Consider the following 57,671-nt stretch of genomic DNA (forward strand, 5'->3'; position numbering starts at 1 on the left):
CTGGATTTGAACCAGCGACCTACGGGTTATGAGCCCGTCGAGCTACCGTGCTGCTCTATTCCGCGATAATTAAAATACTTAAGTGGATGGGGTAGAAGGATTCGAACCTTCGAATGCTAGCACCAAAAGCTAGTGCCTTACCACTTGGCGATACCCCAATGTTTTTAAGTGACGAAATTATAGTAAAAAAGTATATACTTGTCAAGTAGTTTTAGATTAAATTTTAATATTTTTGATATAATATTGAAAAACAAATATTATATAAAAAGAAGAAAAATGAATGCAATACAAAGAGTGAAAGAAGCTATTTTAGAAATTCAAAAAGGTAATATGGTTATTATGCTTGATGATGAAGATAGAGAAAATGAAGGTGACCTTGTTTATGCAGCAGCGTTAAGCACTCCACAAAAAGTAAATTTTATGGCAACAAATGCAAAAGGTTTAATTTGTGTATCAGTTACAAAAGAGACTGCAAATAAATTAGAACTTAATCCAATGGTTAAAGCGAATACATCGTCATATGAAACAGCATTTACTGTTTCTGTTGATGCTGTTGATGCATTAACTGGAATTAGTGCAGGGGAAAGAGATGATACTATTAAAATTTTAGCAAATCCCATTTCAAATGCTGCACAACTTGTACGACCAGGACATATATTCCCTTTAATTGCAAAGGATGGTGGAGTACTAGTAAGAACAGGGCATACAGAAGGAAGTGTAGATTTATGTAAGTTAGCTGGACTTAATGGTGAAGCAGTTATTTGTGAGATCATGAAAGAAGATGGAACAATGGCTAGACGTGATGATTTAGATATTTTTGCAAATAAACATAATATGAAACAAATTTATATTTCTGATTTAGTTGAATATAGATTATCACATGAAAAATTAGTAGAAGAAGTTTCAAATGAGAATACATTATTTTTTGGAACTACTACACTAAAGAAAGAATTTAAAGATCATTTAGGAAATATTCATACAGCTATATTATTTGGTGAGACAAATGAAATAACACATGTTAAATTTCATACTGTAATCCCTGATTTAGATCTCTTCTTAAATGATGAGAAATTAAATTCAATGCTTAAAACAATAAATTTTTTACAATCAAAAGGTGGAATTTTAATTTTTCTAAGTAATGATGCAACATCAAAAGAATCTCAAAAAGATTTTGGAATAGGGGCACAAATATTAAATACACTTAATATTAAACAAATTAAATTAATGACAAGCGGTGGAAAACATTCATTTGTTGGTTTAAATGGATTTGGACTAGAAATAATTGAAGAAATTCAAATAGAGTGTTAATAAATTAACTTATTGTTACAATTTTTATTAGATTTAATAGAAGTTATTTATATAAAAAAAGGAGTGAATTAATTCACTCCTTTTTTTTATAAGATATATTAAAAATATATCTTATAAAATTGGTCCTGCAGCAGTGAAATCATATTCACTTTCCAAAGTTAAATATTTTTTAAAGTTTTCAATATACATTGAAGCTAATCTACTTTTTGTTTCATCATATTCTGCTTTATTAGCCCAAGTATTTCTAGGATTTAAAACCTTAGTTTCAACACCATTTAGCGTTTTTGGAATTTTTAAATTAAAAGTTGATAAAGTTTCAAACTCTGAATCATTAATAGATCCATCTAAAATTGCATTAATACAAGCTCTAGTATTTTTAATAGTCATTCTTGTTCCAACACCATAAGCACCACCTGTCCATCCTGTATTAACAAGAAAAACATTTACATTATGTCTATCAATTTTTTGACCTAATAATTCTGCGTAAACAGTAGGATTTAATGGTAAAAAAGCTTCTCCAAAACAAGATGAGAATGTTGCAACTGGTTCAGTAATACCTCTTTCTGTTCCGGCAACTTTAGCAGTATATCCACTTAAAAAGTAATACATAGCTTGTTGTTTATCAAGTTTTGCAACTGGAGGTAAAACTCCAAATGCATCAGCACATAAGAATATAATATTAGTAGGGTGTCCACCCATCATATCTGGTGTATGATTTACTATATGATTTAAAGGATAAGAAACTCTTGTATTTTCAGTTTTTGAAGCATTTGAATAATCAACAACACCATTTTCATCAGCAACAACATTTTCTAAAATTGCACCTTTTTTTATAGCATTAAAAATTTCAGGTTCAGAACTTTCATCAAGATTAATTACTTTTGCGTAACATCCCCCTTCAAAGTTAAACACACCATGATCATCCCAACCATGCTCATCATCACCAATTAAAGCTCTTTTAGGATCAGTAGAAAGTGTAGTTTTACCAGTTCCTGATAAACCAAAGAATAAAGCAGTATCACCATCTTCTCCAATATTAGCAGAACAATGCATTGCCAACTTACCTTCTAAAGGAAGCCAATAATTCATCATTGAGAAAACACCTTTTTTCATCTCACCAGCATACCAAGTTCCACCAATAATTGCTACATTATCTTCTACATTAAATACAACAAATACTTCTGAATGTAAATTATGACTAGCATATGCCATATCAACAGTTTTACAAGAATTATAAATTGTAAAGTCTGGAACAAAATTATCTATTTCCTCTTGTGTTTCAGGCATAATAAACATATTCTGAATAAAATGAGCCTGCCATGCAACTTCAGTAATAAATCTAACAGATTTTCTTGAATCTAATGATGCACCACAATACACATCTGTAACATATAAATCTTTGTTACTTAATTGTTTTTTTGAAGTAACTAATAATTCTTCATAAACTTCTTTAGATACTTTATGATTTATATCACCCCATGCAATATATTTATTTGATGGATCTTGATTAACAAAAAACTTATCTTTAGGACTTCTACCTGTAAATATACCAGTATCAATCATTAATGCACCAGATGAAGATACTTTTGCACCTTCATTTTCAACTGCATGTTCTATTAATGTATCCACATCAAGATTTCTTCTAACCATTCCCACATTTTCTAAACCTAAAGAGTCTTTAATTTCAGACATAATTTAATTCTTCCTACTAATTAATTTTTATTTAAATATTGATAAAAGTACACCCGCTGCAACGGCTGACCCAATTACCCCAGCAACATTAGGACCCATCGCATGCATTAATAAAATGTTCGATGAATCATATTGTTGACCTTCTTTACTTACAACCCTTGCTGCCATTGGTACAGCTGATACTCCAGCTGCTCCAATTAAAGGATTGATCTGATTGTCTTTTGAACTTAATAAGTTCATAACTTTTGCCATTAAAACACCCATAGCAGTACCTGCTGCAAATGCTAATAATCCTATTGCCATAATACCCATAGTCTCTACAACTAAGAATTGTTCTGAAGCAAGTTTTGATCCTACTCCTAATCCTAAGAATATTGTTACAATATTTATTAAAGCATTTTGCATTGTATCAGAAAGTCTATCAACAACACCTGATTCTTTAGCAAAATTTCCAAAACAAAGTGCACCAATAAGTGGAGAGGCATCTGGCAAGATTAATAATGTTAAAGTTAAAACAACAAGAGGAAAGACCATTTTTTCTAATTTTGAAACTTTTCTTGTTGATTTCATTCTTATTTTTCGTTCAGCATCATTTGTAAACAATCTCATAATAGGAGGTTGAATAACTGGAACTAAAGCCATATAAGAATAAGCGGCAACTGCAATTGCACCAAGTAATTCAGGTGCCAAAGCAGATGCAATAAATATTGAAGTTGGACCATCAGCCCCTCCAATAATTGAAATTGCAGCTGCTTGTTGTAATGTAAAATCAATTCCTGGTGCATATTGAGAAAGAACAACCGCTCCAACTAATGAACCAAAAATACCAAATTGTGCTGCACCACCTAGTAATGCTGTTTTTGGATTTGCTAATAATGGACCAAAATCTGTCATAGCCCCAACACCCATAAATATAAGTAATGGGAAGAACTCATTTGCAATACCCATATTATAAATAATTCCAAGCATTCCATGGTCACCTGCTATATTTGCGATTGGAATATTTGCTAAAATTCCACCAAATCCAATTGGAATTAGTAGTAATGGTTCAAAACCTTTTTTAATTGCAAGATAAAATAGTAAAAAACAAATAAGAATCATGATAACTCTACCGCTACTTTGTGCGAAGATACTCATATCATTACCGTGCGAATCTTTTACACCTTCTTTAGGACTAAGAATTGCACTTAATCCTGTAGTTTGATAAAAAGACCCAATAAGTTGTGTCATACTTTTTGATTGATATTCTTCACTTTGAGTATCAGCATCAACTACTGTAGTCGTTGATGCTGATGCACTAAAAGAGAAGAAACTCATTAAAAGGAAAATAGAAATAAATAAACTTTTTTTCATTATTACTCCAATAAAACTATTAACCAATAATGGCTAAAGTTTGTCCTTCTTCAACAGCATCATTTGCTGCAACTAAAATTTTAGTAATAGTACCAGCCTCAGGTGCATTAATATCAATTTCCATTTTCATAGCTTCTAAAATCATAATTTGTTGATCTTTTTCAACTTTATCACCTTCTTTTACAAGAATTTTCCATACGGCACCATTTACAACTGCAGGTACTTCTACTCCTTCACCATTTGAACTAACTGGAGCTGAAGCTGTATTAGAATTTGAAGTAACTGGAGTTACTTGTATATCAGCATTACCTTCTGCAATTGACACATTAAACTTTTGACCATCTACAACTACTGTATAATTTCCATTTGCATTACTCATATTCTTATTTTCTCCTAAATTACAATCTTTATCATTTTCACAAGCTGAATCATTTTTTCTAATATTTAATGGTGATTCACCTTTTAAGAAGGCAATACCTTTTTCATCACAAGCTGCTGCAATAAATATGTTTTCTTCACTTGCTTCAATACCTTCTATTTCTAATCTTTGTTTCCAAACAGATATTTTTTTCTTTTCATCTCTATCTGCAATATCTAAAGGATTTTCTTTAGTTGGTTCCATTTTTAATTTTTCTGCTGCTAATGCAACAATTTTTTCATCTGGAGCAACTGGAGTTTTACCAAAATATCCAAGTACCATTTTCCCATAACCTGGTGCTATTTGTTTCCATGGTCCAAACATTACATTTGCATATGCTTGTTGCCAATAGAATTGTGAAACAGGAGTTACAGATGTACCATAACCACCTTTTTCAACAACTTCTCTCATAGCTTTAATTACTTCTGGAAATTTATGTAAAGTTCCATTATCTCTCATCATTTGAGTATTAGCAGTTAAAGCTCCACCTGGCATTGGTGAAAATGGAATTAAAGGAGAAACTTGCGTTGCTTCTGGTGGGATAAAGTAGTCTTTTAATTGGTGACCTAAAACTTCTTGATATTTAAGAATTTTTTCAATTTCTAAACCACCAAGATCATAGTTTTTACCTTTTACAGCATGTAACATAGTTAAAATATCTGGTTGAGAAGTTCCACCTGAAACTGGACTTGCTGCTAAATCAATACCATCTGCACCTGCATCTAAAGCAGCTAAATAACAAGCAACTGATACACCAGCTGTTTCATGTGTATGTAATCTAATATGAGTATCATTTCCAACTAGTTTTCTAGCCATCTGAATAGTTTCATATACTTTTTGAGGAGATGAAGTTCCTGATGCATCTTTAAAACAAAGAGAATCATAAGGAAGTCCACTATCTAAAATTTGTCTTAGTGTTTTTTCATAGAAAGCAACATCATGTGCACCCGTACATCCTGGAGGTAAATCCATAAGAGTAACAACAACTTCATGATTTACCCCATACTTCTTAATACATTCAGCTGAGTACTCTAAATTTTGAACATCATTTAGAGCATCAAAATTTCTTATTGTTGAAGTACCATGTTTTGCGAACATTTTTGCATGTAAGTCTATTAGTTCTCTAGAACCTGTATCTAACATTACTGTATTGATACCACGAGCTAGTGTTTGTAAGTTTGCATCTGGACCAACAATTTCTCTGAATTTATCCATCATTTCAAATGCATTTTCTTGTAAGTAGAAAAATAAAGATTGGAACCTAGCTCCACCACCAAACTCAAAATGAGTTATACCCGCATCTTTCGCAGCTTCTACAGCTGGGAAAAAGTCATTCATTAAAACTCTACCTCCAAAGACAGATTGAAATCCATCTCTAAATGTAGTATCCATAACATCTATATACTTTTTCGACATTAAAATTAACCTTTTAGATTTTTATGATGTTGAACAGCTGCAACTATAGCAGCCACCTTCGCAGCTTCATTAGATGAAGCAGTTGCGGGAGGCCTTTTAATTGCTTCTATTTTCTTTTCGGGAAAATATTTTGTTAATAATGCCGCCTGAGCTTTAAGCACAAAAATCATAATAACTAAAAATGAGAATACAACACCCATCCCTAATAACATAAATTTAAATGCTTCCGTAACTAAGTTTATTTCCATAACAGTCTCCGTGGTTACCACAATGTGATTATTAGTGTAATAGTATATTAAAGTAGCTTTATTAACATTTATACTTATCCTTGTTTTTTATTAAATTTATAAATTTGTTTTATTTATAATACTTTCTTAAAAAAGCTAAAAAATAAAGTTCAATTATTATGAAAAAATTTATTGCGTTATTTTAAAGTTTCATTATTTTTATAATCATTTTGTTCTTTTTTTTATTAAATATTACATTTTATTAAATATTTTAGATAAATACTTGATTTATATTTCATAATGTAATATAATTGTGTAAAGACTATGTAAAGGATTAAAAATGCTTATTGTAAGCGAAATAATTGATAAGTTAAAAGATATATTAAGTGCTGATGGAGTAAATGGGAAAATCTTTGATAAAGATGTTGCAAATTCATTAGAATTATCTCAGGCAAATTTTGCAACTATGAAAAATAGAGGGAAGATTCCTTATTCAAATATCTTAAATTTTTGTGCAAAAAAGAAAATTTCTATCAATTGGTTACTTTATAATCAAAATCCAGGTTCTCTTGTAGATAGTACAGATAAATACTGGATTAAGTATTTTCCAGAAATAAGTGTTAGTGCAGGAGGAGGGGCATATGAGAATAATGATGACTTTGAATCACTAGAAGTTCCAACATATTTTGTCAATAGTTTAGGTGGTAAAGAAAACCTTAAAAATATTGATGCAATTAATGTAGTAGGGGATTCAATGGAACCTACATTAAACGATAATAATATTATATTTTTAGATAAATCAAAAAATGATTGTTCAAGAGATGGTATATACGCTTTTACAACAGTACATGGATTATTTGTAAAAAGAATACAGAAAAGAGTTGATGGAAAATTAGACATTATTTCGGATAATAAGGACTATCCTTCACAGGTGTTAAGTAATAAAGATATTAAAATTATGGGCAAAGTTATAAGCTCTTTTGGATCAGTGTATTAATATTAAGATTTAAAATTAGAAAAGAGATAATTCTTTTTCTTTTTTTAATAGAATTTGTTGTATATCTTCAAACTTAAAACCGCTTATATATAAGGCATTAAAAGATTGGTTTTCTATAACATTTTTTATTTTATTTATATCTTTTACAATAATTTGCTCAACAGAAATATTTTTTATATAAGTTGAAGTGATATAAACTGTTTTTGCATAAGAGAACTTATCTTTTAAATAATTAATCTCTTTATTAATTAAAGAAGGCTCATTTTGAACTATAATAAACTTATTACTTTTCCCAAATTCAATAATAGTTAAATTTTTATCTAAAAAGATTGGTTTAAAGAAATTAAAATTCTTTAATTTGGAATCATCGAATTCATTAAGACTAAGAAAATTATAAACTCTTATAAAATCTTCTATATAAATACTTGGTATTTTTATTCTTTGAAAATAAGTATCTTTATAAGTAAAAGAAACTTCAAAAATAGAATGTTCAATTAAATTAGTTATACTAAAATTTTCTTTTTCAAAATTAGTATTATTAGGATAAAGTTTATTTAATAAATCAATATCTTTTGAAATGATTATTGAATTTCCATCTATTTCATCAATTGTTGATATAAATTTACCTAAATCTTTTGAAATTAGTTTTACTTTTTTCTCATTAGAAGAAAAAACTGTAAGCAATTCATAACTTATATCATTACAGAAATAAGCTTTTAGATTAAAGTTGGCTAATTTATATCTAATAAGTTTTATAATAATAGTATTAATATCATCTACTTTTATCCAAGCAATTTCATTATCTATTATAGGATAAATACTTTTTGTAATAATAGCAAAAGCACCTTTTTGTACAGCTATTTGAATATCATCCAAATTATTAGCTATAAAAAGATCACCTTCTTTTACTTTATTTACATCAGTTTTAAAAGAGTATATAAAAGATATTGATGGGGAATTTAAAAGTTTCCCATCAATAATATCTATAATAGAATTTATTTTCACTAACTTATTTTTGTACCTATTTTTTTAGGTGCTTCTGGTCTAATTAAAGATAAACCATTTTCATCCTTTGCAGCCATTAACATACCTTCACTAATCATACCCATTAGTTTTGCAGGTTTTAAGTTAGCAACTACACAAGCTTGTGTTCCTATTAAATCTTGAGCAGAATAAAACTCTTTGATTCCTGCTAAAATTTGTCTATTTCTACCTTCACCTAAGTCTACTTGTAATTTTAAAAGTTTTTTAGATTTTGGAACTTCTTCTGCATCTACAATTGTTCCAATTTTTAAAGTTGTTTCAAAAAATTTATCTATTGTAATTAGATTATCATCTTCTTCAATAGCTTCATCTTTTTTTGAAGATTCTTTTTCCGCAACTGCTTTTTCTACAATAGCTGGTTTAGCTTGTTCTAAAAGAATATCTTCAATTCTTGGGAATAATTGCTCAACTTTTGTAATAGTTGTACCAGGAATTAGTTCTTTATTTTTAATTAATCTAACATAAGTAGCATTGTCAATTGTTATTCCAAGAGATGTTGCAATTTTGTCAATTTTTTCTGGCATAACAGAGTCTAAAAGAAGAGAAACTCTTGCCATAATATTAGTAATTAAAGCAACTAAAGCCATTGCTTCATCAGTTCTACCTTCTTTCATTTTAGCCCAAGGTTCATAATCACCAATTGCTTTATTTGCAATTGTTAATACTTTCCAAATATCTTCTAAATATCTATTTAATTGCATTTTATATAAATATTCTTCAATATTTTCTAAAATGCTTTCTACTTCATCTAATTCTTTTTGGTGATATTTCTTTACATCTTTAGAAGTGATTTTAAAATCAAAATATTTCCCACTCATTCCCGAAATTCTATTTAATAAGTTTCCTAAGTCATTTCCTAAATCTGAATTAATTCTATCCATTAATGCTTTTTGAGAAAAATCACCATCTTGACCAAAAGGAACTTCTCTGAGCATAAAGTATCTAAATGCATCCAATCCATAAGCATCAGCAACTTTTTTAGGGTCTACTACATTTCCTTTTGATTTTGACATTTTTTCACCATCTCTTGTCCACCAACCATGTGCTGCAATATGTTTTGGTAAAGGTAAGTCTAAAGACATTAAAAAAGCAGGCCAATAAATAGCATGGAATCTTAAAATATCTTTTCCTACTAAATGAATTGAAGCTGGCCAATGAGACATCTCTTTTTCATCTGTTCCATAACCAAGAGCTGTAATATAGTTCATTAAAGCATCTAACCAAACATACATAACATGTTTTGGTTCATTCATAGATTCAGGAAGCTTAATTCCCCAATCAAAAGATGTTCTAGAGATTGATAAATCTCTTAATCCACCTTTTACAAAATTAATAATCTCATTTTTCTTAGATCTAGGTAGAATACAATCTTCATTTTCTTCATACCATTTTAATAATCTATCTTCATAAGCAGATAATTTGAAAAAGAAACTTTCTTCTTTTACAATATTAGTAGGTCTTCCACAATCAGGACAAAATTGTTCATCAACTAATTGTTTTTCTGTAAAAAATGTCTCACATGATACACAATAATAACCTTCATATTCACCTTTGTAAATATCACCTTTATCATACATCTTTAAAAAGGCATGTTGAACACCAATTTTATGTTGTTCATCTGTTGTTCTAATAAATTTATCATAAGAAATGTCAAAATCATCCCATAAAGTTCTAAATTTACCTGATACTTCATCTGCATACTCTTTTGGAGTTTTACCTCTTGACTCTGCACTTTGTGCAATTTTTTGACCATGTTCATCTGTTCCTGTAAGGAAAAATGTATTTGCACCAGTTAATCTAGAATATCTAGCTAACATATCAGCTATTATTGTCGTATAGGCATGGCCTATGTGTGCTATATCATTCACATAATATATAGGTGTAGTTATATAAACATTTTTACAAGATTCTTCCATTATTTACCTTTTTTATAAATTATAATATTAAAATTCAAACCCACCGTTAGAGCCTTTATTCATAGAGGCATAAACAGCAAGTACATATTTATTTCTTAAATCACAGTCAAAAAACTTATCACAAGGATTACATGATTCTAAGGATTCATTTTTTTGACATTCTTTTAACTCAAGTAATTTCTGATCAAGCTTTATTTGCCATTCATCAATTACTATATCTGTATTATTATCCATTCTTTTTATAAACTTCAAGAACTCTATTTATTTCAGTATTTGAGCCAAAGAAACAAGGAGTTGTATCATGAATATGAGTAGTCTCCACTTCTAAAGCTCTTTTATATCCATCAACTGCTTGACCATTTGCTTTTTCATAAACATATGCAAATGGAAATACTTCAAATAATTGTCTTAATTTACCTTTAGGTCTATCTGTAGTACCTGGATAAGAGAATAATCCACCACCTTTTAATAAAATTTGATGTAAATCAGGAACCATTCCTCCTGAGTATCTTAATCTATAACCATCATTAAAAATATCATCAATTAATTTTTTATGAAATGGAGCCCAACAATTTTGTGTAGAACCAGGGGCATTTAATTTACCTTTCTCATCTAAAACAATTTTTTGAATAAATTCAAATTTACCTTTTAAAAGTCTATACATTTTAACATCATCAATAGCAACTACCATTTCTACACGAGGTCCAAATACCACATATACAGATGCAATAATATTTTTTGCATTAAATTCGTTTTTATAAATTCCATAAATAGAACCAACTGATAAATTTACATCCACCAATGAAGAACCATCTAAAGGATCATAAGCTATTAAATATTCACCATTTTCATGTAAAGGAACAATATTTTCTTGCTCTTCACTTACAATTGCTTTAATACTTGGAATTGTTTTAAAGATATCTTCAATAATAATATCACTTGCAATATCAAGTTTTAATTGAGTATCACCCGTTGAATTTTCTTGTTCACTTTTACTTGTATCACCTGTCTCAATTAACTCTTTAATCTTAATACTAGCTTTTTCTATAGCTTTAATTATATCTTGCATTTTTATACTCTTTTTGCGTTTTTATCAATCCAGATAATTATATCTTCTGGAGAGTTTAAATTTAATTTATCAATTGATGATGGAATATCATCATTATTTATTGTTTCATCACATGCAATTGCATGTGTGAATTTTAAATACGTTTTGTCTATGCTATTTCTAAAAATAGAAATTCTTGGTAAATCTAATGTTTTTAAGCCTTCAACTAACAAGTAATCAAAGTCATTAAATAAATAAATTAACTCTTCTATTGAAGAAGTTTCTTTTTTCATTAATGTAGTTTTATTTGGAGATACAACAGCAACATCTGCACCTGTCTCTCCAAATTTATATGAATCTTTTCCCACTCTGTCAAACATAGCTTTATCTTTTGGATCGTGTTTTATGATACAAACTTTAAAGCCACTATCTTGTAAAATATTTGATATTTTAACAATTGCTGTAGTTTTGCCACTATTTGATGGTCCAGAAAAGGCAACTGCCAATCTTTTTGTTTTCATAAAATGGATTTTATCTAAATGATGGTTAAAGTATTGTAAAATATTGGCTTTAAAGCTCGGAGAAGATATGTACAAAACTTTATTTTTATCAATATTATCAACAATATTTATTGGATGTTCATCAACAACTGCATTGAAACATTTTAAGAAAAACGAAATTGAAGCAAAAGCTATGCAATATACAAAAAAAGCGGATGTAATAATAAATGAGGAACAAAAAGTCCTTTTATGGGCTACTTATCTAAATAATATAGATATAAAAGAGTTTCAATCTGATTATGAAACATTTATTACTTCTTTATATTTTATTAATTCAGATACACAAGATATAAAAGAGAATGGATATTCTTTTTATTTGAATACAAAAAAACCTATATCTATTGAAGAAATTTCTTATGAAAACAAAATGTATAAAGATATTTTATCTAAGAATACTTGGGGAAAATATTATTTAGTGAAATTTAAAAAGAATAAAAAGAGTGATAAACTAATTTTAACTTTATCTAATACGAATGCTAATTTTGCAAAATTAACGTTTGAAAAATAGAAGATAAAGTTAATTTATTCTTTTTATTTAAATGATTATTATATATATAATAATTAGTTAAAACTTTTTTACCATACTTTCTAGTTTCTGCATAAGAAATTTGTTCCATACTCATAAATGGTTCAAATCTATTTTTTTCTTTAAATAGACCACGTTTAAATTGTGTTCTTGTATAACCAGCACCACCATTATATGCGTAAGCAATAAATAAAGGATTATTATTAAATTGTTTACTTAATGAATCAAGATGTTTATTTGCATATCTTAAATTTACTTCAGGTAAAAACTGCTCATATATATTATATGGTTCTTTTAATTGTTTTGCTAATGATTTAGATAAAAATGGCATTATTTGCATAACACCTTGAGCCGTAGCAAAAGAGACTGCTGATGGGATAAAACGACTTTCTTGTCTACCAATTGAATACATTAATACTTGTCTATTAATATCATACTTTTTCATTATATTTTTATAAGGTTCAATAAAATATTGTTTTTTATATCTTGAGTATCTTTCTAAGACAAATGCATAATGAGGTAAAGTAGAGTTATCAGTAAATAAATTAGAATATTTCTCCAATTTATTTTCATCAAGATTTTTTCTTGTATCTTCTACAACTTTAATCCATTCAAATTGATCTAAAGTATTAAATGCACTTTTTGTATTTGGAATATCAATATTATAATAAATATTATTGATTGAAACTTCTAATAATTCTTTTGCATATAAAGAATATATATTATTATCCCAACTCTTTGATACTTCATATAAAAAAGATTTATTTTGAGTTAATAAATAAATCCAGAAAAGTGTTCTATCTTTTGATGATTGGAAATAAGCCTTTTTATAAGCTTTTTCCAAATAATTTAATGCGACATCATCTTTTTTATATTTAATTGCATTTAATGCTAATGAAAAAAGTGTTTGATGTGTAATATTTTTATTATCTTTTACATTAAATAATGATTTTTGGATATTATTTAGTTTATCTATATGAATTGCATATAAAACAAATCTATTAAAATCCTTATCCATTGAGATTTCATCAATAAAACTATCAGGAAGAGCATAGTCTATAAAGTTTTCACGAAAATCTCTTCTTGTATTAAAAAATAATCTATAGAACCTATTTGTATTTGCATTAAGTAAAGATTCAAAAGGATTTTCTGAAGCAATAACTTTAAGGTCATTTCTTAAAGTAGGGTAGGGTTTAATCTTTTCAATTGCAATATTTAAATCTTCTTTTGAGATTTTAGTTGCATCAAAAATACTTAAACCTAAGGCAATACATCTAGAGCTTTCTTTTAAAAGTTCTTTGCTCCTTGCTCTATAACATTTTAAATCTTCATCAGGAATCTTAGAAGAAAACTTTTTAAAAGCTTTCTTAACTCTACCATTTTTAGATTTGGACATTTCGTATGCTATTTGAGCATCTTTAGGATTTGTATTATTTTGTTTTAAATATTGAATAATAAAAAAATCTTTTGCATAAGATTTTGGTTTATCTTCAAGCCAATCTAAACTTACTTTAAAATCTTTATCTGTAATATTTATTATTTCATTATTAGCGTGAGTATTTATCACAAGTACACATAATAATGAGGCTATTGTTTTCTTCAAAAGCCTACTCTAAAAGAATAAATTTTTTAAAAATATTTCTATGAACATTAAAGCAAAAATCAATATAACTGGAGCTAGATCCATCCCACCAAATACTGTAGGAATAAATTTTCTAAGAAGTGCATAAGCAGGTTCTGTTAATCTATATAACATTTGTACAATAGGATTATTAGGATCTGGATTTACCCAAGTTAATAAAGCAGATATAATAATAACCCATTTATATAAAGATATAATAGTTAAAACTACTGTTAATACTGATGTTGTAAAAGCATCTATCATTTTATGATTTCTCCTAAATAGTTTTTAATTAAAGGGTAAATTTTAGATAAATCAGGAGCATTTAAAGAACCTGTTAAAATATATTTTAATGGCTTAACTAAAGCATCACCTTTTAATTGTGTTTCTTTTATAATGTACTTTTTTAATTCATCAAAATTATCATAAAAAGGTGCATTTTGTAAGCACTCTTTTATTTTTAAAATTTCTTCTTCTAAACCTTTAGATGTAGTTTTGGCTGTAAAAATAGTATTAATTTTATTTTTTAATTCTTTTATAGTAGAAACTTCTTCTAAATAAATTTTTCCTAATTTCCCAATATCTAAATCTGCAAATCCTAATATTTTTGATAATCTCATATCATCAATAAGTTCTAAATGCTTTTTATTAATAGATTTTAATTTTTCAATATCAAATTTTACTTCTGTTTTAGAAATATTTTCAATCTTAAACCATTTAATAGCTTCTTCTAATGTAAATATTTCTTTTGGTGTAACATTACCTAATGATACTAAATAATTAGCAATTGCACTAGGAAGAAAACCTTCATCTATTAGTAATTTAAGTGAATTATCTGAAGCATTTGAAATACTTGGTAAATGAGCATATTTTATCTCTTTTGTATAACCCAATGCATTTCTAATATGTATTTGCTTAGCAGTATCAGATAAATGTTTTATATCTCTAATAACAAGTGAAATATCCATTAACATATCATCAATTGCACAAGCATAATTATATGTTGGTGTTTTATCATGTTTTAAAATAATAAAAGAATCAACATCTAAAACACTTGCAGTAAAGTCATCATTAATCATATCTGTAAATATAATATTTTGATTTGGCTTTTTAATTCTTACTGTAAAAGGTGCATTTACTTCTAAAACTGTTTCATCAGATAATGTTTCACAAAAACCATCATAATTTTTTAATTCTTTAAGTTTTTCATCACCACAAAAACATGAAAATGCTTTTTTTTGTGTTAATAACTGCATAGCTATTTTTTGATGATATTTTAAAGAATCACTTTGATGAACAGCTCTAGAATAATCAATAGAAAATAAAGCTAAAAATTCAAGAATTTCTTTATCTTTTCCATCAATATTTTTATCTTTATCATAATCTTCAATTCTAATTGTTAAATCTTCATTTAATTGCTTAGATATAATATAATTAAAAATGGCAATTCGTAAATCACCTATATCCATATTTCTTGTAGGACTTGGCGCAAATCTCAACAAATTATTTCCTTACTATTGCAAATGTTAAATTATTAATCTCTTTATGAGATTGAATAAATTTATTTAAATCTTCTAATTTTAGATTTTCGATTAACTTTAACTCTTGATTGGGATAATCTTGATCTAATCCTCTATAAAATAATGTAAAAGCTTTATTTAATCTTTGAGATAAAACTTCATTTCTTAAAGGTTCACTCCCTGTTAAGAAATTCCTTGCTGCTTTTAATTCATTTTGAGTAACACCTTTTTTAACAAAATCTTCAATAATTTGTGTTACTAAAGTTTGTGCTTCTTTTGCACTCTCATTTTTTGTTTGTAAATATCCACTAAAAAAAGTATGAGATTTATTGATTGATACAGAACCATAAGCGCTATAAGCTAAACCTCTTTTTACTCTGATTTCTTCCATAAGTCTTGAACCAAAACCAGAACCACCTAAAATAAATGATGCTACTTTTGCCATATATCTATTTTCATCTGATGCTGTAATATTATAAGAACTTCCAAAATAAATATAAGCTTGTTCTGTTTCTTTTATTAAAGTCTCTTCTTGTTTTTTTGATACAAACTTAACTTCTTCTAATTTTCTTTTTGTTCCAGTTTTTAAAGCTTCTAAAACAGGAGTAATTAATGTTTTAAATTCTTCATAATCAAAATCTCCACCTGCTACAATAATTAGATTATTTAAGTTTACTGTATCATTGATAAAGGTCTTTATGTCTTTTAAATTAATTTTTTCAATTGATTCAATTGTCCCAGAACTCGGGTTTTGTAAAGAAGTTCCTTTAAATAACTCTGCTTTTAATAAATTTTTAGCTGTATAGTCAAAATCATTCTCTTTTCTTTTTAAAGCACCGATTTTTAGTGTTTTGATTTTATCTAAAGTATCTTCTGTATAATTTGGTGATTTAATTAATTTTGTTAATAAATCTATAGATTTAGAAGATACATCTTTTAAGTTAGATAATTCTATTACAAATGTTTCAAAACCATTTGATGCCTGTAGTGAAATTGCATTTTCTTCTAATTTTTGTGCAAATGCAGTTGAACCTAACTTTTTAGTTCCTTCATTTAATAACTGTGAAGAAAGACTTGCTAGTCCACTTTTATTTTTATCTTGAATATATCCAGAATTTTGAAAAACTAATTGTAAGTTAAGAATTGGTAAACTTTTTTGTTCTTCAAAAATCACTGGAATTTTAATTCCATTTGTTTCAATATGCTTTATAGTAGCACTCATTAAACTTCCTTGTAAAATTACTAATGCAAATAAATATTTTTTAAATTTTTTCATAAAGGATTAATACCTTTCTAATATCTCATAAGCTGTATTTCTTTTTGCAGGATTTTCACCTATGTCTTTAATCAGCCTAATCATTTCTTCTTGATTCATTCTATTAGAAGCTCCTGCTGCTTTAACAACATTTTCTTCCATCATAGTACTTCCTAAGTCATTAGCTCCAAAATTTAAAGCTAATTGACCAATATATGAGCCTTGTGTAACCCATGAACTTTGCATATTTTTAAAATTATCTAAATAAAGCCGTGAAACTGCTAATAATCTTAAATATCTATTAGAAGATTGAGGTTTAATGTCTGGTATTTCTTCTAAAAGTTTAGTATTTGCACCTTGGAATGACCACATAATAAAGGCTCTAAATCCACCTGTTTTATCTTGTAAATCTCTTAATAGTTCCCAATGCTCAATAATTTCTTCATCAGTTTCAACTGTTCCAAACATCATTGTAGCAGTAGTTTTCATACCAATTGAGTGTGCAAGAGCATGAACATTAATCCAATCTTTACTATCCATTTTAGAAGGAGCAATAATATCTCTTACTCTATCACTTAAAATCTCAGCCCCAGCTCCAGGAATTGAACTTAAACCTTTAACTTGTAATCTCTTTAAAACTTCTAAAATAGTTATTTTTGATACTTTTGCAATATATTTTATTTCAATTGCAGAAAAACCATGAATAGTAATATCAGGATATTTAGTATGAATATGTTCAACTAATTCTTCATAATAATCTATTTTTAATTTTGGATGAACTCCACCTTGAAATAAGATTTGTGTTCCACCAATTTCAATTAGTTCATCAATTTTTTGATCAATTTCATCAAATTTTAATACATATGCTTCATCATCCCGACCATGACGATAAAATGCACAAAATTTACAATCAACCCAACATACATTAGTATAATTAATATTTCTATCAACAATAAAAGATGTAGTTTTATCAGGATGAAGTTCAAGTTTTCTTTTACTTGCTAATTCACCTAACTCTAATAGTGGTGCATTTTGTATTAAATCTAATGCCTCTTCATTTGTTATTCTTCTATTTAATATATCCATTTTTTTAACCATTAAAAACTACTCCCTAGTGAGAATTCAAATGTAGATGTATCATCAGTTGTTTCAGCATCTAAAGGTTTAGCAAAAATTAATTGCAATGGTCCCATAGGAGAAATCCATTCTAATACAGCACCAGTACTTGATCTTTGAATTTCACTAAAACTATCTTCTCCAATCATACCATAGTCATAAAATAAAGCCCATCTCATTTTTGCATTTGGAATTAAAGGGAAACTCATTTCAAGAGAGTTTGCCCATAAGTTTTTATATGGTTTTGTAACTTCACCATCTTCATTTGCAGGGAAAGAATAAGATTTAAATCCTCTTAAAGTTTTTGGACCACCAAGATATAATGAATCCCCTTGATTAATTTCTCCATTATCGATTAGAATACTAACTTTAGTTTTAAATCTAAAAATCCAATCTAATTCAGCATAATCATTTAAATTATTGAAATATTTAAAATAAGTAGTTGATTTTAAATACTTAGAATCACCACCAATACCTGCATATTGTAAAGAAGTACCAGCTTTTACACCTTCTCTTGGTAATTGATAATTATCTGTATTATCATAATTTATATAAGGTGTAATAGAACTAGAAATATAATCCTTATCCACATAAGGGTTTGTGATAGTAGAAATATCATCATATGTATAATCTTCATCTATAAAATCAAGTTTATATCTTAATCCACCACGTAAATCTCTTATTATTTCTCTACCAACTCCAACAGAGAAACCCTTTGTATTTTTATCTAAATCATATACTGTTCTATTTATTTCACTCTCAGTATTATGAATTTCTACATCTCCACTAAACTTACTATCATCAATAGCAGGATTATTTAAACTTAAAGAAAATGCACTCCTTGTAGCAGATAAATCAGCACTAATTCCGACACTTAATCCAGAACCAAAAATATTAGAATCACTTACTGAACCATTAATCATTAATTTATCATAAGAACCATATCCACCACCGATAGTTAAGGAACCAGTTGATCCTTCAACAACATCAATTAAAATATCAATCTTATCTTCTGATACTCTTTTTTGTTCAACCTTAACATTATCAAAATATTTAGATCTACCTAATTTTGATTTAGTATCATTTAAATCAGTTTCATTATATAAATCTCCAGGAGCTAAATAAACATCACGTCTAATAACTCTATCTAATGTTCTAGAATTACCAGAAATTCTTACATCATTTACATAAACCTTTTTACCTGGGATTACATTATATACAACATTAACTTTTGAATTTTTTTCATCTTTTTGTATATCAAATTTAACTTGTGCAAAAGCATAACCTTTATTTGCAACTTGTGTTTTAATATAAGCTTGATCTCTTCTTAATTTTTTTATGTTAAATGTATTTCCAATTATCAAATCTAACTCAGGGTAAATATCTTTTGGATCAACAATAGATGAGTCTAAAAATATTTTTATATCATTTGTAGTGTATTTTTTTCCTTCTTTTATAAAAAAGTCTAAGTTTGCTTGATTTGAAGCAAAATCTATATTTAAGAATGGTTCTTTAACTTGTGCATCTAAGAAACCTTTTTCAAAATATAATTCATTAATTCTTCTTGCATCATATTTTAGTTGATCAATATTAACTTCACCATCATTTTGACCAAACCACCATGATGCAAACTCTTTTTCTTTATTTGAAGTTACATTATCAAAATCACTTTGATCTAAATTATCAGATCCATAATAATTCGCTTTTTTGATAATAATTTCATCACCTTTGTTTACATAAAAAGTAAGTTTTAATGAATGCTCATTTAATTTTTCTACTTCTGTTTCAACAACAGAATTAATATATCCATCATTTTCAAGTAAATCTAATAAAATCTTTTTTGCATCTTTTACTCTTTTTTCAGTATACATAGAACCTTTTTTAAGTTTAATCATCGTTTTTAATGATTCTATATCTTCAGCTCTAGTTTTATAACCTTGAATGTCTACGTTAGCTATTGATGGCTTTTCTTTAAAGTTCAATTGCAATTTACCATTATTATTAACAGCAACTATATCATCAAAATAACCAAATTTATAAAACTCTTTTATTGCATTATTAATTTTGTCATTATTAAATTCATCACCAACTTTTATACCTAGTGTTTCATTTATTATTTTTTTAGATATCTTATTTAAATTATTATATTCTATAGATTGTATTGTATCTGCGCATAGTACTGTTGCACATGCTAAAGAAAATAGGATTACTTTATTTTTCACGACTTTCCTTGATTTCATAATTAGGCATAAATATATCTAAATTCACTTTATATAAATATTAAGATATAATCACAAAATTAAATTATGAAAAAAGGTGTAACGTTGAATATAGGAATAGTTGGTTTAGGACTTATGGGAGGTTCTCTTGCAAAAGCAGTTAAAAAATATGGTATTGCTAAAAAAATATATGGATATGCAAGAAGTGAAAAATCTAAAAAAGAGATTTTAGAACTAAATTTAGTGGATGAATTAGTAGATATAAAAAGATTAAAAGAAGAGTGTGATTTAATTGTTCTAGCAATTCCTGTTGATACTATTATTTCGATATTACCAGAATTTTTAGATATTAAAGATTCAACTACAATTATGGATTTAGGCTCAACAAAAGAGTTCATAGTAAAAAATATCCCAAAAGAGATAAGAAAAAATTTTATCGCTGCACATCCTATGACAGGTACAGAAAAATCAGGTCCAAAAGCATCTATGGATAATTTGTATGAAGGCAAAACTGTTGTTTTATGTGATTTAGAAGAAAATACAGAACTTCATAAAAATAGGGCTATCAAAATATTTCAAGATATTGGAATGAGAATTGTTTTTATGAATTCACATATTCATGATGTACACGCTTGCTATATGTCACATTTACCACATGCTATTTCTTATTCTTTAGCAAATACAGTAATGAATCATGAAGATCCAAAATCAATAATCGCATTAGCTGCTGGTGGATTTAAAGATATGAGTAGAATTGCCAAGTCAAGTCCTGATATGTGGACAGATATTTTTAAACAAAATAGAGAGAATTTACTAAAAGGTATAGACTTATTTGAAGTTCATATGAAAAATGTTCGAGAAATGGTTGAAAATGAAGAATATGAGAAATTAGCAAAATGGATGAAAAAAGCTAATACTTTACATGAAATACTTTAGTATTTCATGTTTTAGATATTGTTAATTGCTTCTTGAACTTTAATTGCTTGATTATGTTCATAAACATCATGACATCTAATAATTGAAGCACCATTTCTAATTGATTCTAAATGAATTGCCAAAGTTCCTGCTAATCTATTCTCAATTGTAGAAGGACTAATCATATCTATCATAGATTTTCTACTAGCACCTATTAACAATTCATATCCAAAATGTTTAAAATAATCTAAATTCTTTAAAAGCATTAAATTATGTTCTAAATTTTTCCCAAAACCAATACCTACATCTAATACAATATCATTAATTCCAAATTTTTTTGCTTTTTTTATTTGTTTATCAAAAAAATTATCAATATCTAACACAATATCTTTATACAAAGGCTTTTCTTGCATATTTGAGGGATTGTTTTGCATATGCATTATTACTACTTGTGCATCATATTTAGAACAAACTTTACATACTTCATCATCTTGAAGACCTGTAATATCATTTACTATTTTAAAACCTTTATTTAAAACGTAATTGATAACTAAAGGAGAATAAGAATCAATAGAAAAATCAACTTTTTCAAAATATTTTTCATCATAAATTATGTCAACAATATTTTTTAATCGTTCTAATTCTATTTTTTCATCAACTGCAATACTTCCTGGTCTACTTGAAACTGCACCAATATCAATAATATTAGCACCATTTTCTATCATACTTTCTATTTTAGAAGAGGCTTCTTTACTATCAAATCTACTGCTTTTAAAAAAAGAGTCTTCATTTGCATTTAAAACACCCATTATTTTTATTTTATAATTTTTCATATATTAATTCTTATTTTTTAGTTTTGTTTGTTCGCTAAAGATAAAAGTAGAGTAGTTAGAATATTTATAGGTCTAGAATTTAAATCTAAAAGTTTTAAACTCTGTGAAAATAAATCTAATTGTTTTTTTGATAATTTTAATTTCTCTTTACTAACTTTTAATAAAATAGATTCAACTACATCTTTTGCATCATTTTTAGAAATTTTTTGATTTTCTTTTAGAAATAAATAAATATCTTTTAAATCAAGTTTCGATAGATTTAATGAAATTTCATTTTTAGGTGATGATGTTTTTAAATACTTAAAAGGAATTCTAGAGTAAATAGTAGGAAGTATTGAAGACTTAGAATTTGTAAGAATTATGAATACAACATTTCTTGGTGGCTCTTCTAAAACTTTCAACAAAGAGTTTTGAGCTTCATTTCTAAAAGTACTTCCACATAAAAAAATATATTTATTTTCATTTGAAGCGATATATGCTTCTTTTATTGCTTGAGTAGCTTGAATAAGTAAGAAATCATCTTTCTCTTCATTCTTAATTACTCTAATACTATGTGATGAATAAAAAGGTAATAAATCATTTAATGTTTGATTTATATCATTTACAATTAGAATTGTTGATTTATCAATCTTTTTATTAAGCATCTTTTTCATAATTTAATTCTCTACATTTATTTCAGCAAAAAGTGCAGAACTTACTGTTCTATTATATAGTCTAAACATTTGTAATAATTTCATATCCAAAGCCTCATCACTTGATCTTAAATTAAACGCATCTTGTTGTTCTTCATCAAAAAGCCATAGAAAAGAGTTTTTTGATACTTTTGGAATAACTGCACGTACATCCTGACTTCGTCCAATATACCAAAAACAATAACCATTTGGAAATGAAATATTTAACATATCTTTAATATTTGCAATATCATCATCAGATTTAATATTATCCATATATTTGTAAAAAGATTTAAAATCATAAAAAGGTAAGAAAGGTCTATTTAATTTAGGTGAATTTATATTTGTTAAAATATACTCTAAAAACCATTCCCTATCTCTATCTGTTAATACAATAACTGAAACACCTTTTTCTAATAAATTAACAATATTTTTAGAAACTAAAGGCGTCCATTCATATTTCTTTTCTTCTAGCCAAGGAGATATTAATCTATCTTCTCTAATTATATCAACTGTCCAGTTTAAAAATTCCTGCACAGTTATTTATCCAAGTGATAAGCTTCATGTAAAGATCTTACTGCCAATTCAGCATATTTTTCTTCAACAACCATCGATACTTTTATTTCAGAAGTAGAGATAATTCTAATATTAATATTTTCATTTGCAAGTGCAGTAAATGCTTTTGAAGCAACACCTGTATTAGATTTCATACCAACACCAACAATTGATACTTTACAAATATTCTCATTATAATCAATATTTTTAGATTGTTCTTTAAATTTTTCCATTACTTTTTGACACTCAATAAAATCTGTAGTCGGAATAGTAAAATCCAAATCAGTCGTTCCATCAAGTCCTCTTGTTTGAACTATCATATCAACATTAATATCTGCATCAGCTAATGATGAAAAAATCAATGCAGCAATGCCAGGCTTATCAGTAACGCCATACATTCCAACTCTAATTTGATTTCTATCTATTGCAATTCCACTTACAATTGGTTCTTCCATAATATTTTCTTCCTTTGTTATTAATGTACCTTCAACTTCTGGAGTAAAGCTACTTCTTGATACTAAATTTACGTTTAATTTTTTTGCCATTTCTACAGATCTATTTTGTAAAACCTTTGCTCCTAATGAAGCTAGTTCTAACATTTCATCATAAGAAATTTTTTCTAATTTTCTTGCTTTTGGTTCAATTCTAGGGTCTGTTGTATAAATACCATCAACATCAGTATATATTTCACAAATATCAGCTCCAATTGCTCCTGCAATTGCAACAGCAGATAAATCACTTCCACCACGTCCTAAAGTTGATACTCTATGAGTATTACTTGTTACACCTTGAAAACCAGCAACAATAATCATCTTACCATCAGCAATAGCATTTTTCATATTTGTTGTATCTATTTCTTCTATTCTAGCTTTTGTATGAGAATTATCTGTAATAATTCCAGCTTCTCTACCACTCATAGAAGTTGTTTTATAACCTTGTTCATTTAATGTAATTGATAATAAGGCAGATGTTACTCTTTCACCTGAACTTAATAATAGATCCATTTCAGCAGCATTTGGCTCAGCTGAAAAATTCTGTGCATATTCAATTAATTTATTTGTTTCGCCACTCATTGCAGAAACAACTGCAATTACGTCATGACCTTCATCTCTATTTTTTTTTATAATATTTGCCACATTTTGGATTCGCTCAAGTGTTCCTACACTTGTACCACCAAATTTAAGTACTTTTAACATATTAGTTTTTATCCTTTTTAAATATAACCTTCATTTTTAAAATATTTAAGAACTTGTTTATAAACTGTTCTTTTAAAGAAAGTTATATAATCATAAATATTTTTTGTTGGTACAAATTTATATTCACTAAATTCTGGAATTTCAGTGTTAATATTTATTTTTGCACCTTTTTTTAATTTTACTAAATAGTATTTCTGTATTTGCCCATCATAAGGTTGCATTTTCTTTGCAATTGCAGGAGGAAAGTCATAAGATACCCATTTAGGATATTCTGCAATAATTTCTACATTCCCTGTTCCTATTTCTTCTTCTAGTTCTCTATAAAGAGCTTCTTTAGCTGTTTCACCTTTATCAATTCCACCTTGTGGGAATTGCCAAGCATTATCAACATCTGTTCTTGAAGCAATAAATATTTCACACGTATGTGGGTATTTCGCTGATAGCACAATCGCTGCTACATTTGGTCTGTAATTTTTGGTATTATCTTTTGTGATTTCATTTTTATCAGTCATAAATATGTTTTCCCTTATAATTAGCCGGACATTTTACAAAAAATAGGATTAAAAATTGCTTTTATATATACACATACCTTTTTGCGACAGTAAATGTTTTTACTGCGCTTTCAATTCATATACAGATAAAACACATTTAAAACAAGAGTATATGAAGGCTTTAAAAATACAATTAAAAGATGAATTAAGTAATTATGTAAAAAAACATAATAAAGAAATAGAAACAGTTTTCATAGGTGGAGGAACTCCTTCTTGTGTTAAACATCATGAGTATAAAGAAGTGTTTGAAATCATCAAACCTTATTTAATAAAAGATGCAGAAATCACAACAGAAGCCAATCCTAATTCAGCCTCGTATGAATGGTTAGAAAATATGCATAAATATGGAGTAAATAGAGTAAGTTTTGGAGTTCAAAGTTTTGATAATACAAAGCTAAAATTCTTAGGACGTTCGCATAATAATAAAAGTGCTATAAAAGCTATACAAAATGCAAATAGTATAGGTTTTAATGGTATTAATTGTGATATTATATACGGAGTCCAAGGTGATACTTTGGAAAGCATGAAAGAAGATTTTGATCAAGCTTTTGCTCTTCCTATTACACATTTAAGTGCTTATTCATTAACAATTGAGGAAGGTACAAAATTCTTTGATAGATCATCAGTTAAAATTGATGATGAAGAACTATCTTATAAAATATTTGACCATATAAAACAGAATAATTTTACTCAATATGAGATATCAAATTTTGCAAGAGAAAAAAAATATGAATCAAAACATAATTATGGATATTGGGAACATAAAGAGTATTTAGGAATTGGTGCAGGAGCTGTTGGTTATACAAATAAACAACGGTATTATCCTATTAAAAGTATTGAAGAATATATTAAAAATCCATTTAATATGGAGTTTGAAGATATAAGCGATGAAGATGTAAAAACAGAAAAAATATTACTTGGATTTAGATGTTCAAATGGTGTTGATTTATCACTATTTAATGAAAATGATTTAAAAAAGATTGATGACTTACTTGAATATGACAAAGTTAGTGTAAAGAATAATAGAATTTACAATAAAAATTTCTTATTATCTGATGAATTAGCTTTGTACATATTAGGATAAATATTTTTTCATAATAGTTTAACTATAATATTAGGTTTCAAAAGGTAAAAAATGACAATAAAAGATACAGTTAGAAAATATTCAAATGATTTAAAGTTTGTAACTCATATTCCAGCAAAAGAAGTTGAAATATTAATGATGCACTTATTAGACAAAAATACTATATGGTTACATTTGAATTATAACAAAGAGTTTGAACAAGAAAAAGAGCTTATAAAACTTGTTAAAAAAAGAGCTCAAAATTATCCAATAGAGTATTTAACAAATAAAGTTTCATTTTATGGAGAAACATTTATTATAAAAGAGGGTGTATTAATTCCTAGACCAGAAACTGAGCTATTAATTGATAATGCACTTGAAATATTAAAGAATAAAAAACAAAAAGTTAATGTTTTAGAAATAGGAACAGGCTCAGGAATAATATCAGTAATGCTAGCATTACTAGTAAAAGATATAAAAATTATTGCAGTTGATATAAATGAGAAAGCTCTTGAATTAGCAAAACAAAATGCAATAAAACATAATGTAGAAGAAAATATAGAGTTTAGACTAAGTAATTTATATGAAAATGTTACTGAAACAAATATTGATTTAGTGATTTCAAATCCACCTTATATAGCAGATGATTATGAATTACCAAAAAATGTAAGTTATGAACCATCAAATGCTTTATTTGGAGGGAATATTGGTGATGAGTTACTCAAAAATATAATAAAAGATACAAATGAACGAAATATTGAATATTTATTATGTGAAATGGGATTTGATCAAAAAATACCATTAACAAAATATTTAGAAAATTTCAACACAAAGAGTTTTACATTCTATCAAGACTATGAAAAGTTTGATAGAGGGTTTACAATACAATTTAATAAATAAAAAGGATTAAAAAATGTTTAAAGAATTTAATTTAGAAAAATTAACAGATTCAAAAGTGTTACTAGAAAAGTTATTAGAACAATCTAAGAATGAAATATTAAAATTAATGGAAATAGAAAATAAAACTTATGAAAATTTTGTTATGCCATATGAAGAAATAGGGGAGGGTATAAATGATTTTGTAACTCCAATTTTTCATATAGATTCAGTTAAGAATTCTGAAATTACTGGAAAAGTTTATCAAGAATGTCTTCCTGTTATTTCAAAATATGAGACTTGGATATCACAAAATGATAATATTTATAAGGCTTTAAAAGATATACAGTCTAACTATAAAACTACTTTAAATGGTATACAAAATAAAGTATTAGAAAATGAAATTAGAGATTTTAAACTTTCTGGTTCACACTTAGATAAGGATAAAAAGAAAAGATTAGAAGAAATAAATTTAACATTGAGTGAAATATCTCATAAGTTCTCACAAAATCTTCTTGATGCTACCAATGATTATGAAATGATTATTGAAAATAAAGAAGATGTTAAAGAAATACCTGTTTCTGATTTAGAACTTGCAGCATTTGAAGAAGATGGAATTACTAAATATAAATTTACTTTACAAATACCTTCTTATATGGCTTATATTACATATGGTACATCTAGAGAGAAAAGAGAAGAGTTATACAAAGCGTATTGTACCAGAGCACCTGAAAATGGAAAAGTAATTGAGAAAATTCTAAGTTTAAAAAATGAAAAAGTTAAAATCTTAGGTTTTAAATCTTACTCAGAATATTCGTTACAAACTAAAATGGCTTCAAAAGAAGAAGAAGTTATAACTTTCTTAGAAGAATTAGGTCATAAAGGTAAAGCAAAAGCAATTGAAGAAATAGAAGAATTAAAACAACTTGCAGCTAAAGATGGTATTAATGACTTTAGATCTTCAGATATGGCTTATTATTCAGAGAAACTAAAAAAAGCTAAATATGATTTAGATGAAGAATATTATAGACCTTATTTTGAACAAAAATCTGTTCTTACTGGTTTCTTTGAGTTCTTACACCAAATGTTTGATGTTAAATTTGTTGAAGTTAACGCTCAAGCATGGGATGAAAAAGTAAAAGTTTATAACCTTTTAACTAATGATAAAGAAATTGGAAGAATATATATTGATTTAGAAGCTAGAAAAGACAAAAGAGGGGGTGCGTGGATGAATAACTGGCATTCTCACTATATTAATGCTAAGGGTGATAAAAAACTTCCTACAGCTTTTATTGTTTGTAATTTCCCACAATCAACAAAAACAACTCCATCTTTATTAAGACATTCTGATGTAGTTACGTTATTTCATGAGATGGGTCATGCTTTACATCATTTATTAAGTGATATAAGTGAGCCTTATGTTAGTGGGATTTCTGGTGTTGCTTGGGATACAGTTGAATTTCCATCACAATTCTTAGAATATTTTTCATATGATAAAGATGTTTTAAAACTTTTTGCTAAACATTATAAAACAAAAGAAGTATTAGATGATGAAGCAATCAACAGAATTATAAAAGCTAAAAACTTTCAATCATCATTAGCATTAGTTAGACAAGTTGAATTTGCATTGTTTGATTTTAAACTATATCAAGACTTATACAAAAGTGAAAAAGAAGTTCAAGATTTATTAGATAGTATTAGAGCTGAATTTGCAGCTATGATTCCTCCATCATATAATAAATTTCAAAATGGTTTTTCTCATATATTTGCAGGTGGATATTCAGCTGGGTATTATTCATATAAATGGGCTGAAGTACTAAGTGCTGATGCTTTCTATATGTTTATTGATTCTAAAAATATATTTAATAAAGAACTTGCTATGAAATATAAAGAGACTATATTATCAAAGGGTGGTTCTGCAAATATGGATGAATTATTCTACAATTTTGCACAAAGAAAGCCAAGTGTTGATTCTTTATTGAAAATTGATGGAATTATTAGCTAAATTTTGCAATAATAACGATCTAATAATAATATCAATAAGGATTTAATACAAATGACAAATGCAGAAACAATTTCAAAACTAAATAATGCTTTAAATACTTTAATAAAAGCCTATGAAGAACTTGAAGAAAAAAATAGTAACTTAGAAACTAAAATAAGTGAACTAGAAGATGAAATACTTGATCTTGAAGTAGCTAAAGAAGATTTAGAATCTAATGTACATGAATTTAAGACACATACAGAAGAAGATAATTCAAATATATCTTCAATGTTAGGAAAAATTCAAGGTTTATTAAATAAAAAAGTTGAAATAGGTGGTTCTAAAGATGAATTATCAGTTAATAGTGACGAGACGGAAACTGTAGAAGAAGATGAAGAGAAGAAGAGTGAAGAAGACGAATCTATAATAGATATTAATGATTTAGATAAAGATGATTTAAATGAAAAAAAATCTGATGATAATAAAATAGATTTAAATAGAATGGCATCATTATTAAATGGTTTTAATAATTAGTAAAAGTAATAATGATTACACTAGTAAATAAAATATCTTTGTATAACACTTTTGGTGTTGATAATTTTAACTCTATTGAGGAGGCCATAAATACTATGGCCCCTTCTATGGTAGAGTACTATTTATCAGACTTAAGTGAATATTCTGAGGACATTTATTTAAATAAAAAAGATATAGAAAATACTCTTTCATTAGGGGATTATAACTTATACATAGATTATAATGATAATATCTATTTAGAATTAGACAATAATCAAACTTCAGTTTATGAAACAGCTTCTTTCTGGTAGTTATAATACCCCTTTAATCCATTATATTTGTAGTGGCTTTTAATCTATTTTTATCAAAGTGTGTATATATTCTAGATGTATTAATATCTGCATGACCTAATGCTTCTTGAACCAAAATCAAGTCATGATGTTTTTGGTATAAAAGAGTTGCAAAAGAGTGTCGTAGCATATGAGCACCATTTTTTTCTTTTCTAATACCTGCACTAATTAAAATATTTTCAACTACACGACTAACATAGCTTTGACTTAATCTATTGCCTTTTTGATTACAAACTAATAAATCATTATCATTGCATACTCTTATTTTAAGCCAGTTATTTAAATCATTTTCTATGATATTTGCTTTAATCATAACAACTCTTGGTTTATTACCTTTTCCTTTTATTTGTAATAAATAAACATCTTCTTCTTTATAAATATCTTTTAAATCTAAATTTAACATTTCAGATACACGAATACCTGTATAAATTATCATTTTTATAATTAGTCTATTTCTATATGATGTCTTTTCTGTAAACTTATATTCATCTATTGCAATTAAGAACTTATTGATTTCATCTTTATTCATAAAAGAGGGTAGTTTTGTACCAGATTTCCCAGATAGACCACCCCAGTTTTTCAACTCAATCTTATACATATATGAATTACCATTTTCTGTTTCATTTTGTTTATCAATATAAGTAAAAAGTCCAAGTAGGGCGATTCTATAATTTTTCTTTGTAGCATCTGATAATCTACTAGTGCTTGAAGCTAAAAAATCACTTAGTAATTCTTCATCAATTTCTTTCATAGAAGCTAAGCCTAAATCTATTAAAAAGTTAAAGAATTTTACTAAAGGATTAAAATATGTATTAATTCCAGCTAAACCAATATTTCTAGCATCTTTTACTAATATTGATAATTCTTCAATTGAAGAAGTTCCAATTATTAACTTTTTTATAATAAGTGCAAGTTTATCTTTATCATTAACTTGTCTATTTGATAATGATGTTAATTTATATCTTACAAAACGCTCAATCCAGAATAATAAGGTTTTATCAAAATTATTAGTAAAATCTAGATCATATCTCATTTTAAGCCTTTAATATAATATTTTAAGTATTATACTTTTCTAAGTTTAACTTAGTCTTGAAAACAAGCGTTATATTTAGTATAATAGAACAACAAAATAGTAAATATATTATAATTTGGAAATTATAGTTTCCAAAAGTAAATAGTATATATTTGATTAAAAGGTTAAAATTGAAATACCCATTAGACTGTGAAGCTTCATTTAAAAATACATACTTGTTTTGGTTATCAAGGTTTATTAGAAATAAAATTACAGGTTTATCAAATAGACAAGTTAACAATAAAGAACGTTTAGCTCAAATACTTCAAGAACTAATATTAGGTTTTGATTCAATTAAGGAATTGAAACTTGTAGTTAAGGAAGTTAGAAATATAGGAATTAATAGTATTCATGTATATTATATACCACTTGAAAAATTATATACTTTTTTAATTAATTATGGTGCTGCATCTATGAAAGAAATTGATGAAGAATTACTAAGTGATTTTTTAGCTACTGAAACAAGTACATTATCAGATGCTACAAAGAAAAACTATAGAATTGCTTTAATTACCTTTTTTAATTACTTAGATAAACAAAATGAAGCAGAAAATGGAAATGTCTATAGATATGGAATTGAATTAAAAAATTGGGGTGGTCTATCTGGGAAATCTGGTACAAAACTACCCTCTTTTATGCAAAAAGATGAAGTTAGTACTTTTATACAAGCAATTGAATCTTATCCCTTTAGTTCAAAAATAGCTGCAAGAAATAGACTTATGATAAAAATAATTCTATACACAGGAATAAGAGTTAGCGAAGCAATAAATATTGATTTAAAAGATTTTAATAAAGATGGCAATGCTTATATTATACAAGTTAGAGGAAAAGGAAATAAGCCTAGAGTTGTTATGATTAAAGAAGAAATTATTAGAAAAGATTTAAAAGAATGGAATGAAGTTAAATCTTCTTCTAATAATTTACTTTTATGTAATCAAAAAGGTAATCCTCTAAGCCAAGCTTATATTAGTAGTATAGTAGAAAAAATACTTTTAAGTGTTGGAATAAGAAAAGAAAAAAATGGTGCTCATATGTTAAGACATACTTTTGCTACAATGCTTTATCAAAAAAGTAAAGATTTAATATTAGTTCAAGAATCATTAGGACATGCAGATATTAATACATCTAGAATATATACACATTTTGATAAAGATAGATTAAAACAAACTACAGATATTTTTTAAGTAAAAATGAAAAGTTTTTTTACTTAAAAATAAGTCATTTTAGTCTTGAAAACTATAATTTTCAAACAAAGATATAAATAGTAAAATATCTAAACTTTTTTACCTTCTGAATAATGTATAATATTTTGTGCAATTTTATCTAATGGAATAATATCTTTTACTGCTCCTATTTTTATAGCTTTTGCTGGCATACCAAATACTACACAAGATTTTTCATCTTGTGCAATTGTATAAACATTATTATCAAACATATTTTTCATTGCTATCATTCCATCATCACCCATACCTGTCATAATTATAGCCATTGCACTTGATCCTATAACATTATTTACAGATCTATATAAAACATCTACACTTGGTTTATGCTGACTAACTTTTTTTGTATCTAATAATTTAATTCTGTATCCTAATCTTGCTTTTTCAATTGTTAAATGCATATTACCAGGAGCTAAATATGCATGTCCTTTTTCTAAGATCATACCATCTTTTGCTTCATTAACAATTACTTCTGAATTATCATTTAATCTATGAGCAAGTGAATTTGAAAAACCATAAGGAATATGTTGAACAATTAATATTGGAGGTAATTGGGAAGGGAGTTCTAAAAAAATTTTTAATAAAGCTTCAACACCACCTGTTGAAGAACCCATTGCAATTATCTTATCTCCTTTCCCTTTTATTGGACGAGAAGGAATAACATCATCAGGATGAATTTTATATTCAATTTCCTGAATGGTACTTTTTTTTTGAATTAAAGCTTTAGGTTTCTTCAAGGTATATCTTTTAAGTAAGAAAGTTAAACTTAAGAGAGTTTCTTTTATTCTTTTGTGAAAAGATATCATTGATTCTTTTGCTTCTGGTTTTGGAATAAAACCAACTGCTCCATCATCAAAAATATCATTGCCACGTACGCCCTCTCCTGAAATAATAACAGCAGGCATTGGATGAAGTCTCATTAAGTTTCTTAAAAAAACAACACCATTCATTTTAGGCATATTTATATCAATAGTTACCATATCAGGTTCATATTGCTTTATTTTTTCTCTAGCATCAAAAGCATCTACAGCACTTGATATAACTTCAAACTCATCTATATCATTAATCATATCTTTTAAGATTCGTCTCATTGAAGCTGAATCATCAATAACTAAAACTGTATACACAAAGAACCACCCTATTTCATAAAATCTAAAAAAGTTCAATTTCCATTTGAGCTTCTTCCTTTTCAATTCCGAATAAATCAACTGCACCAACGTATTCTTTGATAACTGGTGCTTTTGTAATCTCTTTTTGTAAAGATTTTTCTTCAGATACAATTTTACTATCTGTTTCACTTTTTTGTGTAACTTTAATAAATGTTTTAAAATCATTAGCAAGTAAGATCAATCTACCATGTTCTCCTCGTGTATGTTCACTTATTAAGGTAAAACCTTCTGATCTACAAAAGTCTTTTGCAAATTCCACATTTCTTTGTCCAATAGATTCAGATGAAACATTAATCTGCATAATATCAGCACCACCAGATATTTTTGCAACCATATTTTTTTTGCTACATCCTAATTTATACATTTCATTAAGCATTGCTTCAACAGAATACAATCCATATTTCATATCATCATTGTTATTATCTGTTGTAGGAAGTAAAAAGTGATTCATCCCTTTAATTTTATTAACTTTATCAAAAAACATAATGGCAACACAAGATCCTAACAAAGTTTTAAAAGCAATTTCTTCAATATCATTTCCAACTGCAAATTCTCCACCAATTACTGTGTGAGTAAAGAAACCTTTTGTTTTTTGTGTATATCTTATAGCAGAAGTTTTTTCAATACTTCCATCTTTATGTCCGATTATAATCAAAAAATTTCCTTCTCTTTAATAAAAATATTTTGCCCTACTCTTTTTACATAATTAACCAAATCTTGAGGATTCTCAGAGTGTCCTAAATACAATGTTCCTCCAATTTTTAAATAAGAAAAGAGTCTTTTTAATATTTTATTTTGATCTGAAGAAGAAAAATAAATAAGAACATTTCTACAAAAAATAATATCAAATTGATTTTTTGCAAAAGGATAAGAATCATCATTTAAATTCATTACCTCGAAAGATAACATCTTTCTTAATTCATCTTTTACTTTAATAAGTATTTCTTCACCTGATAAATTTCTTTGAATTCTCCGCTTAAAATATTTAGAAGGTTTAATCCAAGATGGAAATTCCTTTGAAGATTTAGAATATCTATATACTCCATTTGCAGCATATTGTAAAACATTTGTATCAATATCTGTAGCAATTATAGATGCATTTAGTCTTTTTCCTATTTTATCTTGTACTTCTAAAACTGTCATTGCCATAGAATATGGTTCTTCACCTGTAGAAGAAGCAGAGCAATACATATTAATTTTATTTCCTGATTTAGCAAGATTTGGGAGTGCTCTATTTTTTAAATCCAAAAAATGAAAATCTTCTCTAAAAAAATGAGTTTTATTAGTGGTAAAAGAGTTGATAAATTCAGTAACATATGAACCATTTTCGATTAGTTTAAGAAGATCTTCAATATTACCTTGATATTTACTATCTCTTTTTAACTTATCAATTCTGTTAGATATCATTATATCTTTATTATCTGCAAGAGTAATACCAGTTAATGCATACAGAAGTTTTTTTACTTTTTTATGAATATCATCTGTAGAGTAACTCATTTATGAAGCTTTTTTTGCCTTATTTATATTTCTTTCAATGTTAATTTGAGCATTAATAATACCAACTACATCTAAAATTAATCCGATACTACCATCACCTCTTACTGTTGCAGCACCAATACCTTGAACAGATCTAAAGTTTTTATCTAATGGTTTTACCACAACTTGATGTTGATTTAAAAATTCATCAATTGATAATGCAACTTTTGTATTACCTGATTTCACGACAATAAGCATTCCATCTTCTAAATTTTCAAAACTTTTCTTTAATCCAAATAGTTGATGTATGCGTACTACAGGAATGAATTCTTCTCTTAACATTAATAAATCTTGTGTCCCATCACCAATTTTTTTAATCATATCTGAAGTTGGTTGCAATGATTCAACAATCGAAGATAAAGGCAAAATATATTTTTGATCACTAACGGCGATATCTAAACCATCAAGTATTGCTAATGTTAAAGGTAACATTATTGTAAGAGTAGTCCCCTTACCTAAGGTTGTATCTAACTTAAGATCACCACCTAGTTTTTGAATATTAGTTTTAACAACATCCATACCAACACCCCTTCCTGAAATTTCTGAAATCTCATCTGCAGTTGATACTCCAGCACCAAATACAAGCATTGCTTTTTCATTATCACTCATATTATTATATTGATTTTCATCAATTTGTCCTTGATCTAAAGCCTTTAATGCAACTTTTTCTACATTAATTCCTCGTCCATCATCTTCTATTGTAATAATCATTTGACCATTTGCCTGTTCTGCTGAAATGATAATAGAGCCAATATTAGTTTTATCTGTTAATGCCCTTTCTTCTTGTGTTTCTAAACCATGATCAAGTGAATTTCTAATAATATGCATTAATGGATCTGTTAAACCTTCAATCATTGCTTTATCAATTTCAACATTATCTCCAAAATGTTTAAATTCTACTTTCTTACCAAGTTTTTTTGAAATATCTCTTACAACTTTTGGAAATTTTGAATAGATTGATTCCATAGGAACCATACGTATACTCATAATAGAATCTTGCATATCTCGAATATGTCTTTCCAATAATTCTAATCTTTCAAGTACAGAATTTCTTGTTTTTGTATCTTCTATAGTTGATGAAAATTGTGTAAGCATTGCATTAGTAATAACTAAATCTCCTACATTATTCATAAGTAAATCAATTTTATCAAGATTTACTCTAATATTATTATTTGTTGATGCTTTTTTTGTAATTTTTTCTTTTATTTCTCTAGAAACTTTACTTGTTGGTTTTTGAACACTTTCTTCATCTAAAGGAGTAGTCATATTATTTGTAGTACTAGGAATTAAAGTATCTTTCTTTTCTTCAATTTCATTAGTTTCCATAACTGCATCAGGTGTTAAAGATGGAACATCATCAAAGAAACCAAAATTCTCTTTATCTTTATTATCCAAAGAAGTTTCAACATAATTATTAGCTACTTCTTCTAATTCTTCATCAAAGAAACCAAAATTTTCTTGATTTTCATCTATATCATCTGCAAATAATCCATATGAGTTATTATTTTTTTGATTATTTAATTCTTCATCAAAGAAACCAAAATTATCATTATCATCAACAACTAATGTTTTAACTACAATAGGTTCTTCTTTTTTAACAACAGTAGTAACATTTGTATATGAACGAACTTCTTTTAATGAAGCACTAGTCATTTCAGTAAAAGTTTCTCTATCTAGGTTTTCTGCAACTTCTAAATCTAAAATCTCTTTCATTACATCTAATGCATCAATTAAAGTTCCTGCCATTTCTGGGATAAATACAATTTTATGATTTCTTAATTTATCCATCATATTTTCAACATCATGAGTAAATTCTGCAAAAAGTTTTAATTCTACAGATGCACCACTACCTTTTAATGTATGTACATCTCTAAATAATTGTCCCATTTCATCATCAGTTAATGAGCCATTATTTTCTGCTTCTAAAAGTACATTATCAGCTGATTCAAAAAGTTCTTCAGCTTCTTCTAAAAACATTTCTCTATATTTGGAAATATCAAATGACATATTTAAATCCTTTAATTATCTGCTTAATACAATGTTTACGGCTTTTAATAATTGATCAGGAACAAAAGGTTTAACAATCCAACCAGTAGCCCCTGCTGCTTTACCTTTGGTTTTCATTTCATCACTTCTCTCAGTTGTTAGTACTAGAATAGGTTTTTTTGAATATTTTGGAATTTTTCTTAGTTCGCCAATAAGTGTTAGACCATCCATATTTGGCATATTTACGTCAGTTATTATTAAATCAAAATCAGTGCTGTTAGCTTTTGCTAAACCATCTACACCATCAATAGCTTCAGTTACTTCAGTGTAACCTCCTTCAGTTAATGCGTAGTTTAACATATCTCTTAACATTGTAGAATCATCTACGATTAAAAGCTTGGCCATATTAGTACCCCTTACGTTGTATATTAGAAAATTATTTATCTATACTAACGTAAGAAATATTAAATCAGGGTTAATTATTAAATTGAATTAGAAGCTAATTCTATTCTATCTTTTGTTACTTTTAAAACTCTTATTTTTATCTCATCTCCAACACTTAAAACATCAGAAACATTTTTAACTCTTTCTTTAGATATTTTTGAAATATGAAGTAATCCTTCTCCACCTTGAGGTAAAGAAATAAATGCACCAAAGTCAACAATTCTTTCAACTTTTCCACTTAAAACATCATCTACTTGATATATTTTTTCAAAATTTAAATCTTTTGATGGAGATTTTCTAGATACTGCATTATTAGAAATAGTTTTAATATGTTCACAAGCATCTAATACATTTTGTTTATTATTTCCACTTACTTTTACATTTCCACTATCTCTATCTAAGTCAATTCCTACAGAGAATTTTTCAATAATTTCTTTAATTGTTGAACCAGCTTTTCCAATTACAACCATTATTTTACTAGGATCTATTGCAAATTGCTCAATTAAAGGTAATGCATCACTTGGAATTATTTCTTCTGCTGCTGTTTCCATAAGACCTAAAATATGTTCTCGCCCTTCTTTAGCTTGTAATAATGCTTCTTCTAAAACATTTAATTCAATTCCACCAAGTTTAATATCCATTTGTAAAGCAGTAATACCTTTATTTGTACCAGCAACTTTAAAATCCATATCACCATCGTGATCTTCAAGACCCATAATATCAGTTAATACAGAATATTTTCCATCTTCAACTACCATTCCCATTGCAACACCTGCAACTAAATCTGAAATTGGAACACCTGCTGCTTTAAGTGCTAAAGAACCACCACAAACAGTCGCCATTGAAGAAGAACCATTAGATTCTAGAATTTCTGATACTAATCTTACTGTTTCAGTATAATCATCATCAATTGTTGGTTCAAGTGCTTTTTTACCTAAGTTACCATGACCTAATTCACGACGACCTACTCCAAACATTGGTTTTGCTTCACCTACAGAGAAACCTGGGAAGTTATAGTGAAGAATGAAATTTTCAATTGAAGTTGATTTTTCAGTAAGTTTTTCATACATTTGACCATCTTTTGCACCAGCTAATGTTCCAACAACTAAAGCTTGTGTTTCACCACGTGTGAATAAACAAGAAGAATGTGCAGATGGTAAAATATTAGTCTCTATTGAAATTGGTCTAACATCTTTTAGCCCTCTTCCATCAGCTCTTACTTTTTCATTTACAATCATTCCTCTTACAATTTCTCTTTTTACAACAGATACTGCTTCGTATACTACAGAAAATTCAATTTCATTTTCTGTACAATGATCATCAATTGCAATCATTTTTGCAAGATCTTTAAGTTCAGTTGCTCTTTCACTTTTTGCTAACTTTTTAATAGCTTCTGTAATATTTGACGAATAAGTATTTCTAACATAAACAATTACTTCTTCAGGAATTTTAAATTCAACTAATTCAATATCTTTCATTTCTTTACAAGCTTCTTCAAATCCAGCTTCATAAGCAGTATTTGCTTCATGTAATGATTTTTGAGCAAAAGCAATAGCTTCAACTAAATCAGCTTCATTCATTTCATTTGAATTATGAACTTTTGTAAATGCTTCAATATCAACTTCAACCATATCAGATGAAGAAATAGATTTCATTTCAATCATTAATAATTCATCTTTAGAACCAGCTATGTATAAATCAAGTGTAGAATTTTCAAGCTCACTCATTTTTGGATTAGCAATATATTCACCTTCAATTTTAGCAACTCTTACACCACAAACTGATTTTTTAATTGGTAGATTTGAAGTATATAAAGCAGCATTTGCAGCATTTAAAGCTAAAGCTTGTAAATCAACATCTTTATCTGCACTTAAAACCATAACTGTAATTGTTGTTGGGTACACATAACCTTTTGGAAATAATGGTCTTAAACTTCTATCGATTACTCTTGAAGTTAATGTTTCAAATTCACTTGGCTTTGCTTCTCTTTTTATAAAACCACCTGGTAACTTAGCTGCTGCATAAGTCTTTTCAATATATTGAACTGTTAAAGGAGTAAAATCTTCACTTACAGGATTATCAAACTCACTAACCACTGTAGCTAAAACCACTGCATTTCCTAATTTTGCTAATACTGACCCATTAGCTTGTTTGGCAACTTTACCAAACTCAAAAATTTCTTGTTTCTTATTTAATTCAAACTCACAAACTGTTGACATTTTATTTTAATCCTTTTTTATTGTTTCTATATCTTCAAATTTTAATTCATTTAATGTATCATAATAAAAATTAATAGATATAAAGTGATCTAATTTTTCTACATAATACAAGTCATCTGCAATTGATTCAATCGTTTGAATACTTGCACTTGGTATTACAGGTGTTGCAACTGATATTGATTTTGCACCAAGTTTAATTGCACTTTTAATACATGCCATCATTGTTAAACCAGTATTTAATCCTTCATCTATAAGTAATATGTTTTTTTCATTTAAATTTGTTAATTTCCTATCATCTCTAAACTTATTTACTTCATATGATAATTCATTATCATATAAAAATTTTGATTGTCCATAAATTAAATCTAAACTTATATCAAATACTTTTACAAGTTCTTCATGAATCAAAACTTCTTCAACTTCAGTAACAATAGCAATTTCACATTCGTGATTATTAGGAGCATAAATCTTTTTAGAAAACATCATATCTAATTGGGCATTTAACTCTTTAGCAATAATCTTAGCAATTGGATATCCTCCATAAGATGTAGATAAAACTGTCCAATCCTCTAATTTCATTTTATCAATTGGTAAAATATCAAGTAGTCTATATGCTGCAACTTCTCTATTTTTAAAAAATATAGGGTCAGTTGTCATCTAATCTTCCTTATACTTTTGATTAATTCCACCAAGTGGCTTAAGTTCTAAATTAAAATATACAATTTTTTGATCTATTCCATCACTTGTGCTACTACTAGTAGTAGAAGGAACTCTTTCTCTTTCATATTTAATATCTAAATTCCAACATCTATCATTTATATTTAAACTAATTCCTTGTTTACTTCTAACTTTTTCTAGAAGGTTGTAATTTTCATAATAAGATACTTTATAATCTTTAGAAAGTTGATAATCTGCTTGTGCACGATATGATTCTAAATCTTCATTATCAGTATATGGATTTTCTGTATCTTTTGATTTATAATAACCAACACTTAAAGACAAATCATCAAGTTTGTAAGTAGCATCAAATGAAGTTTCAATAAACTGTTTATCTTGAACATTATAAACAAGTCGATTTGATATCGAACCATTCTGATAATTTAATTTAATATAATTCTCAGTATTTTGTAATTTTGGTTCATCTACACTATTATATAAAATTGATTGTGTTAACTTATGATTTATAATTTGATTTAAATTATTATTATCATATAAAGATTGATTTAAAGATATGTTTATATTTCTATTTCCTTCTGTATTAGGAAAAGATGATAATTCACTTGTACTATCAGTTGTAGTGATTCCATATAAATCTCCATCTTCTTCTAAACTTTCAGGATGAGAATAACTTACATTAAAATTTATAGTATGGAGATAATTATCATAAGGTTTAATTAAATCTGTACCAACAGAAACTTTAAACTCATTTTGTACAAGTGTCCCATCTTCATAATTCGAAGTATTATTTGAATAATTATATTTACTAACTAGAAGTTTATTTTCAACATTAAGATATAAAAAATCATTTAAAAAATATTTATTATAATTTATAGGTAAAGAAATTTCATATTGATTTGCTGTTAAACCTTCTTCTCTTGTATAGTTTCTATATTTAGTATCAATTGAATATATAAGTTTATCTATCCCAAATAATTCTTTGTTATATGAGTGAAATTGAATTTGAGGAAGTTCTTGTAAAGTTGAATCATTAGAATCTTTGGAAGTATCAATATAGTATCTACCATATACTCCACCATAATATTCTGGAGTATTATAAAAATAGTTTATTTTAGATTCAACTTTTTGATCAGTAGAAACAGTATTTTCTTCATCTTCTAATGTTTCATATTCAACATCATTTAACCAATTGATTGATGCATATAAACCATCTTGATGATTCTTACTCGAGAAAAGTTTTGTTCTTTGATAATCAACACTCCAACCATAATGTTTTTGATTATCCAAATCATTCTCTATTTGATAAGATCCTTTTTCTTTAAAAAATCCTGCATTTAATTTAAGTAAAGAGTATGGAGAATCTGCATATCTAAAATAAGAATAAGCACCATAACCTCTTTGTGTTCTAATTTGCGGAATTATTTCTAAATCATAATTTGCCTTTGGAGCAATAAATAAAGATTGAGAATAATATAATCCTTCATTACCTGAATACCCAATAGTAGGAGGTAATAAACCTGTTCTTCTAGTTGTATCTGTAGGAAAACCTAAATAAGGACTATAAAATACTGGAACATCTTTAAAATATAATCTTGGATTATATGCATGTACCCATTTATTCTCTGTATCGTAAGTTGCAGAAGATACTTTAATACTCCATGCAGGATCAACACAATCACATGACGAAATTATTGAACTATCTAATGCAATATTAGTATTTTCTTTTGTAGATTTTTTTGAATTAACCCATAGATTACTTTCTTTATCAAAAAGAAGCACAGGTGTTTGAGAATATGAATCCTTTTTCAAATTAATTAAAGCATAATCACTTTGTGTTTGAATATTATTATCTTTTAGAATTAATACATTATCAAATAATTCAAAAGTTTCCTCAAGTTTATTATAAATAATTTTTGATGCACTAAGATAGTATGTTGGAGAAAAAACAATAACATTCCCTGTTGCTGTAACAATATTGTTTTCAGTGTTTATATTCTCAGATATTAGTTGAAATTTTTCATTTTTTAATTCAGCTGCATTTACCGTGGCTATGGAAGAAATTAATAATAAAGAAGCTACATTATTTTTAAGCATTTACAACCAATGTTTTACCAATTAAATCATGGAATGTTTTTTTCCCATCATTAAAAAATCCAATTAAAAAACCTATATAAAAGAACATTTCTGAAAAAATTCTTCCTATTGATCTTAAAATCGCAGAAAATAGTGATACTTGACCCCAAGTATCCGTATCTATAACCCTAATTTTAGCTACAATTTTACCTACTGTGGCACCATAATACCAAACAAACACTGCTTGATATACTAGTTTTAAAAGTAATAAAGGCATTACTAAATCTGTTTGAATAAAATACATCATTGCATTCATATCACTACTTACAGCCATTATATTATCCCAAAAAATAATAAGAACAATAGCTGTTACAAGTAAATCATCAATTACAAACGCAACAGCTCTTGATCTCATTGATGCTAATTGTAAATCATTTGTATCATTACTCATATAACTACTTTAATGCTTGATATGCAATATCAGTTCTGATTTTTTTCCCAGCAAAATGCACTTGACCACAAAGCTCATAAGCTCTATCTCTAGCTTCTTTAATACTATTCCCAAAACCAACACAAACAAGAACTCGTCCACCATCAGCCATTAGTTTCCCATCTTCTTTAGACACTCCTGCATAAGAAATATGAGAGTTATTTAATAAATCTAAATCTACTATATTGTCAATAATTATTTCAGCTGGAGTTGAACTTGAATATGGATAATTTTCGCTTGCCATTACAACACCAACACCAAACTCATTTTTTATTTTTATATCTAATTTATCAAGTTGCTTTGTTGCACCTTTATAAAATAATTCTGAAACTGGTGTTTCAAGTAAAGGCATTAAAATCTCACATTCAGGGTCACCAAATCTTACATTGTATTCTAAGATAATTGGTTCACCATTAACTACCATTACTCCAATAAAAAGAACACCTTCAAATGGAGCTCCTTCTTTTTTCATACCTTCTAAAGTTGGTATGATAACTCTATCTTCTACTTTTTGATAAATTTCATCATTAACTAATGGAGTTGGAGCATATGCACCCATTCCACCAGTATTTGGTCCTGTATCTCCATCACCTATTCTTTTGTGATCTTGTGCAGCTGGTAATACTACATAATTCTCACCATCACAAATAGCAAAAATTGAAAGTTCATAACCATCAAGAAATTCTTCAACAACTATTGAAGTTCCTGCATCACCAAAAGAAGTTCCTGCTAGCATATCAGATGCTGCATCTTTTGCTTCTTGGATACTTTGTGCAATAATTACACCTTTTCCACCACATAATCCATCTGCTTTTACAACAATTGGTACACTCATAGTATCAATAAAATTATGAGCTTCTTTTTCATCTTTTGTTTCTATAAACGCTGCTGTTGGTATGTTATATTTTTTTAATATATTTTTCATATAAACTTTTGAACCCTCTAATTGTGCTGCTGCACGACTTGGTCCAAAAATAGTTAAGTCATTTTCTTTAAATATATCAACAACACCATCTACTAAAGGAGCTTCTGGTCCTACAATTGTCAAATCTATTAAATTGTCTTTAGCCCACAAAGCTAATTCATTATAATCTTTAATATTAATATTTGTCCCTAAATTATCAGTAGCACCATTTCCTGGCATAAAAAATAAGTTATGCTCATTTTCTTTAGAGATTGCTAATCCAATAGAGTATTCTCTACCACCACTACCAAGTATTAATATATTCACGATTATTCCTTGTATTATTATTATTATAATTTATTAAATTTATTTGAATATCCAAGTAGCCGTTAACCATCAACTTGGCCCTAAAAAGCCAATAACTGCATATAAGAGGAGTACATTAGGAGCGAGAACATAATGAATCACTGCACACCATACTTCTACAATTACACGCACAAATACAGTATCGGACCCTCAACAATGGAAATCCCGTACTACTTAGATGGCGATATTCTATCTAAAGATGATTGAATTTGAGTTTAAAGTAAGTGTTGTTTTGCAAGTTTTATACATTCATCAATTGATGTTTTTTCACTTACATAATATTTAATATTTGAAGGCAAATATTTTGCAGTTGTTTTTCCAATTGCTATTGCAGTATAAGTATCACTCCATTTATAATTTTTAAAAAAACATTCTACACTTGAAGGTGCAGAAAATATAAAGACAGAACCTTCTTCAAGTATTTTAGTAGATTTTTTGCATGAAGTCTTATACGCAATTAATTCATCTACATCAATATCGTTTTCTTTTAAAATATTACTAATATTAGATACTGTTTTTAAAGCTCTAATATATAATACTTTTTTATTTTTAAGTAAGCAACTCAACTCTTTTGCAAACTCATTCCCATGAGATGAAACACCGGTAAAAATGAGATTTCCTCCATGATCTTTTATAATCTTTGCAGTTTTAGGAGCAATTGCATATGAAGGTATAGTTTTCCAAGATTTATTAAAAGAGTCAATAGAATATATTGCATTTTTTGATGTAAAAACCAATGCATCATATATTGATAAATCAATAGCAGATTCTAAATATTCAATACCAAAAACTTCTAAGTTTTCAATACCTTCATATTTTAAATTATTTAATAAATATATCTTAGACATTATGTTTTAAAGTTAATTTTTGAGTATAGTCAATAGCATCTTCAAGTTTAAAAAACATTTTATTTTTTGAAAAAGAGCCATCGGTATCAACATCAATAATATCTCTTTTATGTCCATGTTTTAAAACAAGTAATGTTTCAATATTTCTATTTTTTAATTTTGTAATCATATCTTCTAAAGTAAAAATAGCTGATATATCTAAAAATGAAACATTTTTACAATCAAGTATAACTTTTTTAAAAGAAGGTATATTATCTAATCTACTATCTAAATGCGAAACCGTACCAAAAAATAATGAGCCATCAATTTTAATAATTTCTATATTCTTATTTTTAATATCACAAAAACTTCTTTGTCTTTTTGCTTTTATTCTTGTATTTCTAGATATTTGATAAACTGCAAGAATTGATGCAATCGTTATACCAACACCTACTGCCATAATTAAATCTACAAAAATTGTAAGTAAAAAAACTGTTACCATTATAAGTAAATCTTGTCTTGATACCTTATTCATAATTCTTAAGAATTTATAATCTAAAATATCAAAACCAACTTTTATTAGAATACCTGATAAAACTGCAAGTGGGATTTGTGAAGCAAGTGGTGCTAAAAATAATATGATAATTAAAAGAGTAATAGAATGAACTACTCCAGATAATTTAGTTCTTCCTCCACTATTAATATTTATTACTGTACGCATAGTTGCCCCCGCACCTGGAATTGCACCAAAAAATGAACAAATTGTATTACCAATCCCTTGACCAATTAATTCTTTTTTGGGATTATGTTTAGTTTTAGTCATTGAATCAGCTACAAGCGAAGTTAGCAAAGAATCAATAGAACCTAATAATGCTAATGTAATAGCATAAGTAATAATAGTATCTAATTGTAATAAATCAAAAGAAAAGGGCAAAGTAAATTGAGGTAAACCTACAGGAATAGTTCCAATTGTATCAACATCATAAGCCATATAAATAGTAAAATATGTAACAACAAAAAGAGCTATTAATGCAGAAGGAACATATTTTGTAATAAATTTAGGAGTTAAAAACATTATTGCCAATGTTATATATGCAATAATTAATGCATGATTATCTGCATGTTTAACTGTGTCAAAAAGTTGTGATAGTGTATAAATAACTGAACTATATGATTCAACACCTAAAAATGGGTTAATTTGCAAAATTATGATTATTACCCCAACACCTGACATAAAACCTGAAATAACAGGATATGGAATATATTTAATCCACTTTCCAATACCAACTATTCCAAAAGAAATTTGGATTAATCCAGATAGAAAAATTATAGTCATTATAGTTGAAAAATCATTTGGGAATATTGCAATAGCAGATGCTATTACAACTGTCATAGGACCAGTTGGTCCAGAAATTTGAGTAGGAGTTCCTCCAAAAATTGCAGCAAAAAAACCTAATATAATTGCACCATACAATCCAGCAATAGCACCAGCCCCACTTGCAACACCAAAAGCTAAAGCCAATGGAAGTGCTACAACAGCAGCTGTAATACCAGCAAATATATCATTTTTTATATTCTGCATTAATGCTACTCCTTGAATTAACTATCTTCTTTTAAATATTCCTCATCACCCATTTTATCATTTTTCCCACGTGCTATAATATGAATTGGACAACCTTCAAAATTAAAATTATCTCTTAAGAAGTTAATTAAATATCTTTTGTAAGAAAAATGTAATAATTTCGGTTTGTTCATAACAAGAGCAATTCTTGGTGGTTTAGTTTCAAATTGTGTTGAATAATAAATTCTCAAATAAGCTCCATTTGGACTTGGTAGAGCATGTCTAATAGTTGCTTTTTCAATTACTCTATTAAGAGCTGATGTTGGAATTCTTTGTGTATAATTATTATATATTTCAATAATTTTATCTTTTAATCTATCTATAGAACGCCCAGTTTTAGCTGAAACTGCAATAATTGGAGCATAATAAAGAAATTTAAATCTTTCTCTAATTAATTCTTCCATTTTTTTGAAAGTTTCCATATTTTCATCCCATTTATTAAGAACGATTATAGTACCTAAGCCAAACTCATCAACTAATCCAGCAATTTTTTCATCAAGGTCTGTTAATTCTGTTGAAGCATCAAGAACTAATAAAGCAACATTTGCTTTTTCTAACATTTCTTTTGTTCTTAATAAAGCAAATTTTTCAATTCCTTCAATTCTCCCACGTCTTCTTAATCCTGCTGTATCTACAAAAGTAACACTTTTATCAGCATACTCATATACTTCATCAACAGGATCAATAGTAGTCCCTGCAATTGGAGATACAACTGATCTTTCTTGTCCTACAATTGCATTTAATATTGAAGATTTTCCAACATTAACACGTCCAATAATTCCTACTTTTATTTTATTATCAACTACAAAAGTATCAGGAGTTTCAACTTCTTCATCATCTAAAATAATATCTTCTTGAACTTCATACTCACCTAAATTATCGCTAGCTTCTATTTGGGCTAGTGGAAGGATGTGAGCTTCTGTTATAACTTCTTTAACTTCACTTGATTCTAATACTTCTTCTTCAACTTCAGGAAGATGTGAGTAAAGCCACATAAATAAATCTTTTGTACCTCTATTATGAGAAACTGAAACTCCAAATAAGTTTTCTTCACCAATTCCAAATTCAAAGAATTCCCAAAGTCTTTCTAATTCTTTATCATTATCAATTTTATTTACAATTAAAGCTAATTCTTTCCCTAATCTTTGAAGCTCATAAAATAATTCTTTATCTTTATCATCAGGTATATTTTTACCATCAACCATAAAAAGTATTATATCAGCCTCTTTTGCTGTTTCTATAGCTTTTCTTTTTACATTTGAAAATATTGCATCGTTTGTTTCATCAATACCACCTGTGTCAAGCATTAATGCTGTCTTATCCATAATAGTAACTTCATGTCTTCTAATATCTCTTGTTGTTCCAGCTATATCAGAAACAATTGCAATTCTTTTTTGTGCAATTCTATTGAACAAAGATGATTTTCCTACGTTTGGTTGACCAATAAGTGCAATCTTTTTTAATGTTTTATTCATAAATTTTTAATATCCTATTTGTATATTATTAAAATAAAAAAAGGCATTAGTCAGTAGACTAATACCTTCTTAATTGAAAATTCGAGATTAATATAATCCGAATTTTCCTTCCGTACTAGTTTTGTATAATACTCTCATATTATCGTCTTTATCATAAAATACTTTAAATTGAGCATCAGAAGACTTTAATTCTTTTAACGCTTCTTCAATATCAATTGGTTTATAAGAAATAAGTCTTACTGGAGTAATCTCATCTTCAAATCTTTCTAATTCACTTGCAATTTTATCTTCAATTACACTTGAATCAATCTCAGTTAACTTCGTAGCTTTATGAGCAGAAATTTTATCATGATGTCTTCTTAAAACTTTTGAAACTCTATCAACTGCAATATCAATTGCAGAATATAAATCTTTATCTTTTTGTTTAACAACAACAGTATCTAAATTAGCAACATTTATAGTAAATTCAAATGAAAATGCTTTTTTACCTTGTTTCTCTTCTTGTGAAATAATTGAATTTACAGAAATAATATCTAAGTTATATTTTTTAAATACGTCCACCGAGCTATTTATATATTCTTTTATTGGTTCAGTTAAATTTATATGTCTTCCTACAATACTTGTATTCATAACAAACTCCTTATAATAATTTATTTATTTTATCATAAATAAAATAAAATAAGGCTCTATATAACTTTAGAGTTGACTTAAAAATAATTATTTAGCCTAAAATCTCTCTATTACCTTTGATATTAGGCTCAGATAAGATTCCTGTTTGTTCTAATTGTTCTACAATAGTAGCTGCTCTGTTATAACCTATTCTAAGTTTTCTTTGAATATATGAAATTGAAGTTTTTTTATCATTTAAAACTACCATTTTTGCAGATTCGTATAATTCGTCTAAATCACCTAGTTCTGCACTTGTTGAAGTATTTGAAGAATTTTGAGAATTTCTATCTTTAATAAAATTCATATCGTACTCTACATCTCTTTGATCTTTTAAGAAATCAACAACTTTTTCAATTTCATCTTCACTTGACCATGGAGCATGAATTCTAACAAGCCCTGACATCCCAGGAGGTGTAAATAACATATCTCCACGACCAAGTAATGATTCAGCACCCATTGAATCTAAAATGATTTTAGAATCAATTTTTTGCCCTACTTTATATGAAAGCCTACTTGGAAGATTTGCTTTAATAAGACCTGTTACTACATCAACAGAAGGTCTTTGTGTTGCTACAATTAAGTGAATACCAGAAGCTCTTGCCATTTGGGCAAGTCTTGCTATTGAGTATTCAACATCTTTCCCACTTGTCATCATTAAATCTGCTAACTCATCAATTACTACAACTATATAAGGAAGTGTATCAAAACCTTCTTTTTTACCTTTTTCATTATAGTTTTCAATATTTTTTGTTTTTGTTTGTGACATTAATGTATAACGTCTTTCCATTTCTGTCACCATATTTGCAAGTGCATTAATAGCATCCCCTGCTTTTGTAATAACAGGAGTTAATAAATGAGGAATATCATTATACATAGAAAACTCAAGCATTTTTGGATCAATCATTACAAGTTTTAAATTATCTGGTGAATTCTTATATAATAATGATAAAATCATAGAATTAATACCAACAGATTTACCTGAACCTGTTGTTCCTGCAATAAGCAAGTGTGGTAATTTTTTTAAATCTGTAATAAAGGGTTTTCCAACAATATCTTTTCCTAGAATCATTGTTAATGGTGATTTAGAATTTTGAAATAAATCACTTTCTAACATCTCTTTTAAATATATTGTTTGTGTATCTTCATTTGGAACTTCAATCCCAACAACATCTTTTCCAGGAATTGGAGCTTGAATTCTAATAGTTTGAGCTTTTAAAGCCATTGCTAAGTCATCTTGTAAATTTAAAATTTTAGATACTTTTACATTTGGTGCTGGTTTAAACTCAAAAGTTGTTACAACAGGTCCTGTATAAGTTCTTACAACATCACCTTCGATTTTGAACATTGAAAGTTTATCTAATAAATCAGATATTTTTTGATCAATAACTGCTTCAGATACTTTTGATTTCTTTTCTACTGGAGTTGCTTGAAAAAACTTTGTAGGAGGCAATTTAAAATCTTTAGGTTTTTCTGTTTCACCTACTTCTATTTCATCTAAAAGCTTTTTATTTTCTTCTAACTCTTCTACTATTATTCCATGTGCTTCATTTTGTTCTTCAACTATCTCTTCTTTTTTTGTATTTGATTCTTCTTTTTTTACTTCTTCAATTATTTCAGCAATTTCAACTTCATCATTACTTCTTTGCACATTATTCTTAACTTTTGTTTTATTAGAAGTTGATGATTTAACAGTAGGCATTTCCATAATTATTTCAGCTGTATCACCATTTTCTCTTACTGAAACTTTTTCATCTTTTCTTTTTTCTTTTCTATTGTTTTCAATTCTTTTAATTTTATTAGAGTTCTCAAATTTTAGTTTTCCTATAATTTTTTCAATATCCATTTCGGAATTTTCAAAGATAACTAAAAAAGATATTATAAAACCTACTAAAACAAAAATATAAAGTCCAGCATTACCAATAAATGGGCTTAAACTATCAACTAATATATTTCCTATTTCACCACTATAAATTCCATCTGTAAGAACTAATGATTGGAAGATTAGTGATACAAAGAGTACAATTAAGACTATAATAATATTTAATACTAAATCTTTTCCTCTTATATTTTCTTTAAAATTTATTATATATAAAGGATAAATAAATAGTAATAAATATATATAAGATAGAAAACCAAAGTATATATGAGAGTTTTTAGCAAATATAAACCCTACTTTCCCAACTATATCTTTAGTACTATAAAATGTAGAAAATTCAAAATAAACAATAATAAATAAAACGATTAAAGATATAATTTTTTTAGCTATGACAGAGCCTTTATTTTATTAATTTAGCAATTTTACTTTGTAATTTAAGCCATTTTCTATGCTCAAATAAAGGAAAACCAGCCCAAGATTTTTTAGGATCTGTAATATTTTTTGTAACACCACCACGTGCTGCAATTGTTGTAAATGGAGCAACTTCTAAATGTCCTGCTGTTCCACTTTGTCCACCCATTATTACATAATGATTAAGCGTTGTAGAACCAGAAAGTCCAACTTGACCTGTTAAAATACATCCTGTTCCAATTTTACAATTATGCCCAATATGTACAAGGTTATCAATTCTTACACCATCTGAAATTATAGTTGATTTAAATGCAGCTCTATCTATTGCTGTATTTGCACCAATTTCTACATCATTACCAATTTCTACATTACCATTTTGGTAAATCTTTACATATTTACCTTCTTTAGTGTTTGCAAAGCCAAAACCATCACTTCCTATTACAGTTCCTGCATGAATAATACAATCAGAACCAATATTACAGTCTCTATAAACTACAACATTTGGATGAATAATAGTATTATTACCAATTTTTACATTATCACCAATATAAGCACCTGCCATTATTGTACATTCAGAACCAATAACTGAACCTTTTCCTATATAAACATTTGGCATAACTTTTGTAAAACCACCAATTATTGGTTTTTCACCTTCAATTTCTATCACATCAGGAGCAAAAAGTTTCGATAATTTAGCAAGATTTAAGTATGGTTCATCACAAATAAGTGCAATTGTTCCAGTAGGAACTTCATTTGCAAACTCTTTATGTATTAAAACTGCTGCTGCTTTTGTTTTTCCTAAGTCATTTAAATATTTTTTATTTTCTAAAAATGTGATTTCTGTTTGTGTAGAATCTAGTAAAGTACTTAAACCTGATATTTCTTTTGCATTATCACAATCAATTCCTATTGATTGAGCTATTTTTTGTAGAGTCATTTGTTATCCTTTTATAGGATAAGATAAGAAAAAGTTTTCTTATCTTTCCATTGCTACAATACCACTTCTTACGACTTCAAGTGGATTGAATTTTTCCATTACTTTAATAAAGTTCATAATTCTTTCACTTGAATCAGTCGCCGAAACAATTATAGCTTCATCTGTAACATTTTGAATTGAACCATTATAAGCACGTGCAATTACATCAATGTCAGATAATTCATTGTTAATAGAGAACTTAATTAAAACAGTATCTTTTTCAACAACATTTTTGTGTTCATTAACTTTTAATACTGGTATTAATTTATTTAATTGTTTTACAATTTGATCAATTACTCTTTTATCACCAGTTGTAACAATTGTCATTCTAGAATATTCGCTACCTTCCATTGGTGCTACTGTTAAAGAGTCAATATTATAACCACGAGCAGAAAATAATCCAACAATTCTTGATAATACATTATGTTCATTCATAACAACAACAGATATTACTTGTCTAGTTGTTTCTACATCGTAGTAGTGATTAAAATTATTCATTATTTCCCCTCTTCTATTAAAGTCATTTCATTTAAAGCATGACCATTTGGTACCATTGGAAGTACTTCTTCATCTCTTGCAACAATAACTTCAATCATTGCAGGTCTTTTTTGTTTAATAGCATCTCTTAATGCTGCATCAAACTCATCTTTTGTAGTAACTCTGTAACCTATTCCACCAAAAGCTTCAACAAGTTTTGGAAAATCTGGTTGCACAGATAAATCTGTTTGCGATAATCTATTTCCATAGAACATAGTTTGCCATTGTCTAACCATTCCTAAGTAATTATTATTTAAAATAATATTAATTACAGGTAAGTTACTTTCAACACAAGTCATAAGTTCTTGTATATTCATAAGAATTGAACCATCACCTGTAATATTAATAGAAACTTTATCAGTACCTTGAATTGCTCGTGCAACACCAAGTGCAGCGGGTAAGCCAAATCCCATTGTTCCTAATCCACCTGAAGTAACCCATTGTCTTGGATGAGAGAATGGAAAAAATTGTGCTGACCACATTTGATGTTGACCAACATCAGTAGAAATAACAGCTTTAGAACCTAAAATTTTCCCAATTCTTTGTATTGGCCATTGAGGTTTAATAACATCATTAGAATCATTGTATCTTAATGGTTCTTTTTCTCTATATTCTCTTAAAAGTTCAACCCAATTAGTAAAATCATTAAATTCTAAATCATCTATAGATTCAAGCATACCATTTACTGTTCGTTTTAAATCACCAACAATTGGATAATCTGCTGTTACTAATTTACTAATACTCGCAGGATCAATATCTACATGAATAACTTTTGCTTTTGATGCAAATTCATCTAATCTTCCTGTTACCCTATCATCAAATCTTGCACCCAATGAAATTAAAAGATCAGTTTCATGTGCTGCCATATTCGCAGAAAATTCACCGTGCATTCCTAACATACCAAAGAACAATGGATTTTCATCACCCATTGCACCTCTTGCCATTAATGTTTCAACAGCTGGAATATTAAGTTTTTTTGCTAAATCTCTAATTTCATAAGCACAATTAGCTAAAATTGCACCACCACCAATATATAATAATGGTTTTTTAGCTTTGCTAAGTTCATTCATAGCTCTTTTTAACTGTTTTTTGTTATAGTTAATAGTTGGTCTATATGTTGGTAAATGTACTTCTTTTGGATATACAAAATCAGATATTTCTGCTGTAATATCTTTTGGAATATCAATATGAACAGGACCTGGTCTACCTGTACTTGCTATATGAAAAGCTTCTTTCATAATTCTTGGTAAATCTTCAATTTTATTTACTAAATAATTATGTTTTGTACATGGTCTTGAAATACCAACTGCATCAATTTCTTGGAAACCGTCTGTACCAATTATATTTGATGGAACTTGTCCTGAAATTACAACTAAAGGAATAGAATCCATATATGCATCAGCTAAACCTGTAACTGCATTTGTAAATCCTGGTCCACTTGTTACAATTGAAACACCTACTTTACCTGTTGCTCTAGCATAACCTTCAGCTGCAATTATTGAAGCTTGTTCATGTCTGTTAAGAATATGTTGGAAATGATTTTGTTTATAAATTTCATCATAGACGTTCATAATAGCGCCTCCAGGGTATCCGAAGACAACTTCAACCCCTTCTAGATGTAATGATTCTACAACCATTTTAGCGCCACTCATTTTCATTGTTCTTCTCCGTTTTAAAATAAGCGTAATTCTACAAAAATTTTTATTAATTATTGGTTAACAACTAATACATAAATATTAGATTTTAGATTGCTTTTAGTTTACTTAACATATAATCAAAATAATAAGTAATTTTAGGAGTTAATAATGGATGTGAACAGTATAAATAACAATATTAATAACCTTAATCAATCATCTCAACTTCAAATTGATAAAACGTCAGAATCAAAACAACTTCAAAAAATTGATAATGATACTGCATCTTCACTTTCAATTAATGAATATAATAAGAAAAGAGATGAATTATCTTTAAATGTACAATCATTAAATGATGGTATTGCAATTAGTAAAATTGCAAATAATGCACTAGAGAAAGAACAAAACTATTTAAAAAATATCCAAAATGAATTAGAAAATTTAAAAAGTGATAATAACACTTTAGAAGATAAAAATGATATAAAACAAGTTGTAAATGATAATCTAAAAAATTTTAATCAAATAGCGTATGAAACAAAATATAAAAATGAAAATTTGTTAAGTACTGATTATTATGATGAAAAAAAACAAATTACTATTAATACAGATAGTGCTAATTTTTCTATTGAAAAAATTAATACACCAGAATTTGCAAATCAAATATTTGAAACAATTAATAGTGCTAATTTAAATGATTCTATTCAGTTAGATTCAGCTATTTCAAAAGTTGAGAATAGTTCAAACCAAATACAAAATATTTCTAATGAATTTACACAATTAGGAAATAAAGTAGAAGAAACTGCAATAGAAAATATTAAAGAACAAGTTGATTTATATAATAAGAATAAATTAAATAAAGATAAAAATTTTGGAGAAGAGTCTTTAGACTTTTCTAAAAACAATGTATTTTCTAATATTGGATATTTAGCAGCATCTCAAGCTAATATTGTACAGGCACAAAGTGTAAGGTTATTATCTTAACCCTTACACCTTTTACATTATATAATGATTAATAGCAACACCCTCTCTTAGCCCATCATCTAACACTATTGATTCAGTTTTTCCTAAAACTTCAAAAATAGTTCTGTATATATAAATTCCAACTTGAATAAACTCAACTCTTCCACTTCCAACTAGCTTTGTAATCTCATCTTTTGAACAATTGTCAAAGATGCTTAAACAATCTTTTAAATCTTTTAAATCTACAATTGTTCCATTTACAATATTTCTATCATAAGAGAAAAAATCTTGTCCTAATTTTACTGCTGCTATTGTTGTAGGAGTTCCTGCTGTTGCTACAAATTCATATTCATTTAAATTAATATTTAATGAGTTTAAATATTCTTTTATTTGTATTTTCTTTTTAGATAAATCATTATGTAAATCATGATGTTTTAAAAATTTTTGAGTCATTGTAACAATACCAAAATCAAAACTATGAGATTTATACTCATCATTAGTATTAACAATAATTTCAGTTGAACCACCACCAATATCTAAAAGAATAAATTTAGAAGAGTTAATCTTTTCTCTTTTTAATGCATATTTAACAGCAAGAAGAGTTAATCTAGCCTCTTCTATACCATCTATAATACTAAATCTCACGCCTGTTTGCTTTTCAAAGTTTTCTAATACTTCTTGACTATTACTAGCTTTTCTCATTGCTGCAGTTGTAACTGCAACAGCATAACTAGGTTTATAATCAACAACTTTAATTGATTCTTTTAAAGCTGTTATAACTCTTTGCTGTGCTTCTTGTGATATAAGTCCAGTATCTACTAAACCATCTGCTGTACCAACTACTTGATTATATTCACTTATAATTTTGTTATTAATACAATCATATTTTAATACCCTAAAAGAATTAGAACCTAAATCTATACTTACTACTTCATTATTCATAAAATATCAATCTTATAAATGAGGGATTTTTATTTTAGAATTTAATAAGTATCCAATAATAATCATTAATACTAAAACAACGTGTTCATTCATAAATCCTGTTAAATATATTAAATAAACAAGCCATAATAAAATTGCACCTAAAGGAGTAGGAATACCAACAAAGTGTTTAGCTACTGTTCCTTCTTCTGCATCAATATTAAATTGAATCAATCTTCTTAAACCTGAAATAACATAATAAATAAATGCAAATACAATCAATGGAGTATTAAGCATTAACTCTTTTGTATCTATTACTGCAAAATAAATAAACATTGTAGGAACAATTACAAATGATAGAAAGTCAGCAAATGAGTCTAATTGAATTCCAAACTCTGTTGAAAGATTATATTTTCTTGCTATCTTCCCATCTATAATATCAAAGCCACCTGCTAACCACGCAAAAAGTGCTGCTGCGAAAAACTCATGATGAGTTAAAAAATAAATTGCAAAAATACCTGATGCAATATTAAAAAAAGTTACTATATTAGCTAAATTAAAATGATTATTTTTATTAAATAAAAAAGACATTATTTTCCTTTGTATATATGGTATTGATTTCTACCATTATGTTTTGATTTATATAAACTATCGTCTGCTCTTTTAAAAAGTTTATTTGCAGAGATATACGTATTTGGTTCATATATTATTGCACCAATTGAAATAGAAATAACATCTAAAACTTCACTTGTTTTATGTTCAATTCCTAAATCTACAACTTTTTGATTTATCTCTTTCAAGCATGATTCTAAGATATCATAATCTATATCAAATAAAATCACACCAAACTCTTCACCACCTAATCTAAATACAAACTCATATTTATTATTAAAATACTCTCTTAAAGCATTTGCAACTTTTTTAAGAGCCACATCACCCAAGTCATGTCCATAAGTATCATTATATTGTTTAAAAAAATCAATATCAAACATTATAAATGCACATTCCCATTTATTTGCATTTGCAATAAACGTCATATTATCAAATATTGTATCAAAATATTTTCTATTGTATATTTGTGTCATTGAATCAGTAATTGAATCAATTTTATATTTTGTATTTAATATTCTTAATTGATTATCTTTTTTAACAAGTTGATAAATAATATATGCAACAATTGCAAAAGTTAAAACTAAAAGTAGAAGTATATTAAAAAATAGATAATCTTTCATAGTTTTATAATCTTCAACAAAAAATTTTCTTTGTTTATACGCAGATTGAGTTTCATAATCAATTAAAAAATCTATTTTTTTAACTATTTCTTTAAACTTATAGAGTTTATTTACTTTAAATGTTTCTTTTAATGCAACATCAATACTATTAATTACATTTCTCTCTTTTTTGTTTTTATAAGAATTGTAATAATAATCCCATTCATTTAGAATGATTTCTTTTTCTTTTTTAAAATCACAAATATATTTAAGTGTTCGACATGAAATAATTTTTTTATAATTGTCTTGAATATTTTCTAATTTTATAATAGGCACAAAATTACCAAAATAAAGATTGTCAATTTGTTTTTTTAGCCTATCTATTTGAGAGTTAAATAGAAGCGATGCACTAATTAATGAAAAAAGAACAACAAGAACTAATAAAATTAGTTTGAATGTAACGGACTTAAATAGCTGTAATTTCATTAAATTATTATATCTAAAAATCATTTAAAACTAAGATTAATTACTTCTTCGATATAATCGCGAATTATTAAAAAACAAAATTATGATAAAAAGGTTTAAGATTTGTTAAATATAAAAGATACTTTTATAGGAAATAGTGCAAAAAATGATATTTTATCAGGACTAGT

The 57,671-nt window shown here is 27.2% G+C and carries 54 protein-coding genes and 1 tRNA gene (1 of these 55 running past the window's edge); 12 read left to right on the top strand and 43 right to left on the bottom strand.

The features are described 5' to 3' along the window. Nucleotides 1-83 precede the first annotated feature (83 nt). Nucleotides 84-158 (bottom strand) — tRNA-Gln (locus tag D9T19_RS00005). Between the two features lie 118 nt (nt 159-276). Between D9T19_RS00005 and D9T19_RS00010 the strand changes: the two genes are divergently transcribed. Further along, nucleotides 277-1,308: a bifunctional 3,4-dihydroxy-2-butanone 4-phosphate synthase/GTP cyclohydrolase II gene (locus D9T19_RS00010; protein ID WP_121626645.1), complete on the top strand. Its 1,032-nt coding sequence runs from the start codon at nt 277-279 to the stop codon at nt 1,306-1,308. A 111-nt stretch (nt 1,309-1,419) separates the two neighbouring features. Here D9T19_RS00010 and pckA read toward each other — a convergent pair whose 3' ends face one another. Genes pckA through D9T19_RS00030 form a run of 4 tightly spaced genes read right to left on the bottom strand, consistent with a single transcriptional unit; the run spans nt 1,420 to nt 6,435 of the window. Beyond that, nucleotides 1,420-3,000: a phosphoenolpyruvate carboxykinase (ATP) gene (gene pckA, locus D9T19_RS00015; RefSeq protein ID WP_121626150.1), complete on the bottom strand. Its 1,581-nt coding sequence runs from the start codon at nt 2,998-3,000 to the stop codon at nt 1,420-1,422. A 27-nt stretch (nt 3,001-3,027) separates the two neighbouring features. Then, a complete protein-coding gene (locus D9T19_RS00020) occupies nt 3,028-4,353 on the bottom strand; it encodes a sodium ion-translocating decarboxylase subunit beta (RefSeq protein ID WP_121626646.1) in 1,326 nt (441 codons plus the stop codon). Nucleotides 4,354-4,372: 19 nt separating this feature from the next. After that, nucleotides 4,373-6,187 carry a biotin/lipoyl-containing protein gene (locus tag D9T19_RS00025; RefSeq protein WP_121626151.1) on the bottom strand — a complete coding sequence of 605 codons (1,815 nt, stop codon included), beginning with the start codon at nt 6,185-6,187 and terminating at the stop codon, nt 4,373-4,375. Between the two features lie 5 nt (nt 6,188-6,192). Then, nucleotides 6,193-6,435, bottom strand: coding sequence for an OadG family protein (locus D9T19_RS00030; protein WP_121626152.1), 243 nt, complete (start codon nt 6,433-6,435; stop codon nt 6,193-6,195). 319 nt (nt 6,436-6,754) lie between these two features. Between D9T19_RS00030 and D9T19_RS00035 the strand changes: the two genes are divergently transcribed. After that, the gene (locus D9T19_RS00035; protein WP_121626153.1) at nt 6,755-7,411 is read left to right on the top strand and encodes a S24 family peptidase; all 657 of its coding nucleotides are present in this window, start codon (nt 6,755-6,757) and stop codon (nt 7,409-7,411) included. 15 nt (nt 7,412-7,426) lie between these two features. Here D9T19_RS00035 and D9T19_RS00040 read toward each other — a convergent pair whose 3' ends face one another. The 5 genes from D9T19_RS00040 to mobB are packed head-to-tail and all read right to left on the bottom strand — an operon-like array spanning nt 7,427 to nt 11,940. Further along, nucleotides 7,427-8,416: a UDP-N-acetylmuramoyl-tripeptide--D-alanyl-D-alanine ligase gene (locus D9T19_RS00040; protein ID WP_121626154.1), complete on the bottom strand. Its 990-nt coding sequence runs from the start codon at nt 8,414-8,416 to the stop codon at nt 7,427-7,429. Beyond that, nucleotides 8,416-10,371 (bottom strand): methionine--tRNA ligase, encoded by a 1,956-nt coding sequence (metG, locus tag D9T19_RS00045; protein WP_121626155.1) that lies wholly within the window; start codon nt 10,369-10,371, stop codon nt 8,416-8,418. The genes D9T19_RS00040 and metG overlap by 1 nt, the downstream gene beginning before the upstream one ends. A gap of 27 nt (nt 10,372-10,398) precedes the next feature. Continuing rightward, a complete protein-coding gene (locus D9T19_RS00050; RefSeq protein WP_121626647.1) occupies nt 10,399-10,605 on the bottom strand; it encodes a hypothetical protein in 207 nt (68 codons plus the stop codon). After that, the gene (locus tag D9T19_RS00055) at nt 10,598-11,440 is read right to left on the bottom strand and encodes a class 1 fructose-bisphosphatase (protein ID WP_121626156.1); all 843 of its coding nucleotides are present in this window, start codon (nt 11,438-11,440) and stop codon (nt 10,598-10,600) included. Before D9T19_RS00055 ends, D9T19_RS00050 begins: the two co-directional genes overlap by 8 nt. Before the next feature lie 2 nt (nt 11,441-11,442). Continuing rightward, the gene (mobB, locus tag D9T19_RS00060; RefSeq protein ID WP_121626157.1) at nt 11,443-11,940 is read right to left on the bottom strand and encodes a molybdopterin-guanine dinucleotide biosynthesis protein B; all 498 of its coding nucleotides are present in this window, start codon (nt 11,938-11,940) and stop codon (nt 11,443-11,445) included. A gap of 67 nt (nt 11,941-12,007) precedes the next feature. Here mobB and D9T19_RS00065 point away from each other — a divergent pair, with 67 nt between their 5' ends. After that, complete coding sequence (locus D9T19_RS00065) at nt 12,008-12,487, top strand: hypothetical protein (protein ID WP_121626158.1); 480 nt, start codon at nt 12,008-12,010, stop codon at nt 12,485-12,487. Here D9T19_RS00065 and D9T19_RS00070 read toward each other — a convergent pair. Genes D9T19_RS00070 through bamA form a run of 6 tightly spaced genes read right to left on the bottom strand, consistent with a single transcriptional unit; the run spans nt 12,456 to nt 20,239 of the window. Beyond that, nucleotides 12,456-14,108 (bottom strand): lytic transglycosylase domain-containing protein, encoded by a 1,653-nt coding sequence (locus D9T19_RS00070; protein ID WP_121626159.1) that lies wholly within the window; start codon nt 14,106-14,108, stop codon nt 12,456-12,458. The genes D9T19_RS00065 and D9T19_RS00070 overlap by 32 nt on opposite strands. Before the next feature lie 9 nt (nt 14,109-14,117). Next, on the bottom strand, nt 14,118-14,390 hold the full coding sequence (locus D9T19_RS00075; RefSeq protein ID WP_121626160.1) for a YggT family protein: 273 nt from the start codon (nt 14,388-14,390) through the stop codon (nt 14,118-14,120). Continuing rightward, on the bottom strand, nt 14,387-15,628 hold the full coding sequence (gene gltX, locus D9T19_RS00080; protein WP_121626161.1) for a glutamate--tRNA ligase: 1,242 nt from the start codon (nt 15,626-15,628) through the stop codon (nt 14,387-14,389). Before gltX ends, D9T19_RS00075 begins: the two co-directional genes overlap by 4 nt. A gap of 1 nt (nt 15,629) precedes the next feature. Then, complete coding sequence (locus D9T19_RS00085; protein ID WP_228197927.1) at nt 15,630-16,922, bottom strand: M16 family metallopeptidase; 1,293 nt, start codon at nt 16,920-16,922, stop codon at nt 15,630-15,632. A 6-nt stretch (nt 16,923-16,928) separates the two neighbouring features. Beyond that, the gene (locus D9T19_RS00090) at nt 16,929-17,999 is read right to left on the bottom strand and encodes a dehypoxanthine futalosine cyclase (protein ID WP_121626162.1); all 1,071 of its coding nucleotides are present in this window, start codon (nt 17,997-17,999) and stop codon (nt 16,929-16,931) included. Then, nucleotides 17,999-20,239 carry an outer membrane protein assembly factor BamA gene (gene bamA, locus D9T19_RS00095; protein WP_228197928.1) on the bottom strand — a complete coding sequence of 747 codons (2,241 nt, stop codon included), beginning with the start codon at nt 20,237-20,239 and terminating at the stop codon, nt 17,999-18,001. Before bamA ends, D9T19_RS00090 begins: the two co-directional genes overlap by 1 nt. 102 nt (nt 20,240-20,341) lie before the next feature. Between bamA and D9T19_RS00100 the strand changes: the two genes are divergently transcribed. After that, nucleotides 20,342-21,172, top strand: a complete 831-nt coding sequence (locus D9T19_RS00100) for a prephenate dehydrogenase (RefSeq protein ID WP_162984510.1) — start codon at nt 20,342-20,344, stop codon at nt 21,170-21,172. 11 nt (nt 21,173-21,183) lie between these two features. On the opposite strand, the gene folP is transcribed toward D9T19_RS00100, so the two are convergent. Genes folP through D9T19_RS00125 form a run of 5 tightly spaced genes read right to left on the bottom strand, consistent with a single transcriptional unit; the run spans nt 21,184 to nt 24,918 of the window. Next, nucleotides 21,184-21,984 carry a dihydropteroate synthase gene (folP, locus tag D9T19_RS00105; RefSeq protein WP_121626165.1) on the bottom strand — a complete coding sequence of 267 codons (801 nt, stop codon included), beginning with the start codon at nt 21,982-21,984 and terminating at the stop codon, nt 21,184-21,186. Nucleotides 21,985-22,001: 17 nt separating this feature from the next. Then, nucleotides 22,002-22,637: a DNA polymerase III subunit delta' gene (locus tag D9T19_RS00110; protein ID WP_228197929.1), complete on the bottom strand. Its 636-nt coding sequence runs from the start codon at nt 22,635-22,637 to the stop codon at nt 22,002-22,004. Nucleotides 22,638-22,640: 3 nt separating this feature from the next. Further along, nucleotides 22,641-23,192 carry a HobA family DNA replication regulator gene (locus D9T19_RS00115; protein ID WP_121626166.1) on the bottom strand — a complete coding sequence of 184 codons (552 nt, stop codon included), beginning with the start codon at nt 23,190-23,192 and terminating at the stop codon, nt 22,641-22,643. A gap of 2 nt (nt 23,193-23,194) precedes the next feature. Continuing rightward, nucleotides 23,195-24,406, bottom strand: coding sequence for an aspartate kinase (locus tag D9T19_RS00120; protein ID WP_121626167.1), 1,212 nt, complete (start codon nt 24,404-24,406; stop codon nt 23,195-23,197). 17 nt (nt 24,407-24,423) lie between these two features. Further along, nucleotides 24,424-24,918 carry an RNA pyrophosphohydrolase gene (locus D9T19_RS00125; protein WP_121626168.1) on the bottom strand — a complete coding sequence of 165 codons (495 nt, stop codon included), beginning with the start codon at nt 24,916-24,918 and terminating at the stop codon, nt 24,424-24,426. A gap of 55 nt (nt 24,919-24,973) precedes the next feature. Here D9T19_RS00125 and hemW point away from each other — a divergent pair, with 55 nt between their 5' ends. The 5 genes from hemW to D9T19_RS00150 are packed head-to-tail and all read left to right on the top strand — an operon-like array spanning nt 24,974 to nt 29,704. After that, a complete protein-coding gene (gene hemW, locus D9T19_RS00130; RefSeq protein WP_121626169.1) occupies nt 24,974-26,041 on the top strand; it encodes a radical SAM family heme chaperone HemW in 1,068 nt (355 codons plus the stop codon). 51 nt (nt 26,042-26,092) lie between these two features. Beyond that, the gene (gene prmC, locus D9T19_RS00135; RefSeq protein ID WP_121626170.1) at nt 26,093-26,920 is read left to right on the top strand and encodes a peptide chain release factor N(5)-glutamine methyltransferase; all 828 of its coding nucleotides are present in this window, start codon (nt 26,093-26,095) and stop codon (nt 26,918-26,920) included. 13 nt (nt 26,921-26,933) lie between these two features. Next, complete coding sequence (locus D9T19_RS00140) at nt 26,934-28,901, top strand: M3 family metallopeptidase (protein WP_121626171.1); 1,968 nt, start codon at nt 26,934-26,936, stop codon at nt 28,899-28,901. Nucleotides 28,902-28,952: 51 nt separating this feature from the next. Further along, a complete protein-coding gene (locus tag D9T19_RS00145; protein ID WP_121626172.1) occupies nt 28,953-29,414 on the top strand; it encodes a coiled-coil domain-containing protein in 462 nt (153 codons plus the stop codon). Between the two features lie 11 nt (nt 29,415-29,425). After that, complete coding sequence (locus D9T19_RS00150) at nt 29,426-29,704, top strand: hypothetical protein (RefSeq protein ID WP_121626173.1); 279 nt, start codon at nt 29,426-29,428, stop codon at nt 29,702-29,704. A 13-nt stretch (nt 29,705-29,717) separates the two neighbouring features. Here the strand turns inward: D9T19_RS00150 and D9T19_RS00155 are convergent, their stop codons facing one another. Next, nucleotides 29,718-30,776, bottom strand: a complete 1,059-nt coding sequence (locus D9T19_RS00155; RefSeq protein WP_121626174.1) for a tyrosine-type recombinase/integrase — start codon at nt 30,774-30,776, stop codon at nt 29,718-29,720. A gap of 170 nt (nt 30,777-30,946) precedes the next feature. Between D9T19_RS00155 and D9T19_RS00160 the strand changes: the two genes are divergently transcribed. Then, the gene (locus D9T19_RS00160) at nt 30,947-31,999 is read left to right on the top strand and encodes a tyrosine-type recombinase/integrase (RefSeq protein ID WP_121626175.1); all 1,053 of its coding nucleotides are present in this window, start codon (nt 30,947-30,949) and stop codon (nt 31,997-31,999) included. An 89-nt stretch (nt 32,000-32,088) separates the two neighbouring features. On the opposite strand, the gene cheB is transcribed toward D9T19_RS00160, so the two are convergent. From cheB to D9T19_RS00250, 18 genes are all read right to left on the bottom strand, one after another. Further along, a complete protein-coding gene (gene cheB / locus D9T19_RS00165; RefSeq protein ID WP_121626650.1) occupies nt 32,089-33,162 on the bottom strand; it encodes a chemotaxis-specific protein-glutamate methyltransferase CheB in 1,074 nt (357 codons plus the stop codon). 25 nt (nt 33,163-33,187) lie between these two features. Continuing rightward, complete coding sequence (locus D9T19_RS00170) at nt 33,188-33,859, bottom strand: chemotaxis protein CheD (RefSeq protein ID WP_121626176.1); 672 nt, start codon at nt 33,857-33,859, stop codon at nt 33,188-33,190. Continuing rightward, a complete protein-coding gene (locus D9T19_RS00175) occupies nt 33,856-34,701 on the bottom strand; it encodes a CheR family methyltransferase (RefSeq protein ID WP_121626177.1) in 846 nt (281 codons plus the stop codon). The genes D9T19_RS00170 and D9T19_RS00175 overlap by 4 nt, the downstream gene beginning before the upstream one ends. Next, a complete protein-coding gene (locus D9T19_RS00180) occupies nt 34,702-36,747 on the bottom strand; it encodes a chemotaxis protein CheA (RefSeq protein ID WP_121626178.1) in 2,046 nt (681 codons plus the stop codon). 15 nt (nt 36,748-36,762) lie between these two features. Continuing rightward, nucleotides 36,763-37,131, bottom strand: a complete 369-nt coding sequence (locus tag D9T19_RS00185; protein ID WP_121626179.1) for a response regulator — start codon at nt 37,129-37,131, stop codon at nt 36,763-36,765. A 77-nt stretch (nt 37,132-37,208) separates the two neighbouring features. Further along, the gene (locus tag D9T19_RS00190; protein WP_121626180.1) at nt 37,209-39,389 is read right to left on the bottom strand and encodes a polyribonucleotide nucleotidyltransferase; all 2,181 of its coding nucleotides are present in this window, start codon (nt 39,387-39,389) and stop codon (nt 37,209-37,211) included. A 6-nt stretch (nt 39,390-39,395) separates the two neighbouring features. Then, the gene (locus D9T19_RS00195) at nt 39,396-40,046 is read right to left on the bottom strand and encodes a phosphoribosyltransferase (RefSeq protein WP_121626181.1); all 651 of its coding nucleotides are present in this window, start codon (nt 40,044-40,046) and stop codon (nt 39,396-39,398) included. Then, the gene (locus D9T19_RS00200) at nt 40,047-42,161 is read right to left on the bottom strand and encodes an LPS-assembly protein LptD (RefSeq protein ID WP_121626182.1); all 2,115 of its coding nucleotides are present in this window, start codon (nt 42,159-42,161) and stop codon (nt 40,047-40,049) included. Next, nucleotides 42,154-42,591, bottom strand: coding sequence for an RDD family protein (locus tag D9T19_RS00205; protein WP_121626183.1), 438 nt, complete (start codon nt 42,589-42,591; stop codon nt 42,154-42,156). The genes D9T19_RS00200 and D9T19_RS00205 overlap by 8 nt, the downstream gene beginning before the upstream one ends. A gap of 4 nt (nt 42,592-42,595) precedes the next feature. Beyond that, nucleotides 42,596-43,861 carry a phosphoribosylamine--glycine ligase gene (gene purD, locus D9T19_RS00210; protein WP_121626184.1) on the bottom strand — a complete coding sequence of 422 codons (1,266 nt, stop codon included), beginning with the start codon at nt 43,859-43,861 and terminating at the stop codon, nt 42,596-42,598. A 254-nt stretch (nt 43,862-44,115) separates the two neighbouring features. Beyond that, the gene (locus tag D9T19_RS00215; protein WP_121626185.1) at nt 44,116-44,748 is read right to left on the bottom strand and encodes a uroporphyrinogen-III synthase; all 633 of its coding nucleotides are present in this window, start codon (nt 44,746-44,748) and stop codon (nt 44,116-44,118) included. Further along, nucleotides 44,741-46,309: a SulP family inorganic anion transporter gene (locus D9T19_RS00220; protein ID WP_121626186.1), complete on the bottom strand. Its 1,569-nt coding sequence runs from the start codon at nt 46,307-46,309 to the stop codon at nt 44,741-44,743. The genes D9T19_RS00215 and D9T19_RS00220 overlap by 8 nt, the downstream gene beginning before the upstream one ends. Before the next feature lie 17 nt (nt 46,310-46,326). Further along, nucleotides 46,327-47,823, bottom strand: coding sequence for a ribosome biogenesis GTPase Der (gene der, locus D9T19_RS00225; protein WP_121626187.1), 1,497 nt, complete (start codon nt 47,821-47,823; stop codon nt 46,327-46,329). 87 nt (nt 47,824-47,910) lie between these two features. Beyond that, on the bottom strand, nt 47,911-48,453 hold the full coding sequence (gene hpf, locus D9T19_RS00230) for a ribosome hibernation-promoting factor, HPF/YfiA family (RefSeq protein WP_121626188.1): 543 nt from the start codon (nt 48,451-48,453) through the stop codon (nt 47,911-47,913). 91 nt (nt 48,454-48,544) lie between these two features. After that, the gene (locus tag D9T19_RS00235) at nt 48,545-50,758 is read right to left on the bottom strand and encodes a DNA translocase FtsK 4TM domain-containing protein (RefSeq protein ID WP_121626189.1); all 2,214 of its coding nucleotides are present in this window, start codon (nt 50,756-50,758) and stop codon (nt 48,545-48,547) included. Between the two features lie 10 nt (nt 50,759-50,768). Continuing rightward, nucleotides 50,769-51,716, bottom strand: a complete 948-nt coding sequence (gene lpxD / locus D9T19_RS00240; RefSeq protein WP_121626190.1) for a UDP-3-O-(3-hydroxymyristoyl)glucosamine N-acyltransferase — start codon at nt 51,714-51,716, stop codon at nt 50,769-50,771. Between the two features lie 39 nt (nt 51,717-51,755). After that, nucleotides 51,756-52,253 carry an acetolactate synthase small subunit gene (gene ilvN / locus D9T19_RS00245; RefSeq protein ID WP_121626191.1) on the bottom strand — a complete coding sequence of 166 codons (498 nt, stop codon included), beginning with the start codon at nt 52,251-52,253 and terminating at the stop codon, nt 51,756-51,758. After that, entirely contained in the window at nt 52,253-53,950 is a 1,698-nt protein-coding gene (locus D9T19_RS00250) for an acetolactate synthase large subunit (RefSeq protein WP_121626192.1), read from the bottom strand. The genes ilvN and D9T19_RS00250 overlap by 1 nt, the downstream gene beginning before the upstream one ends. Before the next feature lie 147 nt (nt 53,951-54,097). Between D9T19_RS00250 and D9T19_RS00255 the strand changes: the two genes are divergently transcribed. Beyond that, nucleotides 54,098-54,907, top strand: a complete 810-nt coding sequence (locus D9T19_RS00255) for a hypothetical protein (RefSeq protein ID WP_121626193.1) — start codon at nt 54,098-54,100, stop codon at nt 54,905-54,907. A gap of 12 nt (nt 54,908-54,919) precedes the next feature. Here D9T19_RS00255 and D9T19_RS00260 read toward each other — a convergent pair whose 3' ends face one another. From D9T19_RS00260 to D9T19_RS00270, 3 genes are read right to left on the bottom strand one after another with little or no spacing between them, the layout of a single operon-like run. Beyond that, nucleotides 54,920-55,828, bottom strand: coding sequence for a Ppx/GppA phosphatase family protein (locus D9T19_RS00260; protein ID WP_121626194.1), 909 nt, complete (start codon nt 55,826-55,828; stop codon nt 54,920-54,922). Between the two features lie 12 nt (nt 55,829-55,840). Then, a complete protein-coding gene (locus D9T19_RS00265; RefSeq protein WP_121626195.1) occupies nt 55,841-56,398 on the bottom strand; it encodes a CDP-alcohol phosphatidyltransferase family protein in 558 nt (185 codons plus the stop codon). Beyond that, nucleotides 56,398-57,504, bottom strand: coding sequence for a GGDEF domain-containing protein (locus D9T19_RS00270; protein WP_121626651.1), 1,107 nt, complete (start codon nt 57,502-57,504; stop codon nt 56,398-56,400). Before D9T19_RS00270 ends, D9T19_RS00265 begins: the two co-directional genes overlap by 1 nt. A gap of 102 nt (nt 57,505-57,606) precedes the next feature. Between D9T19_RS00270 and D9T19_RS00275 the strand changes: the two genes are divergently transcribed. Continuing rightward, nucleotides 57,607-57,671 carry the beginning of a SulP family inorganic anion transporter gene (locus tag D9T19_RS00275; protein ID WP_121626196.1) on the top strand. The gene runs 1,477 nt beyond the window's last position, so only the first 65 of its 1,542 coding nucleotides appear in the window; it begins with the start codon at nt 57,607-57,609; its stop codon lies off the right edge, out of view.

The sequence above is a fragment of the Poseidonibacter antarcticus genome (assembly GCF_003667345.1).
Classification (GTDB): domain Bacteria; phylum Campylobacterota; class Campylobacteria; order Campylobacterales; family Arcobacteraceae; genus Poseidonibacter; species Poseidonibacter antarcticus.

What these genes read in the sequence shown, in the direction of transcription:
- D9T19_RS00195 (WP_121626181.1), bottom strand. Translation starts at nt 40,046, where the DNA reads ATGACAACTGACCCTATATTTTTTAAAAATAGAGAAGTTGCAGCATAT.
- D9T19_RS00150 (WP_121626173.1), top strand. Translation starts at nt 29,426, where the DNA reads ATGATTACACTAGTAAATAAAATATCTTTGTATAACACTTTTGGTGTT.
- D9T19_RS00140 (WP_121626171.1), top strand. Translation starts at nt 26,934, where the DNA reads ATGTTTAAAGAATTTAATTTAGAAAAATTAACAGATTCAAAAGTGTTA.
- folP (WP_121626165.1), bottom strand. Translation starts at nt 21,984, where the DNA reads ATGAAAAATTATAAAATAAAAATAATGGGTGTTTTAAATGCAAATGAA.
- D9T19_RS00200 (WP_121626182.1), bottom strand. Translation starts at nt 42,161, where the DNA reads ATGCTTAAAAATAATGTAGCTTCTTTATTATTAATTTCTTCCATAGCC.
- D9T19_RS00185 (WP_121626179.1), bottom strand. Translation starts at nt 37,131, where the DNA reads ATGGCCAAGCTTTTAATCGTAGATGATTCTACAATGTTAAGAGATATG.
- D9T19_RS00265 (WP_121626195.1), bottom strand. Translation starts at nt 56,398, where the DNA reads ATGTCTTTTTTATTTAATAAAAATAATCATTTTAATTTAGCTAATATA.
- D9T19_RS00255 (WP_121626193.1), top strand. Translation starts at nt 54,098, where the DNA reads ATGGATGTGAACAGTATAAATAACAATATTAATAACCTTAATCAATCA.
- D9T19_RS00110 (WP_228197929.1), bottom strand. Translation starts at nt 22,637, where the DNA reads ATGAAAAAGATGCTTAATAAAAAGATTGATAAATCAACAATTCTAATT.
- D9T19_RS00075 (WP_121626160.1), bottom strand. Translation starts at nt 14,390, where the DNA reads ATGATAGATGCTTTTACAACATCAGTATTAACAGTAGTTTTAACTATT.
- D9T19_RS00035 (WP_121626153.1), top strand. Translation starts at nt 6,755, where the DNA reads ATGCTTATTGTAAGCGAAATAATTGATAAGTTAAAAGATATATTAAGT.
- D9T19_RS00145 (WP_121626172.1), top strand. Translation starts at nt 28,953, where the DNA reads ATGACAAATGCAGAAACAATTTCAAAACTAAATAATGCTTTAAATACT.
- der (WP_121626187.1), bottom strand. Translation starts at nt 47,823, where the DNA reads ATGAATAAAACATTAAAAAAGATTGCACTTATTGGTCAACCAAACGTA.
- D9T19_RS00085 (WP_228197927.1), bottom strand. Translation starts at nt 16,922, where the DNA reads ATGAAAAAATTTAAAAAATATTTATTTGCATTAGTAATTTTACAAGGA.
- D9T19_RS00050 (WP_121626647.1), bottom strand. Translation starts at nt 10,605, where the DNA reads ATGGATAATAATACAGATATAGTAATTGATGAATGGCAAATAAAGCTT.
- D9T19_RS00125 (WP_121626168.1), bottom strand. Translation starts at nt 24,918, where the DNA reads ATGACTGATAAAAATGAAATCACAAAAGATAATACCAAAAATTACAGA.
- pckA (WP_121626150.1), bottom strand. Translation starts at nt 3,000, where the DNA reads ATGTCTGAAATTAAAGACTCTTTAGGTTTAGAAAATGTGGGAATGGTT.
- mobB (WP_121626157.1), bottom strand. Translation starts at nt 11,940, where the DNA reads ATGAAAACAAAAAGATTGGCAGTTGCCTTTTCTGGACCATCAAATAGT.
- D9T19_RS00180 (WP_121626178.1), bottom strand. Translation starts at nt 36,747, where the DNA reads ATGTCATTTGATATTTCCAAATATAGAGAAATGTTTTTAGAAGAAGCT.
- D9T19_RS00250 (WP_121626192.1), bottom strand. Translation starts at nt 53,950, where the DNA reads ATGAAAATGAGTGGCGCTAAAATGGTTGTAGAATCATTACATCTAGAA.
- D9T19_RS00030 (WP_121626152.1), bottom strand. Translation starts at nt 6,435, where the DNA reads ATGGAAATAAACTTAGTTACGGAAGCATTTAAATTTATGTTATTAGGG.
- D9T19_RS00065 (WP_121626158.1), top strand. Translation starts at nt 12,008, where the DNA reads ATGTACAAAACTTTATTTTTATCAATATTATCAACAATATTTATTGGA.
- ilvN (WP_121626191.1), bottom strand. Translation starts at nt 52,253, where the DNA reads ATGAATAATTTTAATCACTACTACGATGTAGAAACAACTAGACAAGTA.
- D9T19_RS00220 (WP_121626186.1), bottom strand. Translation starts at nt 46,309, where the DNA reads ATGCAGAATATAAAAAATGATATATTTGCTGGTATTACAGCTGCTGTT.
- D9T19_RS00205 (WP_121626183.1), bottom strand. Translation starts at nt 42,591, where the DNA reads ATGAGTAATGATACAAATGATTTACAATTAGCATCAATGAGATCAAGA.
- D9T19_RS00190 (WP_121626180.1), bottom strand. Translation starts at nt 39,389, where the DNA reads ATGTCAACAGTTTGTGAGTTTGAATTAAATAAGAAACAAGAAATTTTT.
- metG (WP_121626155.1), bottom strand. Translation starts at nt 10,371, where the DNA reads ATGGAAGAATCTTGTAAAAATGTTTATATAACTACACCTATATATTAT.
- D9T19_RS00025 (WP_121626151.1), bottom strand. Translation starts at nt 6,187, where the DNA reads ATGTCGAAAAAGTATATAGATGTTATGGATACTACATTTAGAGATGGA.
- lpxD (WP_121626190.1), bottom strand. Translation starts at nt 51,716, where the DNA reads ATGACTCTACAAAAAATAGCTCAATCAATAGGAATTGATTGTGATAAT.
- D9T19_RS00010 (WP_121626645.1), top strand. Translation starts at nt 277, where the DNA reads ATGAATGCAATACAAAGAGTGAAAGAAGCTATTTTAGAAATTCAAAAA.
- D9T19_RS00260 (WP_121626194.1), bottom strand. Translation starts at nt 55,828, where the DNA reads ATGAATAATGAAGTAGTAAGTATAGATTTAGGTTCTAATTCTTTTAGG.
- D9T19_RS00270 (WP_121626651.1), bottom strand. Translation starts at nt 57,504, where the DNA reads ATGAAATTACAGCTATTTAAGTCCGTTACATTCAAACTAATTTTATTA.
- D9T19_RS00120 (WP_121626167.1), bottom strand. Translation starts at nt 24,406, where the DNA reads ATGTTAAAAGTACTTAAATTTGGTGGTACAAGTGTAGGAACACTTGAG.
- D9T19_RS00020 (WP_121626646.1), bottom strand. Translation starts at nt 4,353, where the DNA reads ATGAAAAAAAGTTTATTTATTTCTATTTTCCTTTTAATGAGTTTCTTC.
- D9T19_RS00215 (WP_121626185.1), bottom strand. Translation starts at nt 44,748, where the DNA reads ATGTCTAAGATATATTTATTAAATAATTTAAAATATGAAGGTATTGAA.
- D9T19_RS00175 (WP_121626177.1), bottom strand. Translation starts at nt 34,701, where the DNA reads ATGAGTTACTCTACAGATGATATTCATAAAAAAGTAAAAAAACTTCTG.
- hpf (WP_121626188.1), bottom strand. Translation starts at nt 48,453, where the DNA reads ATGAATACAAGTATTGTAGGAAGACATATAAATTTAACTGAACCAATA.
- D9T19_RS00155 (WP_121626174.1), bottom strand. Translation starts at nt 30,776, where the DNA reads ATGAGATATGATCTAGATTTTACTAATAATTTTGATAAAACCTTATTA.
- prmC (WP_121626170.1), top strand. Translation starts at nt 26,093, where the DNA reads ATGACAATAAAAGATACAGTTAGAAAATATTCAAATGATTTAAAGTTT.
- D9T19_RS00090 (WP_121626162.1), bottom strand. Translation starts at nt 17,999, where the DNA reads ATGGTTAAAAAAATGGATATATTAAATAGAAGAATAACAAATGAAGAG.
- D9T19_RS00055 (WP_121626156.1), bottom strand. Translation starts at nt 11,440, where the DNA reads ATGCAAGATATAATTAAAGCTATAGAAAAAGCTAGTATTAAGATTAAA.